This window comes from Candidatus Endowatersipora endosymbiont of Watersipora subatra, from assembly GCF_964026585.1.
In the GTDB taxonomy this organism is placed as follows: Bacteria; Pseudomonadota; Alphaproteobacteria; order Rhizobiales; family Rhizobiaceae; genus Pseudahrensia.
This window is the reverse complement of sequence record NZ_OZ032160.1, coordinates 229,025-286,695: the sequence shown is the minus strand read 5'-3', so window position 1 is coordinate 286,695 and position 57,671 is coordinate 229,025. Positions and strand designations below refer to the sequence as shown.

Below are 57,671 nucleotides of genomic sequence, written 5' to 3'. Positions count from 1 at the left end.
TTTCACTTATTCTTGGCGCGATTGCAGATGGTCAAACCTGTATTTCAGGCCTTTTAGAAGCGGATGATATTATCGCAACTACTCATGCAATGCGTGCACTGGGTGCGAATATCCATAAAGAAGGTGATCATTGGCTTATCAATGGAATCGGTAACGGATCTTTACTAAGTCCCCATAAATCCCTCAACTTTGGCAATTCTGAAACTGGATCTAAACTAACTATTGGCCTTGTTTCAAGTTATGATTTTCCTGTTACCTTTATCGGTGATTCCTCTTTTTCAATAGGAACCATTCTTGATCCTTTACTCCTTACCGGACTTCAGGTTGATTCAAAAAAGGGAGATAGATTACCAATTAGGATCCAAGGGGCCCCTTTGCCCATGCCCATTATCTATAAGCTATCTGTTGCCTCTTTCCATATTAAATCTGCCATCCTTTTAGCTGGTCTAAACATCGCAGGGATTACAACCGTTATAGAGCCCGTCAGTAACCGAGATTGTACTGAAAAAATGCTGGCTAGATTTGGTGCTAATATCTCAATTCATGTTGAAAAAAAAGAGAGACGCTATATTTCGATAACGGGTCACAAAGATCTAATCGCACAGGATATAATCATCCCTAGTGATTTTCTTTCGGCAAGCTTTGTTATTGTTGCCGGGTTAATTGTGCCAAGTTCTGATATAATCATTAGAAATCTTCTAGTTCCCCCCACAAGAAAAGCTGGATTGTTCAAGACACTGATTGAAATGGGGGCAGGTATAGATATTTTAGAGCAGAACTCGTTTAGTCATGACACCATCATAACCATCAGAGTCCGCCATAGTCAGCTTTCTGCGATCGATGTGCCGTCGGAACGCACACCATTATTGACTAATGAATATCCTCTGCTTGCCGTTGCAGCGTCCTTTGCTAAGGGTGAGACTCGAATACGCGGTATAAAGGGAAATGAATGCGATCGTCTGTCAGTAACAGTAGAAGGACTCAAAGCCAATGGTGTGGTATGTGAAGAAGGTAAGGATGGATTGATCATTGTTGGTGGAAACGGAAAGGTTAAGGGTGGGGGAATCGTGGGCACGGATTGTGATCATAGAATAGCTATGAGTTTTTTGGTAATGGGAATGGCATCCCACTTTCCGATTGGTGTCAATGATATTAACACCAAGAATCCGTTTTTTTGTACCTTCCTTTACTTGATGAAATCACTGGGTGCAAAGCTAACGATAAAGAAAGGCATCGGAGGGTTTAATCCATGAAAACTATCGTTAAAATTTTTCGATTTGAACATGCTTATGATCTGGTCTTCCCTTCTTATGAAAGCGCTAATTCAGCAGGAATGGATCTGAGAGCTGCACTCGGTCTTGAAAATACAATTGTACTGCCACCTGGAAGAAGAGAGTTGATTCCCACCGGACTTTGCCTGGAGCTACCACAAGGCCATGAAGGTCAGGTAAGGCCTCGTTCTAGCTTAGCGGTTAAATTCGGAATCACGGTGTTAAATGCTCCAGGCACCATTGATGAAGATTATCGCGGTGAAGTGAAAATTGCTCTCATTAACCTTTCAGATCAGTATTTCATTGTCAAGCATGGTATGCGGATTGCCCAATTGGTGGTAGCGCCTGTTATTCGAGTCACTATTGAACAATCTACTGAGCTTTCTGATACTAACAGAGGGTCGGGTGGGTTTGGTTCCACTGGAATTTAATTCTTAATTCAGTTTAATTATAAAAGTTTTAAGGACAAAAAAATTGGAATTCTTCCCCTAAACACTTAAGATCTTAAGTGTAATTTTTGATTCGGTATTACAGATGACCAGACTGGGGGATAGTCTTTTATGAGTTATGACCACAATCTTAATAAGAAAGGTCAGGTTGGATCCGACGATCAAGGACACTATGACGCAGATTCAATTAAGGTTCTTAAAGGACTCGATGCCGTCCGCAAACGTCCTGGCATGTATATCGGTGATACCGATGATGGATCCGGATTGCATCACATGGTTTACGAAGTTGTTGATAATGCCATTGATGAAGTTATGGCTGGGCATGCTGATAAGATTTCAGTTTCCATAAATAAGGATGGTTCCGTAACAGTTAGTGATAACGGGCGTGGTATTCCAGTGGACATGCACAGCGAGGAAGGTGTTTCGGCTGCTCAAGTTATCATGACTCAACTCCATTCAGGTGGTAAATTTGATCAAAATTCCTATAAAATATCAGGGGGTCTACATGGTGTGGGTGTTTCCGTCGTTAATGCTTTATCTGTTTGCTTACAACTGAAGATTGCACGGAAAGGCAAATGGCATGAAATCAATTTCACACATGGTGTAGCCGATGGACCTCTTTCTGTTGTTGGCGATGCAGGTGATTATACTGGCACTGAAGTTACCTTTTTTCCATCACCCAATATTTTTACTAATGTGGAGTTTGAGTATCATCGATTAGAAAACAGAATGCGTGAGTTATCTTTTTTGAATTCTGGTACCCATATCTTGTTATCTGATAAGCGTGGGACGACAAGAATCAATACTGATCTTTACTATAAGGGCGGGTTGAAGCAATTTGTTCGTTATCTGGACCGAACAAAAGCATCCTTGATTGATAACGCGATTTACTTACAATCTCAACGTGACGGTATCTCGGTTGAAATCTCTTTATGCTGGAATGAAAGCTATCATGAGAATGTTCTCTGCTTCACCAATAATATTCGCCAACGTGATGGTGGAACCCATCTTTCTGGTTTCAGAGCTGCTTTAACCCGACAGATTGGAATCTATGCTTGTTCTTCTGGACTAATAAAAAAAGAGAGACTCTCTTTGACTGGCGATGATTGTCGGGAAGGGTTGACTGCTGTGTTATCAGTGAAGGTACCAGACCCTAAATTCTCTTCCCAGACAAAAGATAAACTCATCTCTTCTGAAGTCCGTTCGGTAGTAGAAAGTTTAGTTAATGAAGAACTCAAGCAATGGTTTGAAGAGAATCCAATAGAAGGTCGGAAAATTGTTTCAAAAGTTTTAGACGCAGCCTCTGCACGAGAGGCTGCACGCAAAGTTCGTGAATTGACTCGAAGAAAAGGTTCCTTGGAGATTGCTTCCCTTCCGGGTAAGCTCGCCGATTGTCAAGAACGGAACCCTGCTAGAGCCGAGATTTTTATTGTTGAGGGTGACAGTGCTGGAGGATCAGCGAAACAAGGCCGTCACCGAAAAAATCAGGCTATTTTACCTCTGCGGGGAAAGATTTTGAATGTAGAACGGGCCCGCTTCGAAAAAATGTTATCATCAGAACAGATTGGTACACTTATTACAGCACTCGGCACTGGCATTGGAACCGATGAGTTCAACATAGAGAAAGCCCGTTACCATAAAATTATAATCATGACTGACGCTGATGTGGACGGCGCACATATACGTACCTTGCTACTAACATTTTTTTTCCGCCGGATGCCTCAGATCATTGAAAAAGGCTATCTTTATATAGCCCAGCCTCCACTTTATCATGTCAAGCGAGATAAGTCAGAGCAATATATGAAAGACGAAGCAGAGATGGAAAATTTTCTGTTCGAGGGAGGCCTAAAGGACGCCTCTTTGTATCTAGCCAACAGTGATGTGCTAGTAGGATCGCCTCTTCGTCTTGCCCTTAATGAAGCTCTGCGAATCCGTTCACTTCTCAAACTTTTAGAGACTCGTTGTGACTTAGATATTATCGAACAGATCTTGATAGCCCGTGCGATGAATGATCATCGAAGATCTGATCAGGATCAAGCAGAAAGGATAGTAGACGATGTCACGAAGCGACTTGATAATATGGCTAAGAAAAATGAACCAGGATGGCAAGGTCTATTGAGAGACCAAGAAGATGGAAATTTATCGATAGTCCTCTCGCGTGTGGTCCGCGGTGTCGAGGAACTTCATGTCATTGAACAGTCTTTTATCAATTCGACAGGTGTACGTGCACTTGATCGTTATACTTACCATTCGGATTTTCAGAAACTCTATGCTAAACCAGCCCAATTTATTCGTCGGAATATAGTAACACCAATTTTTGGACCTAGAGATTTAATCAAAGCAGTCCTTTCTGCAGGTAAAAAAGGAATAACCATTCAACGTTACAAAGGGCTCGGTGAAATGAATCCTCAACAACTGTGGGAAACGACACTAGACCCTAAAGCCCGTTCTCTCCTACAAGTGAAGATTAATGACGCAATAAAAGCAGATGACCTCTTCAGCCGTTTAATGGGAGAAGAAGTAGGCCCCCGCCGTGATTTCATTCAGAAAAACGCGCTGAGAGTGATGAATATGAATTTTTAGAATTTAACTGAATCTTCAGTTAGTGCTCGTAGCTCGTAATTCATTCCTTTGAATTTCTTCGGGGTCAGTACTCTAAAATATAAAAGAGAATAAAGATCTAAATTGATTTCTCTTGTGAGTTATCCCACTTTCCTAATGTAGCTAGTCCATTCATACGTGCACGGTGAGCAAAGGTTTTTTGTGCATTGAGTGTATTTTCAATCTGACCGCCCCAAATTTTTAAACAAGATGCCTGCAAGGCACGGCCATAGGAATAAGTGACTGTCCAAGGCATATCATACTGTGCGTTTATCGCTGCTAGATTAGACGTTGCCTGAATATCAGATTGTCCTCCGGATAAAAAGGCAATTCCAGGAACAGCAGAAGGAACATAGCGTTTCAAAACACGAACAGTATGAGCTGATACTTCATCAGGAGTCGACTGACGGCAACACTTGATTCCTGGCAATACCATATTAGGTTTGAGTATTATTCCTTCTAGCAGGACCTGCTGATCATGAAGTTCGTCAAAGACAGTTTTTAAAACAGCACTTGTAACTTTCTCGCAACGTTCAATGGTATGATCCGCCGGTTCACTATCCATTTTTACCTCTGGCTCAACAATTGGTACAATACCAAGATCCTGACACACAGAAGCATAGCGAGCGAGTGCATGAGCGTTAGCCTTGATGCCGGAAAGACTTGGTAATGCATCATTAATAGTAATTACGGCACGCCACTTGGCGAACTGCGCACCAGATTCATAATATTTGATCAAACGATCACGTAATCCATCAAGACCTTCCGTCACTATTTCTCCAGGATGTCCTGCAAGAACAAAGGATCCTCTATCCGCTTTCACTCCAGGAATAGCGTTCGCTTCTCGTATTAAATCGACAAACGATGTACCATCTTTTGCCTTTTGGTACAAAGTTTCCTCAAATAAGATTACACCAGAAATATTGTCATTCATCGCCCCTTTCGTACGAAACAACAACTCACGATAAGAACGACGATTATATTCTGTGTTCTCAATGCCAATGGAGTCAAAGCGTTTCTTTATCGTATTATTGGATTCATCAGCTGCCAGGATACCTTGGCCTGATCGGACTAAAGTTTCCGCAATTTCTTCTATTCTTTTCCTCATGATATGACTCCTATGATCACTGATTTACTTAAAGGCCAGGCCTTTCCGAATGAAAATGGACTTCTTTCTTCAGAAGTGCTATACTGGGTAGTCTTTTACCTTCTATCCATTCAAGAAATGCACCACCTGCGGTCGAGACATAAGTAAATCGATCGCTAACACCAGCATGGTTGAGAGCTGACACGGTATCTCCTCCCCCAGCCACTGATACGAGATAGCCTTTTTGGGTAGCAGATGCAGCACATTCAGCAGTCACAATTGTTGCGTGATCAAAGGGTTTTAATTCAAATGCACCTAAAGGACCATTCCAAATTAATGTATTAGAACTAGCAATACGATTAGCGATAATTTCAACAGAAACAGGCCCTGCATCCAGAATCATTCTTTTATCGCCAACAGCATTGGCTACAACTATTTCATGTGAGCTGTTAGATGAAAATTTATCAGAAACCACCACATCGGTCGGTAAAATAATTTCGCAGCCTACTGTCCTCGCTTTCTCCATGATAGAACGTGCCATATCACCCAGATGATGCTCACAAAAAGAAGTCCCAACCCCCACGCCGATCGATGAAAGAAATGTATTAGCCATGCCACCACCAATAACCAAATAGTCAACCTTGCTAACCAAATGAGCTAACATATGAATTTTGGTCGCAACCTTGGTTCCACCAATAATTGCAATGACTGGATGAACAGGTCTCCCTAACCCACGCTCTAAGGCTTCAATCTCTGCTTGCATTGTGCGTCCTGCATAAGAGGGTAAATAGTTTGCAATACCAGTTGTCGATGCATGGGCACGATGTGCAGAAGAGAACGCATCATTAACGAAAATATCTCCTAAACTAGCTAATTCTTTGCTAAAGGACGAACAATTCTTTTCTTCGGATGCGTGAAATCGTGTATTTTCTAACAACAAAATATCACCATTATTCATATTCTCAATGGCATGAATGGCGATTTCACCACGACAATCAGAAGCAAAACTCACAGTTTTGCCAAAGACTTCACAAAGCACTGGAATAACTCGAGAGAGTGATATTTCAGCGACCACCTCACCTTTAGGTCGTCCGAAATGCGCGAGCAAAATAACTTTTGCTCCCTTTGATGATAATTCAGAAATCGTCAACTCAAGTCTCTCAATTCTCGTTTTGTCACTGACAATCCCATTAACGATCGGTACATTAATATCAACACGTACTAAAACACGTTTACCGTCTATTTCTCCTATATGATCAAGCGTCTTAAGCTGGCTCAAATCTATTTCCTCCATAAGACGTTATCTTAACTTAAAGCAATCCTCATTTCCTGATGACATGAGTAAACTGTCTCTAGGATAAGAGTTGACGAGCCTTCTCAAGATCTTCCTGTGTATCAACGCCGAAGAACGGGATATCAACTATAGAAGCATCAACACGCATACCGTCTTCCAATGCCCTTAGCTGTTCTAATTTTTCGCGTAATTCAAGTGAAGAAGGTGGTAATGATATAAATCGATGAAGTGCTGTTCTTCGCCAGGCATAAAGTCCTATATGATGATAAAGAGGTCCTTCACCCCATGGTGCTGTGACACGAGTGAAATAGAGGGCTCGCAATTGCTTATGAGAAACCGGTGATCCCACGAGTTTCACCACATTCGGATTATTTCGATCTTGATCGCTGATGATTTGCGTTGCTAGTGTTGCAAGTGCAACATGCTTGTTATCTAGCGGTAGGATGCTAGATCGAATGACTTCAGGAGCAATAGTTGGTAAATCACCCTGAACATTGATGATGGTCTCAAACCTACTCTGAGGATCCAGTCTTTGAAGTGCTTCCCAGATTCGATCGGAGCCAGAAAGATGATTAAGACGTGTCATAATGGCTTTCCCACCATACTCTCTCACCACATTTGCTACTTTTTGTGTATCAGTTGCCACAATCACCTGACCTACATCGGCTTCTAGTGCTCGCTTCAAAACCTGAACAATCATAGGGATTCCGGCAATATCTGCTAGTGGCTTACCAGGTAAACGTATGGATGACATGCGGGCAGGAATGATCACAATGGAGGTAGATTGATTCATTAAAAAGGCCTTGTTTATCTAAATTTCTTAACTCGAGCCAAAAATAATTATAAAAATGATCCTGAATGGTCTCACATTTCTTAACTGTTTTTTTTAATAATCATCCTTATCTCCTAATGAGGATTAGGTTCTTAACGATCTTCTATTTCGATAGAAATTTTTATGATTATATTTCATTGCACAATGTCTACGCTTAAATAGTGATAAAAGGCCAATAGTACAATAGTTTAATAATTTATTCAGATGAGAAAAAGACATAAGTTATTCTGGTTGATTAGCTATTATTTTTAGTTCAGTTCATGGTCATGGTAACATGATTCATTTAATGATGCGCTTCTAATTTAAGAAGGTAATGATATGTGTTGCAACACTAGTCCAAAAGACATATTTTCGACGTGAATTCTGATTACGTTACATCTTTTTGCCTTTTCAGGAGCACCCCTTATGGACTCGTTTGAGTGGAATAAAATCTTTGGCGCCTTGCTGTCGATGGCTTTTTTAGTGCTAGGTCTGAATTTTTTTTCTGAAAATCTCTATCATATTGATCAACCTGATAGAGTCGGTTTTATTATAGCAACAGATAACCCCAGTCACGGTCATGAAAAAAAACAGAAAAAACTTGCTATTGAAGTGGAGACCGTTTCTCCGTTGATTGCCTCTGCAGATTTAGGAACAGGTCAAAAAGTAATGAAAAAATGTCTTGCATGCCATAATTTTGAAAAAGGGGCTAAAAATAAAGTTGGTCCAGCTCTTTATGGTGTTCTTGGGCGCCCAATAGGATCGGTTGATGATTTCCGTTACTCTAACGCTATGAAAGACTATGCGAGGGGTAAAATGTGGACCTATGATGAGTTGAATAAATTTTTATTCAAACCCAAAGCAATCGTTAAAGGTACATCCATGGGATTTGCTGGCCTGAAGAAAACCAGCGAGCGTGCAGCTCTGATTGCTTATATTCGTTCATTATCTGATAATCCAACCCCATTGCCCGCTAAATGAGAGTTTAGATTTTCCTCTCACCTTTTCTCTAGTGATCAAGATCGACTCTCCTATCATCTTACTGATGAGTAGTTTTTCATGGATCTATAGTCCCCTACATGCAAATGATATCTCTATACAACGATTCCAAAAAGGGAAGAATGATCATTCAGTTATTGACGGTTAACCGCTTAAAATCTGAAAAATATAGAAGCCTATCTTTTTATTTGTTATTCAACCGATTAACTAACAATATCTTGTCATGAGCTAGAGGTCCGAATAGTGTCCATCCCATAGTTTTCTGAGTATTAAAACATTTCGAAAAATAAATAGGCCCGATTAATTTACAAAAAGGGATGCAGCTGTGATACAATCTGGACTTCGTAATGAAAGTTGTGGGCCTGAGACACTTGGTCTACACGACATCAACGAGATTCGATGGAACGACGATGAGCGTGCGCTTTATCGACTTGCTCTTATCCGTGGTGAAGGAGTTCAGTCTGCAACTGGTCCATTATCTGTAACCACAGGAAGATACACGGGTCGCTCTGCTACAGACAAATATATTGTTCGTGATAGCGAGACAGAAAATACGGTCTGGTGGGATAATCATCAGCAAATCTCGGAAGTTCATTTTGATATCCTTCTGAAAGATTTTCTGAAACATGCACGTGGCCGGAATCTTTGTGTACAAGATCTTTATGGCGGGGCGGATGAAAGGTATCGTATTTCCACACGGGTCTATGTGGAACTTGCCTGGCATGCTCTATTTATTCGTCATTTGCTACGTCGTCCTGATTTGAGAGAATTAGAAAATTATATGCCTGACATGACCGTCATCAATTTACCCAGTTTTCAGGCGGATCCTCTGCGCCATGGATGTCGTTCTGGGACGATTATTGTCATTAATCTTAAGCGCAATCTTGTTTTGATCGGAGGAACTGAATATGCTGGCGAAATTAAAAAATCTATCTTTGGATTTTTAAACTATTTCTTACCCGAAAAGGGGATTATGCCGATGCACTGCTCTGCTAATGTAGGTTGCGAGGGGGATTCGGCTCTTTTTTTTGGCCTTTCCGGGACAGGTAAGACAACTTTATCATCTGATGTATCCCGCACTCTCATAGGCGATGATGAACATGGCTGGTCTAATCATGGTATCTTTAATTTTGAAGGTGGTTGTTATGCTAAAACGATCCACCTCTCTGAAACAGCTGAGCCAGAAATATATTCAACTACCCAGCGTTGGGGATCCATATTTGAAAATGTTATTCTTGATCCCCAAACAGCTAAGCCAGATTTTGATGATGGTTCTCTAACCGAAAATACCCGTATTGCCTACCCGCTTCACTATATCATCAACGCTTCTCATACAGGAAAAGCATCACACCCGAAGAACGTTATTATGTTAACAGCAGATGCTTTTGGCGTTTTGCCGCCGATTGCTAGATTAACACCAGAACAAGCAATTTATCACTTCCTTTCTGGATATACGGCAAAGGTTGCAGGTACCGAAAAAGGGATTTTCGGTGTTCAGGCAACTTTTTCTACATGCTTTGGGGCCCCTTTTATGCCACGTCATCCAATCGTTTATGGAAATCTTCTGCGTGAAAAAATCAGTCAGCATAAAGCAACATGCTGGCTCGTTAATACCGGTTGGACAGGTGGTGCTTATGGTGAAGGTTACCGTATACCAATCAAAGCAACACATGCTTTACTCAAGAGTGTTTTAGATTCTTCTTTGGCAGAAGCTCAAATGAGGATTGATAATCACTTTTCTTTTGAAGTTCCCTTAGTAGCAAAAGATATTGATCAATCTTTTTTGAGTCCACGCGAAACATGGCCTAGTAGGTTAGCTTACGATGAACAAGCTCAAAAGCTGGTAAGTATGTTTATTGATAATTTTAACAAATTTAATGATCATGTAGACCAGAGTATTAGGAATGCTGCTCCTAAAATATAAGCCTAATATATTGATTGCTCTTGAGTCCATTTCTCTTCGCGCAACTAGTCATGAAACTTAACGATTTAATATGGTAACATAGGGGTCTTTTCTCGTTGAAAAGCGAGTTCTCCGAACTCACATTTAAAGAGAGTGCATGAATCTACGGTCTTCAAAAGATTTTACTGGGATGCATAATGCAATACGGTGATCATCTTTTTTTAGTTGATGGATCTTCTTATATCTTTAGAGCTTACCACGCTATGCCTCCCCTTACACGTCAATCTGATGGATTGCCAACTGGTGCTGTATCAGGATTTTGCAATATGTTGTGGAAATTACTAAGTGATGTTCATCATAAATCTCTAGGTATTATTCCATCTCACTTCGCAGTGATTTTTGATCATTCAGCCACCACATTTAGAAATCAGATATATTCTGATTATAAGTCTAAACGTGATTCACCCCCAGAAGATTTAAGATCTCAATTTCAGCTCATACGAAAAGCAACCGAAGCTTTTAATATCCCCTATATAGAGAAAGATGGTTATGAGGCTGACGATATCATTGCCACTTATGCAAAACAGGTATCAGAAATAGGTGGTCATCTGACTATTATTTCCTCAGATAAAGACTTTATGCAGCTTGTCGGACCTCATGTCACTATATTCGATGCTATCAAAGGTCTCCATATTGGTTATAATGAGGTGGTAGAACGATTTAGTGTTGGCCCAGAAAAATTTATCGATCTTCAGGCTTTAGCAGGTGATTCAAGTGACAATATACCTGGAGTTCCAGGAATTGGTTTGAAAATAGCTGCTCAATTATTAAAAAAGTATAACTCTTTAGAAGAGATTCTAGAACGAGCCAGTGAAATCAAACAGAAGAAACGTCGTGAAAATCTGATGAGGTTTTCGAACCTTGCACGTCTTTCAAAAAAATTAGTGACACTGAACATCAATACGCCATTAGATTCTTCTTTGGAGACTCTCATCCTTCACCCCATCGATCCTCCTAAGCTTATTTCATTTCTCAAAGACATAGAACTTAATACATTGACCAAGCGTGTAGCAAAAGCTATGAATGTTGATGAATCTATCATTATGCCTCGTGATCATTTTTTTAATCCTAGAGAAAATGGTAATTTTTTCCTATCTCCAGATAAAATGGCCTCTTTATCTGTTGAGACTCAAACTTATGAAACAATCTGTAATGAGAACAGACTCAAACTCTGGATTAACGAGGCAGAAAATAGGGGGATTGTGTCCCTCGATACAGAGACAAATTCTTCAGATGCTATGCATGCTGTTCTGGTTGGATTATCACTATCTACTACACCAGGAAGAGCCTGTTATATTCCTTTAACTCATAACAAAAGAAAAGAAAACAAGCTTGAATCACACCAGATTCCTATGAGAAAAGCGATAGCTCTTTTAAAGCCACTTTTAGAATCACCTCGTGTTTTGAAAATAGCTCAAAACATTAAAGACGATTGGATTTTACTATCACGTTATGGAATCATAGTATCTCCATTTGATGATATCATGTTATTGTCTTATGTTCTAGATGCAGGGCGATCTGAACATAGTATAGAGTCTTTATCAAAAAGTTTGCTTAGCCATACACCGATTTCTTTCAAGGATATAGTTGGTAAGGGCCGTTCATTATTAACTTTTGATCAAGTTCCGATAGATAAGGCAACAATCTATGCAGCTGAAAATGCTGATTTAACATTGCGTTTGTGGCTGATTTTGAAAAGCAGGCTTTCGCAAGAGAATTTTTCTAAAATTTACGATTGCTTTGAACATCCATTAGTTAACGTTCTTGGTCATATGGAGAAGTTAGGAATTTGTGTTGATCAGAAAATCTTATTACGTTTCTCGGGTGAGCTAGCAGAAAAGATAAAAAATTTAGAAGATGAAATCTACGAAAAGGCTGGTATGATTTTTAATCTTAGCTCTTCAAAACAAATCAGTAAAATTCTGTTCGTCAATCTAAAACTTCCAAGTCTACAAAAAACAAAAACTGGGCAATGGTCTACATCTTCTAGAGTTCTAGAGAGTCTTTCTGAAGCGGGTTATGATCTTCCTTCCCGCATTATTGAGTGGCGGAAACTAACAAAACTTAAATCAACCTATGTCGATGGATTACTTAATTACATAAATCCAAGGACCCAACGAGTTCATACATCTTATTCTATGGCTTCCACTATGACAGGACGGCTGGCATCCTCAGAACCTAACTTACAAAACATACCCATCCGTACCAAAGAAGGACGAAAAATACGTCGTGCATTTGTTTCAGGTCGAGGAAACAAGTTAATATCGGCAGACTATAGCCAGATTGAATTACGTATACTAGCTCACATAGGTAATATCACACGATTAAAACAGGCTTTCCTAGATGGAGTGGATGTTCATGCCATGATAGCTAGCGAAATCTTCAATGTCCCTATAGATAAAATGGATCCAATGATACGCCGGCAAGCGAAGGCTATCAATTTCGGTATTATTTACGGTATTTCTGCCTTTGGGTTAGCTAATAATCTTAACATTTCTTATTCCGAAGCTTCTGATTATATAAAAATGTATTTTAAGCGGTTTCCAGGAATTCAAGCTTATATAGAAGATACAAAATCGTTTTGCCGAGAGCATGGTTATGTGGAAAATATTTTTGGGCGAAGGATCCATTATCCAGAAATCCAATCATCCAATGCGCATATACGGACTTTGAATGAACGTGCTGCGATCAATGCTCCCATTCAGAGTAGTGCTGCTGACATTATCCGTCGAGCCATGGTTAAAATGGAGACAGCACTAATATCCAAAAATCTAAAAGCAGAAATGCTTCTTCAAGTCCATGATGAATTAATTTTTGAAGTACCAAACCTAGAAGTCGAATCCACGATAAAAGTTGTTTGTTCCATTATGGAAAATGCACCGATGCCTATCCTTAGACTTAAAGTCCCCCTACTTGTCGATGCTAAAGCTGCTAAAAATTGGGCTGAAGCTCACTAGTTTTCTGACCTTTTCCTTAATTATAGATTATGAGGAAAATTATCATTTCAATTTTATCTTCTGGAAAAGACCTGTTATGTATGATAATTTTCTTCTTTGTCTTTTTCTTGGAAATCTTTTTATGTCTAGTCCCGATTTTTATTTTGAAAAAAAGATTATCAATAAAGGAAAGAGTCCTGTTTGCGGTGTCGATGAAGCAGGGAGAGGATCTCTCGCTGGCCCAGTTGTGAGTGCGGCCGTCATTTTAAATCCAACCAATATCCCAGAAGGTCTTAATGATTCCAAAAAGCTATGCCCTCGTCGGCGGGAAAATCTTTATCAAGCTATCATGGATACCGCTCTCTCAATTTCTGTCTCATCACTTAGTAGTAGAACAATAGACACTATAAATATCCACTCTGCATCTCTGATTACGATAGCAAATGCAGTTAAGAGTTTGGCTCTCAGGCCAGAATATGCGCTCATTGATGGAAACAGTGTACCTCATGATTTGGTGTGTGAATCAACTGTACTCATCAAAGGTGATGCTAAATCCCTATCTATCTCAGCAGCATCGATTATTGCTAAAGTGACTAGAGATCAACTAATGATAGCCGTAGGAAAACTTTATCCTGACTATCTCTTTCATAAGAACAAGGGGTACGGAACAAAGGAACACTTAAAGAGGCTTAAAGAAAAAGGGCCCTGTCCTATTCACCGATATTCTTTTATACCGATTATGAAAGCAATCCAATCATGCAGTTTAGTTTAAGTCATTGATATTGAAGATTCCAGTTCAAGGAGATTCTTGTTGAACAAATCATCAGCTTCTTTATCCTTTATTTTATGAGAAATGATTCTCTCTGATGCTTCCATAGCAATATCAATAGCCATTAATTTAATATCTGCTAGGATCTGGTCCTCTGCTTGCGCAATTTTCTTCTCAGCAAGAGATGTCCGTCTAGCAATATACTCTAGAGTTTTCTTCTCAGCCTCTTCAGCTAAGATGGTAGCTTCACGTTTTGCTGCAGAAAGAATAACTTCAACTTCATATTGTGCTTCCTTACGTTTCCGCTGATATTCGGCTAGTAATTGCTGTGCTTCCTCACGAAGATGACGAGCTTCTTCAATATCTTTAAGAATTCTGGCGGATCGATGATCTAGATACTTGAGGATCTTTTCTGGGATCTTCATGTACATCACAATTAATATAAAAAGGATAAGAGAAACCGTAGCCCAAAAGGTTGCATCCATATTCATGATCTTGCCTTACTGACCGCTGCAACAGCAGAAGAAATTTCTGCTTTATCGATCGATGTGTTTGTGCTTAAGAATTGAGAGAGAATCAATTGAACAACGTCTTCAGAAATTAATCCAATCTCACTCATGGCAGAGGCTTTAATTTTAGTAAGGTGAATCTCGGAATCACCAATCTTTTTTGTAAGATTATCCTCAACAAGTAGCAGTTTAGCTTCTATCTCATTCTTAGCCCTCTCATGAATGTCCCGATTAATATTATGGGCATGTAATCGAGCATCAGATAACTCCTGCTCATAGGCTGCAAGAGCGTCATCAGATTCAGTTTTAAAGCGGTGAGCTGCATCCAAGTCCTCAGCAATACGATCACCCCTCATTTCAAGAATAGAAGAAATACGCGGCAGAGCGACTTTGGACATTAGATAATAGAAAAGACTGAAAGTGATGAGAAGCCATAATAACTGAGAGGGAAAAGTGGAAGAATCAAAAGGAGGAAAGGCCTCCTTCTCCCTATCATGCTGAGCGAGGCTGATAGACTCAGTATTATTTATCTCTGAAGACATAGGATAAGAGACCCACGATCTATTCTATATTTATATTAAACAGCAAAGAGCAAAAGAAGAGCAATAAGTAATGAGAATATACCAAGAGCTTCTGTTACAGCGAATCCGAAAATCAACCGACCGAATTGAGCATCAGCAGCTGAAGGATTCCGAAGCGCCCCTGAGAGAAAATGACCAAACAAGTGACCTAAGCCGGCACCTGAACCTGCCATTCCTATACATGCAAAACCAGCCCCAACATACTTCCCTGCATTCATGATTGCATCTTCCATTTTAATTCTCCTGTATAATCTGGATTAATGTGTCAAAAACTACATCGTCAGTGAGACGGGTGTATAGCATCACTGAGATACATGCAGGTCAATATTGAAAAAACATAAGCCTGCAAAAAAGCAACTAGGAACTCGAGAGCAGTGAGAGCAACTGTAAAAACTAAAGGAACAATAGATCCTAAGATCCCACCAAAACCTAAAGCACTAAGGGTTACAACAAAACCGGAAAAGACCTTTAACGTAATATGACCAGCGAGAATGTTAGCAAACAAACGTATGGAAAGACTCAGTGGACGTGAGAGAAAGGATATAATTTCAATCAATACAATTAGCGGCATGAGTACTTTAGGTACACCCGAAGGAACAAAAAGCCTTAAAAACCGTCGACCATTACGCAAAAAACCATAAATGATTACTGTTAGCATCACCATCAAAGCCAGTGAAATGGTAACGATGAGATGACTAGTCACTGTAAAAAAATAGGGAACCATACCAAACAAATTAGCAATAAGAATAAAAACAAATGTCGAGAACACCAGGGGAAAGAATCTCATACCTTCCAATCCTGCACTTTGGCGTAGCAACCCTGCGACAAACTCATAACAAATCTCTGAAATGGATTGAGCACGATCAGGAATTAACCCTCTCCCCGAAGTAGTTACAATCAGAAAGGTAGAAGCAAGACCAACAGTCGCTACCATGAATAGTGAGGAATTTGTAAATGAAATATCATAGCTTCCTACTTCGAGAGGAAGAAGCTTATGAAGCTGAAATTGATGGATCGGATCGTTTGCCAAGCTGACATCACCTTGCAATTAAAATCATTATTCCTCTCCTCAAATAGAGAAGAGATGGCACCGGTTAACCAAAGAACTCAAAAACTAAGTGTATTCTTGCATAAAAGACATAACTAGCTCAAGTCCATAAGTTAAATTTTATAATAAAAACTATTTTTTTTCTTAATCTCTTTACTCATGCTCTGATTGAACTTCCGTTTGTTATTTCGAGGCTAGATCTGTAGAGCGTATGATGTTGAAAACAGAAGATACAAAACCAAGAACCAAAAAAAAGATCAATCCCCAAGGGTTCGTTTTAAAAAAATAATCAACACTATATCCTAATAAAGCACCAACAATCACGCTGGCAATGAATTCACTACTTAACCGTATGATAGGAGCTATCTCTACCATCTCTTTATTAGCTTTTTGAGAATTATAATCTTCTTCTTTGACACGCAAATTCTCTTTCAGAGTCTTCAGTCGATCTAATCGCTCCTTGTCGTCTGCAGAATTTTTTTTGTTAGAATGGTTCGAATTCATTTCCATTCGATATACACATCGCGATATAACCATAATGAGATCGAAATGAGCTAAGCCGTAATCGACAGAAACTCATAAATAACATAAGATCAAGACTCAAATTATCGACTAGATCGACCGGAATAATTAGGGCTTTCTCGAGTAATTGACACTGTATGAGCATGACTTTCAGCTAATCCAGCTGTCGATATTTTTATGAATTTTGCCCGTTTTTTAAATTCCTGTAATGTTGCACCTCCTACATAACCCATAGACGCCCTCAAGCCACCAATCAACTGATGTAAAACAACACTAACAGGGCCTTTGTAAGGCACCTGACCTTCGATACCTTCTGGTACAAGTTTTAGCGTATCCCTGACATCATCCTGAAAATAGCGATCCGCCGACCCGCTGGCCATTGCTCCAACCGATCCCATGCCGCGATAAGATTTAAATGAACGACCTTGATGAAGGTAAACATCACCAGGACTTTCATCTGTACCTGCTAACAAAGATCCAACCATCGCAAGCGAAGCTCCAGCAGCTAATGCCTTGGCCAAATCACCAGAGAATTTTATGCCACCATCTGCAATAACAGCTATGTTCAACTTTTCAGCTATTTCAACTGCCGACATGATAGCTGATAACTGCGGAACCCCAACACCAGTAACCATTCTCGTCGTACAAATCGAACCCGGGCCTATTCCAATCTTGACAACATCAACACCAACGTCAATCAATGCCTTAGTCCCGTCTGCAGTAGCAACGTTACCAGCTGCAATTTTTACAGAATCTGAAATTTTCTTTACTTTTCTCACAGAATCTAAAACCATTTGTGAATGACCATGGGCCGTATCAATGACCAATAGATCCACGCCTGCATCAATTAATCTTTCAGCCCGTTCGAGACCATATGAATCAACCGTCGTTGCGGCCCCTGTCCTTAGACGACCATTTTCATCCTTAGTGGCATTAGGATGGAGATAACTCTTCTCAATATCCTTAACCGTAACTAACCCTGTACAATATCCTTTGTTGTCGACGACAAGTAGTTTTTCTATTCGGTGATGATGCAAGAGACGTTTAGCGTCTTCCTGACTTACACCTTCGCTCACGGTAATTAGATTTTCACTCGTCATCAGTTCGCAAACCTTTTGATTCGGATCAGATGCAAAACGGACATCGCGGTTTGTTAGTATTCCGATCAATTTTCCTGTGTGATGACCGCCCGCTCCACCATTTTCGACGACAGGAATCCCAGAAATCCCTTTGACCTTCATAAGATTCAATGCATCCTGCAACGTGGCTTCAGGTCCGATGGTCAAAGGATTAACAACCATCCCGGATTCAAACCTTTTGACATGTCTAACCTCTTCAGCTTGCTCTTCAGAGGTCAAGTTGCGATGGATAATGCCTAAACCACCTGCTTGAGCCATGGCAATCGCCATCTTTGATTCGGTCACAGTATCCATGGCAGCTGAAAGGATAGGTAGATTGAGAGTAATATCTCTCGTCAGAGAGGCTGAGACATCAACTTGGGCGGGCAAAACATTGGAAGATTCTGGCTGAAGCAGTACATCATCGAAAGTAAGACCTGTTTCACCGGTTATAGTTGAAAGAATTTCTGCCATTGGAGTTAACCCTCTACTGAACTCTAAAATGATAACATGGCCTGAGGAATAATCATAGGATTAACATCAGAAAATGAAGCCATTGTGATTGTGAAAGTGTGAAATAGAGAATAAAAAAGAAATCACTTATCGTCTATCGTCGGCCTTTTGCCAAAAGGTAAATCTCACACGACTGATCTCTACTAGCAGGAGGCTTGACATGATGAAAACTTTTAAAGTTTGTCTTCATCAAAGACAGAATCTTATTATCGATGCTCCCTTGAAAGGTTTTTGATAAAAAATGGCCCCCTCGAACCAGAACCTCTACTGCGAATTCTAAAGCACTCTCAACAAGGGCAATTGTTCTGATTTGATCGGTTGTTCGATGTCCGATCGTTTTTGATGCCATATCCGACATTACAATGTCAGGTTGATGACCTCCTAAAGACTCTAATAGGAGTTCTGGCGCATCAATATCCAGAAAATCTTTTTTTAAAATTGTAGCTCCGGCAACTGGATTCATGTCTAGATTATCAATACCAACAACCCGGATATCGCCGGAATGAGAACTAATCCGTTCAACAGCTATCTGACACCATCCACCAGGTGCTGAACCCAAATCAATGATTCTTTGACCAGAGTGAAACAAATTGTAGCGATCATCGATTTCTAACAACTTATAAGCCGATCGTGAAGCATAGCCTTCAGCTTTAGCGAGCTGCACGTAGGGATCATTTAACTGTCTTTGTAACCATAAGGTTGATGAGATCTTGCGACCTCTCGCGGTCTTGACCTTGACCTTGGTATGTAAACGGCATCCCCTGGGTCTTCGGTTAATTAACCTTTTTCTATGACTGTCACGTACCATGGTAACCTTAACTATTCGCATAGAATTCGATAAGTTGCAACTAAAATTCTCTCTGTTTTTCTAGGGTCGATAAGAGTGCGATTATTATATTTATTATGTTTGATAACTTTAGTATGCCTTGATTTTTAAAGACAGATAACATCATGTGAAGAGTTGATTGAACCGAAATCACGAGCAAAATTGTCTCTGATACAAAAGAAGAAAGCATTATATTCTTAAACTTTTGAACCTGTGTTCAATTGACGTTTCAATATTTTAGGAGATTTTTTAAAGATGATGACAAATATATCGGTTGCCCATGATTCTCTACGAACTATTGTTGAACGGATCGAGAATCTTGAGGAAGAAAAGAAAGCCATCATTGATGACATCAAAGAAATTTATGGAGAAGCGAAAGCGAAAGGTTTGAATACCAAAATTCTACGAACTATTGTTCGTATGCGCAAACAAAAAGTGTCAGACCGAGAGGAAGAGGAGGCGATTCTTGATCTTTATATGAGAGCTTTAAACATGTCACCCTTTCCTGAATTCGTCTCTAAAGATGAGAGTTAATTCAGAAAGTCAAACTAATGGAAAAGCTCAATTTAAGATTTTATATATATCATTTGAGTCGCCCAAATTTTGACTTTTTGTGAAAGAATGGCCTCTTCTTTATTCTGTTATAACTAGTGAACTACAATAATTACATGATACCCCAAAAAGTCAGTCATTCCCTATGCTTACGACTTAAAGACATAACGAGATCAATTATACTTAATCTTATAAATATAAGATCGTGAGAGTTCGAGAAATGTCTAGTCTTAATCACCTACACCATTAATCAATTTCTATTAATGCTTTCTTTGCGGTATGAGGCACTATATCCTCATTCTCTCTTGAAAATCTTGAGAATCAGTCTGAAAACGAACCGAAGATAAACTCCCTATGCCCAAACGCAACGATATCGATTCAATCTTAATCATTGGTGCAGGTCCCATTGTAATTGGGCAAGCCTGTGAGTTTGACTATTCTGGTACTCAGGCTTGTAAAGCGTTGCATGCAGAAGGGTACCGCATTATATTGGTTAACTCGAATCCAGCCACAATGATGACCGATCCAGAACTCGCTCATGTTACCTACATTGAACCGATTACTCCAGAAATCGTTGCTAAGATCATTGCTCAAGAACAGAGAAAGCAACCGAAAGAAAAAATGGTTCTTCTCCCAACCATGGGGGGACAAACAGCACTCAATACTGCGCTTTCTCTAGAACGGAAGGGAGTTCTCGCTAAGTATAATGTAGAAATGATCGGCGCCAATGCAAAGGCAATTGATAAGGCGGAAGATCGTGATCTGTTCCGAAAATCGATGACGACAATTGGTCTGGCAACACCACGTTCTGCTTTCGTCAATACAACAGATCTGAAAAAACAATTCCTCGCAGAAAAAAAAGAACATTTCTCTTGTTCAGATTCAAGTCATCGAAAACAAAAAGAATGGGAGGCGGGTGAAGGGATTCGATATGAAAAACATCGACTCACTGCCCAGGTGCAAGCCCTCGAGGCTTACAAAACCACTGGCCTTCCCGCAATTATCCGACCGTCTTTCACTATGGGAGGCCAGGGTGGAGGCATAGCCTATACCCTTGATGAACTTTACGAACTTGTTCTTTCCGGTGTCGAAGCATCTCCTACCAATGAGGTATTGGTAGAAGAAAGTATTTTGGGATGGAAAGAATACGAAATGGAGGTGATGCGTGACAAAGCTGATAATTGTATTATTATTTGCTCGATAGAAAATGTTGATCCTATGGGTGTTCATACAGGTGATTCAATCACGGTTTCACCAGCGCTCACACTGACCGACAAAGAATATCAGACCATGCGTAACGCATCTATCGCTATCCTACGTGAAATCGGTGTTCATACAGGTGGTTCGAATGTACAATTCGCAGTCAACCCGCAAGATGGTCGCCTTCTCGTTATTGAAATGAATCCGCGTGTCTCAAGATCTTCTGCTTTGGCTTCCAAGGCCACGGGGTTTCCTATCGCTAAAATAGCCGCAAAATTAGCGGTTGGTTATACACTCGATGAATTAGGAAATGATATAACTGGTGGGGCCACACCTGCATCTTTTGAACCATCAATTGATTATGTTGTCACGAAAATTCCTCGCTTTCCTTTCGAAAAATTTCCTATGGTTTCCGATACCTTAACAACCTCTATGAAGTCAGTTGGCGAAGTGATGGCTATCGGCCGGACATTTTCAGAAAGCTTACAAAAGGCATTAAGATCTTTGGAAACAGGACTCTGTGGTCTAGATGAAACTGCTATTGAAGGACTATCACCAAACACCGATATCTCTGACAATAAAAATGCGATCTGTAAGTCACTAAGTACGCCAAAACCTAACCGAATTTTAAAGGTTGCGCAAGCTATACGCGAGGGTCTCTCTATAGAAGAGATATACAACTATTGTCGGATTGATATGTGGTTTCTACGCCAATTAAAATCGATCATAATGGTAGAAGACCGAATTAAAGCATATGGCCTGCCAAAAGATCAGCATAATCTTCGTATGTTAAAATCTATGGGATTCTCAGATAAAAGACTGGCTAACCTATCGAATTCTTCACCTACAGATGTAGCGAATCTACGCAAGAAGCTAAATATCTATCCCGTTTACAAGAGAATTGATACCTGCGCAGCAGAATTTGATTCACCGACCGCTTATATGTATTCAACCTATGAATCACCCTTTGGGGAGGATTTTCAGTGCGAATCGCAAGTATCAAAACGCCCCAAAATTATTATCCTAGGGGGCGGTCCTAACCGAATCGGTCAAGGCATTGAGTTTGATTACTGTTGCTGCCATGCTGCCTTTGCATTAGCTCATTTAGGTTATGAATCAATTATAGTCAATTGCAATCCAGAAACTGTATCAACTGATTATGATACATCTGACCGTCTTTATTTTGAGCCTCTCACCACAGAAGACGTACTAGAAATTATTAGGACAGAGACACAAGAAGGACAATTGCTTGGCGTCATTGTTCAATTCGGCGGACAGACTCCGCTGAGTCTTGCACACGATCTCGAGTTAGCAGGTGTAACTATTCTGGGAACCCCATCTGATTCTATTGATCTTGCTGAAGATCGTGATCGTTTTCAAAAATTTTTGATGAATCTAAATTTAATACAACCGCGCAACCGCATTGCGAATTCACGTCATGAAGCCCTTAAAATAGTTAATGATATTCCCTATCCAATTGTCATTCGTCCTTCCTATGTCTTGGGGGGACGGGGAATGGAAATCATCTACTCAAAGGACCAATTTGAACGTTATATAAACCAAGATGTTATCGTTTCTAGTGAATCGCCTGTACTAATAGAGAACTATCTTACCCATGCCATTGAAGTAGATGTAGATTGCCTTTCAGATGGTACAAACATATTTATCTGCGGTGTTATGGAACATATTGAAGAAGCTGGAATTCATTCGGGAGATAGTGCATGCTCCTTACCATCTCATTCTTTATCAGATGATTTACTAGATGAATTAGAGAATCAGACAAAAACTATGGCAAAGGCCCTTCATGTAGTTGGGCTTATGAATGTGCAGTTTGCTATCAAGGATGAGACCATTTATGTACTGGAAGTCAATCCACGTGCTTCGCGAACAGTCCCCTTTGTCGCTAAAACGATTGGCTTGCCAATTGCGCGAATCGCTGCCCAGCTAATAGCTGGAGAAAAGTTAGAGAAAGTATTGCCAAATCGCCCTGATATCCGAAATTTAAACCATATTGCTGTCAAAGAAGCTGTTTTTCCATTTACCCGTTTTCCTGGCTTTGACCCATTGTTAGGACCAGAAATGCGCTCTACCGGTGAAGTTATGGGATTAGCTTCTGAATTTTCGCTTGCTTTTGCGAAAGCGCAAATAGGTGCGTCCAATGATTTGCCCCGGGAAGGCACAGTCTTCATTTCAGTGAAGAATTCAGACAAACTTTTTATTATCGATTCGGCAAGAAAACTCGCGTCAGTCGGGTTCAGATTACTCGCTACCAATGGGACTTATTGTCATCTCTTAGAAAATGGCATTAATTCTCATCGAATCAATAAAGTACTAGAAGGTCATCCACATATTGAAGACTCTATCCGTAATAGGCAAATTGATGTCATTTTCAATACAACACAGGGACAGAAGTCTCGTTCTGACTCACGCTCATTGCGCCAAGCAGCTTTGATTAATAAAGTACCTTACTATACAACCATTTCAGGATGTATAGCAGCGACAGACGCTATTCTTGTGTTGATACGTGACGAAATCTCGGTCACCCCCTTGCAAGACTATTTCCGAACAATACAACATAACGAATAATGGAGAAAAAGTGTTCTATTTTTTAAAATTGAAGAAATCATAGAAAGACTATAAGGTATCCATGATATTATCATATCAAAGAGATGATTAGATTACACTTGACGCAGAGATCCTATATGTTCTTTAATTATTATTAACTCTCTGGTCTCTCTCTAATAGAGAGCTCATAAGAGCTCCCTCTATGATCCGCAGAGCGTTATAAAAAGGAGGAGCTGACTATGAAAAAAGTTCCTATGACTCGAATCGGTCACAGCGCGCTAAGAGAAGAACTCAAGCGCCGCCTATCTGAAGAGAGGCATAAAATTGTTCAAACAATTGCCGAAGCACGCGCACATGGCGATTTGTCGGAAAATGCTGAGTATCATGCTGCCAAAGAGCAGCAGAGCTATAATGAGGGCCGTATTGCTGAACTTGAATGTATGATCGGTCAGGCGGAGGTGATTGATGTCTCTAAGATGAGTGGTGATACAGTCAAATTTGGGGCAACGGTCTCTCTTCATGACGATCAAATAGAAAAAGAAATATATTATCAGATCGTTGGTGATCAGGAGGCTGATGTAAGTTGTGGAAAAATTTCCATTTCTTCTCCTATTGCCCGAGCGCTTATTGGCAAGAAAGAAGGAGACTCCATAGAAGTATCAACACCGGGCGGCACCCGTTCTTATCAGATCATCAGGATAGAATATATCTGAACGATGAATGGTCAGGCGTCAGCCCCTGGGAGGAACTAGAACACTGACAGACTGACAGGCAATTGCCTTTTTCCTTACAGCCTAAGCCTAGCCTGGGAATATATCTTCTTTATGGTGAAAAAGATAAAATAAAATGAAGTACCGCCCCTTAACAGGCTGGTGCCTTACAACGGGCAAGCAAGGACACGAACAGCAAGCCCTTGGAATCCTGGAATCTTTGGTCAGAAATCCTGTGGTAAAACGCGTATTCCCTCGAAACATCGAATCTCTACTGGCTCCTTATCTTCCTGTAAAAGAAAATTCCGAGATCTGTCAACCTTGGCCCGATATAGTGATCACATCAGGAAGACAATCAGCGGCCTATGCTAAACTGATTAGCAAACGTTCAGCAGGGCGAACCTTCACAGTCATTTTACAAGACCCTAAAGCACCTCCCAGCTGGTTTGATTTTCTTTGGGTTAACACGCATGATTCTATATCAGGTCCCAATGTCATGAAAACACTAACCACACCCCATAGAATAACCCCACAACGACTTTGTCAAGACCAGATAGATTTAATAAAGCGTATCAAAGATCTGCCATCACCTTATATTGCTTTGATTCTAGGAGGAGCTAATTCAGTTTATCCTTTTACACTCGATGATGCAAAGATCATTGGTCGAGAAACCGCACAGCTGGCCAAAAAACGCAATGCCAGTATTTTGATCACACCTTCACGTCGTACAGGAAAAGATCAACTTTACGAAATTCTAAAGGGATTGGAAAACAGCCCACACTGGGTTTGGAATGAGAAAGCGAAGAATCCCTATTTTGGTATATTGGGCCTTTGTCAGGAAATTATCGTCACCTGCGATTCAGTAAATATGATGAGCGAAGCTGTATCAACTGGCAAACCTGTTCACATCACAAAATTAAGAAAGAAACGAAAGTCCAAATTCGATGGATTCCATCAAGCATTGATTGAGACAGGAGCAGTGCGATGGCTCAATGAAATGAACAATAGTTGGACTTACAGACCAATCAATTCTCACCAAATGATTGTTAATGAAATATTATACCGATATCATGATAAGCTGAAAAGATTGGAAGGGGAGTGAGTTATCACCACCCTAGTGGACGATAAGATTTTCTTTTCTCTGCAGTTAGGGAATGCTTTTTAGATCTATGCTTTTGACGTGAAGATCCCTCTTCATTATACCCCCTCTCAGTCTGCTAGAAATGAGTTCCAAGAGATATGGCTTCTGAAGCTAGAAGAGATTTTATTCTGAAATCAAGGACCTGAATTCAGTGGAAGAAAGAGATCTTCACTGTCAGCATAATAGTCAGTTGAGATCGATATCCTATCATTAGGCCTTTCAAAAATAAGATAGTTAACCTTTTCAAAACAAAATTCGAAAGTTATGATTCGATGATAAAAAATCCCTGAAGTCGTCTATAAACTTTTCCATTTATGAATTGATGATGTCAATAAGAGAATCTTTTGAATTGAGAAAGAAACGGATTTGATGATCCATTCCTATCTTTGTTGGTGCTCTTTTGCCGTTGAATTGAAAGTCATTGATTTTCATCGATCAATATCGATTGATCGATTGAAAGTAGACCTCTTCAGGGTCGGTGAATTAAAATAACTCATGTAAAATCTTTTCTTAGGGAGTTTTAAATGTAAATGCCGATGGACTGGGACAAATTAAGGATATTCTACAAAGTTGCAAAGGCCGGCAGCTTTACGCATGCATCCGACACTTTAAACCTGAGTCAATCGGCAATTAGCCGACAGATTAGCGCCTTAGAAAGTGAAATCGGTGTACCGGTATTTCACCGTCATGCCCGCGGTCTTCTCTTGACGGAGCAAGGTGACATACTATTTCAAGCTGTAGAAGAGATGACAGGAAAGCTTACAAAGGTCGCAAGTAAATTAACAGATTTCACAGGGAAACCCAAAGGACCATTGCGTGTAACAACAACGGTTGGCCTCGGTTCAGAATGGCTCGCGATTCGAATACATGAATTTATTGATCAATATCCAGATATTCAGGTCGAATTGAAACTTGATAATCTGGAGCTAGATTTAGGTATGAGACAAGCTGACTGCGCGATTCGATTGCGGCTACCACAACAACTGAACGTCATTCAACGTAAACTTTTCACGGTGCATTTCCATGTTTTTGCGACTCAAAGCTATATCGATAGATTTGGCAGACCTGAGTCATTTGATGACTTAAAAAATCACAGAATAATCGTCTGGGGAGGTGCTGCTCCACATTATCTTGATGATGTAAACTGGCTTCTGACGGTGGGTATGACACCCGGTCAAAGCCGTGACCCTGTGTTGAAAATCAATTCAATTCTAGCCATTAAGCGAGCAGTACAGAAAGGGGCAGGTATTGCTCTTCTTCCAGATTACTCCGTAGATGACGATGCAGAGTTGATACCTGTGATGACCGACACTGATGTTCCTAGTTTTGATACCTACTTCGCCTATCCTGCAGAAATGCGACACTCCGCTCGCCTCAATGCGTTCCGTGATTTTCTACTAGAAAAGGTTAAAAATTGGCACTTTTAAGAAACAAAAAGGATACTAAATCCCTCAAAAAAGAGATCAAATTTGTTTATTAGGCTCATTCTGAATCCTACATCATTTTTATTTCAACCCATAAGGATGAATCAGGAATATCTCTTGATTGTTTCTTCTCCTCCAAAAACGATAAGATAAAATCATCCTGACCTCCCCATAGTAAAGAAAAGAGAAACTGATATTCCATGTGGACTCTCAACTCAGAATAATTTTAATTAATACCTTTTAGACATAGTTGAGAGATCAATTGACCATTTAGTTTATAAATTTTGATAATACGCTTTCCCTTAGGTAACCTTAAGATAAGCATGATCTGATTTCCTGACAAGCTGCTATTCAGAATGGTTGCATTGGTTGGTACTGAGATTGTAGAAGATGTAACACTGGTCTGTTCAAGTTCTAACGTTGTTTGGTTAATTTTGTAGATAATCGCAATAAGGATCACCATAAGAGCGATTACCATGATAACACTAGACGCTATTAATAAATATAGCATCTTTTTGCGTATCTTCTCTACCTCCGGAGCTAGAGGTTTTTCTTGCGGATCTAATGTCATGAACTTGCTTATCGAAATGTTCTTATATTATGGATGAGTTTAATAACAATGAAAGCACAGTAACGGAAGTGCTAGTTGTCCCCCATGAGTGTAACGGAAAACGGATAGATTTGTTTATCTCTGAAAAGGTTCAAGATCATATATCCCGTGCCCGTGTACAAACTTTGCTAAGAAAGGGCTTCGTGACGATTAATGGAGTTAAGCCAAGACGAACACGAACGAAGATTGCGTGTGGAGATACAGTACGATTGTCTGTACCAAAAGAACAAGAAGCAATTCCCAAACCAGAAAAGATTTCTCTTGACATTTTGTACGAAGACGAAGACCTCATTATTATTAACAAACCGTCGGGAATGGTTGTTCATCCTGCGCCCGGTAATGGGTCCGGGACTCTGGTGAACGCTTTATTGTATCATTGCAACAACTCACTGTTAGGAATTGGTGAGATCAAAAGGCCTGGTATTGTTCATAGATTAGACAAAGACACAAGTGGTGCTATAGTTATAGCTAAATCCTATGTTGCGTATGTAGATCTAAAGAAACAATTCGCGGACCATAGCCGCATAGGTTTCTTGGATCGATCTTATTTAGCAATTGTTTGGGGAAAGACACCTTGTATTAAAGGTACAATAAAATCATATTTAGGTCGTCATAGTAATAATCGGTTGCAGAGAGCTATTGTTAATCAGAGTCAACCTGATGCAAAATATGCCATTACCCACTACTCTGTCAAAGAGAGAATGAATCATCCAAAACGGCCTGGTGATTTTTTGATGTCATTGGTTGAATGCCGACTTGAGACCGGACGTACTCACCAAATCAGGGTTCATATGACCCATATCGGTAACCCATTATTGGGTGATTATGGATATGGTAACCATTTTTCTAACAAGGTATCATGTTTATCTGACCATCTCCAGCCGCTATTTAGTAGATTCCGGAGACCAGCACTTCACGCTAAGACACTGAGTTTTCAGCATCCTAGAAGCAAGAAGAGATGTGAGTTTCAAGCCTCTATACCTCATGATATGCAAACAATTTTTTCTGCTCTTGAATGGTCTATCTAAAATAAAGATTCTGCAGGAGAAAAAGCAATAAATATTTTCCAAGAGTTTTAGGAGACCCTATTTCTTCTCTAATCAAAGCGTCTAACTCTTTAGAATTCCCTTTCTTAATTTCTATGATCCTAGGCAGGAGTTCTCTTCATCGTCTGTCCGACAAGAAGATATTCTTGAATAAATGTTAGTTGAATTGATCATCAGAGTTTCCTTCATTTGCCAATTCATTTTGGGGATCCATGTAACTCCATATGTTCTAAAGCGCGTGGTGTAAGAATCCGACCACGAGGAGTTCTTTGAATAAAGCCTTTCTGGATTAAGTAAGGTTCAATAATATCTTCAATGGCATCACGAGGTTCCGAAAGTGATGCGGCTATTGTTTCAATACCTACCGGTCCTCCACCAAAGTCGATTCCAATAGTATTCAGATATACACGATCCAATTCATCTAGACCCATCGTATCGATGGCTAACTGACTCAGTGCAATGGTTGCAATATCCTTTGTGACTCTTTCAGAACCAGCTACAATAGCAAAATCATGAACACGACGGAGCAAACGACCTGCAATGCGTGGTGTACCCCTTGATCTTCGTGCTATCTCCAATGCACCATCACAAGCCATATCGATATTCAAAATACGTGCACCCCTTCTAACAATTTTTGTAAGGTCCTCAATAGCATAGAATTGTAACCGAATCGGAATGCCAAAACGATCACGAAGGGGAGTCGTCAGAAGACCAATCCGTGTCGTTGCGGCAACAAGGGTAAAGCGAGCTAGATCTATTTTTACTGAACGTGCTGCTGGACCCTCTCCTATAATTAAATCAAGCTTGAAATCTTCCATAGCTGGATATAACATCTCCTCGACTACAGGATTGAGACGATGAATTTCGTCAATAAAAAGAACATCACCTTTCTCTAAATTGGTTAGCAAAGCAGCCAAATCACCGGACTTAGCAATGACAGGACCTGATGTAGAATGAAAATTAACACCTAATTCTTTGGCCATAATCTGAGCGAGCGTAGTTTTTCCGAGTCCAGGAGGTCCAGCAAATAAAACATGGTCGAGCTCTTTACCGCGCTTTCTAGCCGCTTCAATAAAGATAGAAAGATTGTAACGAACCTGCTTCTGGCCGGTGAAATCGCGTAGATAGTCAGGACGTAAAGATATGTTCTGGTCATGGTCCTCATCAAACTGACTCGCTGAAATAATACGACTTTTTTCTTTCACGAAATTAGTTCCTTCAAACTCAGTCGGATAAGAGTTGGACTGTCAATCTCATCACCGACTTTCATTCGAGCAGCACTTATAGCTGAAACCGCCTGCTGGCCAGAATAGCCCAAATGAGTCAGTGCAGATACTGAATCTTTTATAGTTGTATCAGTATTGCTTTCGTTCATCTTTTTTCTGAAGTTAATTTTCAGACTTAGATCACCAGAAAGTCTAGGAGATTTATCTTTGAGCTCTGCGACAATCCTTTGAGCAACCTTTAAGCCAACACCTGGTGATCGGGAGACGATGGCTTCGTTCTGTAAAGAAATAGCTGAATCTAATTCTTCCGGAGTCAATGTACCTAATATTGCCAAGGCTAGCTTCGCACCAACACCTTGAACGTTTTGTAGTAAGCGAAACCAGTCCCTTTCACGATCGTCTAGGAATCCAAAAAGCTTGATTTCAGTTTCGCGAACATGAGTTTCGATAGAGAGGACAACGACGTTTCCTGATTGAGGAAGGCAGGAAACAGTTCGTAGAGAACAATTAACTAAATAACCAACACCCTGAACATCTAATATAATCGAGTTCTTTCCCAGAGTATCTATCACTCCTTTGAGTTTGCCTATCACTTTATCCATGAATCCTTGAAGATGATCTTCAGAAAAATGGAAGCAAAAGAAAAAACTGTCAAGAGCATTACTTACTTAAGTTCTGGAACTGATAAGAAGCGGAAGTGAACGCTATCATTATCATGATGCACGATGATGGGAATGGCAAATAGCTACCGCAAGCGCGTCTGCTGCATCATCTGAATCATAACTGGCCTTTGGCAAAAGCATCGTGATCATTAATTTAATCTGTTCCTTGGTGCCATGTCCCCCTCCTATCACGGTCTTTTTCACTGTGGTTGGGGCATATTCTGCAACAGTTAAACCTGTTCGTGCAGGAACCAACAAAGCAATACCACGAGCATGTCCTAACTTTAGAGTCGCTACAGCATCTTTGTTAACAAAAATACTTTCAACAGCGGCTTCAGCAGGCTGATGAGCAAGAATAACTTCAAGAAGACCATCATAAAGCTCACAAAGCCTTGAAGCAAGATCATTTTTTTGATCAGATTTCACCGTCCCGGATGCCAGAAAACGTATTGACGGACCCTGACTTTCAATAATACCCCAACCTGTATTACGCAAACCAGGATCAATCCCAACAATACGGACACCTTCGTTTTCATTCATTGGATCTTCAGATCTTCTTCTTGATTTCAAGAATTTAAAAGAGAATATTTTTTTGAATACCTTCTTTTTCAGATAGTGTTCCTTCTTTTAGAAAACAAGGGAACGTTGAATGCATTTCAGGTCCAAATCTTTACAAGAACATCTTTATTCTCTAGAGTTATGAAAGACTGATTGCGCTCCCGACTGATTGCGCTCCCGTTTGAGGAGAAGTCAGAAAGATTTGAGGAGAAGTCAGAAAGAAAGGCTTCAGAGGTATGCATTTCTCTAGGGTCGGTATGTCGGTATAGAATCTTTACAAGCTCCATAAAAGCATGGGATTTGACTTCAATTTAAGGATTATTGAACTTATGCAGAATGCTCATAAATTTTATATCAATGGTCACTGGGTTTCTCCACAGTCTGGTCGTGATTTTGATGTCATCAATCCTTCAAATGAGGAAGTCATCGCCACTATTTCTTTAGGCGGACAATTAGACACAGATTCTGCTGTTGATGCTGCAAACTCAGCATTTCCTTTTTGGCGCATGTCATCAAAAGCTGAGCGCCTTGATTTATTGAAAAATATTTTAGGTATTTATATAAAGCGTTCAGAGGAAATGGCTTCTCTTATCAGCCAAGAGATGGGGGCTCCTATCGAAATGGCTCAAGCACAGCAGTCAGAAGCTGGCAGCGTCCATATCAAGGCTTTTATAGAGGTTTTGAAGAGCTTTGATTTCGAACGTAAGTTACCATCCAATAAAACAAATGATAAGATTATCTACGAACCTGTTGGCGTCTGTGGATTGATTACACCTTGGAATTGGCCTATGAATCAGATTTCTCTGAAAGTGATTCCTGCTCTCGCAGCTGGCTGTACCATGATTCTTAAACCTTCTGAGCAGGCTCCTTTATCAGCAATGTTATTTACCGAGATTTTGCACGAAGCGGGTGTTCCTGCTGGTGTTTATAATATGTTGAATGGTGATGGTCTAGGCGTTGGGACTCATCTCTCCTCCCATAAGAAAATTGACATGATCAGCTTCACAGGGTCAACTCATGCTGGTCGTGCAATTACGATTGCTGGTGCTGAGAATATCAAAAGAGTTAGTCTGGAACTTGGTGGTAAAGGTGCAAATTTGATATTTTCTGATGCCGATCCAAGAGCGGTTAGTCAAGGTGTCATTCATTGTTTTAACAATACAGGTCAATCATGCAATGCACCAACGCGCATGCTAGTTGAACGATCTCGATACAATGAAGCTGTAGAACAGGCAAAGTCTACAGCAGAAGCCACATTAGTTAATTCTGCATCTCAGGAAGGAGAACATATTGGACCTCTTGTTTCTAAATCACAGTTTAATAAAGTTCAGGATCTAATACGTGTCGGTATAGAAGAAGGTGCTCGGTTGATTTCTGGAGGGTTAGGTCGTCCAGAGGGATTTCAACGGGGTTATTATGCCCGCCCGACTGTCTTTTCTGACTGTAACAATGATATGCGTATCATGCGTGAAGAAATTTTTGGTCCTGTTCTTGCTATCATGCCTTTTGATAGTGAAGAAGAAGCTATTAAGATTGCTAACGACACAGAGTATGGACTCACGAACTATGTACAGACAAATGACCAGCAACGCGCCCAACGGGTTGCACGTGAACTGCGATCTGGGATGGTAGAGATTAATGGCCGCGGTCGCAGCACTGGTTCTCCTTTTGGTGGTATGAAACAATCAGGTAATGGACGAGAAGGAGGTGTTTGGGGATTAGAAGAATTTCTTGAAGTTCGATCAATTGGTGGTTGGACACTAGACTAGATTAGGATAAGGATATTTATCAATTTCGAAGTTTGAATAAATGTTTTGAACATCGTCATCATCTTGTAAGGCCTCAAATAGCTTCATCAAAAGATCTTCTTTTTCTTGACTAATAGATACTCGGTTCTTCGGCTTCCAGGTCACTCTAACTGACTTTGCTTCTCCTAAAATGTCTTCGAGGGTAATTGACATCGTGCTGAGTAGCTCACAATTACAGATGATGGTGTACTCTTTCTCGTTTGTTTCCATGTCATTAGCACCAACTTCCATGACTGCTTTCATAATTCTTTCTTCACTCCCCACAGCAGTGGAATAACGAATTTCACCGACTCGATCAAACATGAAACCAACAGAACCCGTTTCGCTCATCTGACCACCATGTTTCACAAAATACGTCCGTATATTACCGGCTGATCTATTTCTATTATCTGTTAGAGCTTCGACAAGAATCGCCACTCCACCAGGACCATATCCTTCATAGCGGATTTCAAAATAATCTTCAGAGCTACTGCCCCCTCCCTTGTTAACAGCTCTTTGAATGTTTTCCTTCGGCATAGACTGACTTTTCGCACTTTGTATAGCCAAGCGAAGCCGTGGATTACTATTAGGATCGACTCCTCCCACTTTTGATGCGATGGAGATTTCTCTTGAAAGTTTTGCGAACATCCTTGAACGGAAAGCGTCCTGCTGTCCTTTACGATGCATGATGTTTTTAAATTTCGAATGACCTGCCATGGATGAGGGGAGACTCCGGATATCTGTGCAAATAGGTTTCTAGATAAAAACCTGATAGCTACTCCATGTCTTTCTTAAAATGACTGGATAAGATCATAATCTTCACACAAACCACCAACGCTCGCAAGCCTTGTGACCATCGAGATTTGAATTTGCTGCAACATCTTTGGAATGGCCAATTTTCTTAGAAAGACCCATAATATGATTAGCGAACATCGGTATCAATGCACCACCATCATTATGCAATAAGACCTGTGCTTCATGATAAAGAATTGCCCGTCTTTCTATATCTAGTTCGCTACGGGCTTCCTTGACAAGCCTATTAAATTTCTTAGCATCATTGGTGTTTTTCCAAGCTGTATCGTTCCATTCAGTCGAATCAACATAGGCAGTTGTGAACATCCAATCAGCTGTAGGACGGCCACTCCAGAAACAAGCTGTCCAGCCCTTTTTGTTCCAAACATTGGACCAATAAGCGTCTTGAGGTTCTCTCACGACTTCGATCTTCATACCGACTTCCTTAGCAGAGGCAGCAATCAGTTGTGCGGCATCAACAGCACCGTCGAAAGCAGCCTCTGAACAAGATAATTGAATTTTTCCACTATGACCGGATTTCTTATAGTGCATGGCGGCTTTTTCTAGATCAAATTCCCGTTGTGAGAGAGAAGCTGCTAAGAAACGATTAGCCTTTGAAAGCGGAATATCGTTACCTAACGTACCATGACCAAAGAGAATTTTATCAATAAGTTCTTGACGTTTTACAGAAAGTTTTATCGCCATACGCAGATCGAAATTATTGAAAGGAGCGCTGTCCAGACGCATCGGGAATGCATAATGAAGGGTACCTGTTTTTTCAAGAATCGAGATATTTGGATTGAGAGTGATGAGTCCAACCGTTTGAGTACTTAATCGGTCGACTACATCAACATCACCATTCATCAACGCACTTTGACGTGCACCTAAGTCTATAATAGATAGAATTTCAATCTCATCAAAATGGGCTTTATCGTCTTTGAAATAATTAAGATTTCGTTTGGCTTCGAATCGAATGCCTGGTTCCCATGTCTGCAGTACATACCCCCCGGTACCAATACCTGATGTTGGATTGATTATGCCATCTTTAGCAGGCATAATGCCAAAATGATAGTCAGAAAGGATATAAGGAAAGTCCGCATTGGCACTTTTCAATTCAAATAAGACAGTATACTTACTGTCTTTTATGATACTTTTGATAGATTCAAGATGACCTTTAGCTGCAGACTTCGAACTTTCATCCCGATGATAATTGATGGTCGCAATGATATCGTTTGAATCAAGCGTTTTACCGTTATGAAATTCAACTCCCTTACGTAATTTAAAGAACCATTTTTTGCCATCATTCGATTCAAAATTTTCTGCAAGTTCAGGAATAAGTTGACCTTTGTTGTTTATCTCTGTCAATTGATTCCCCCATGAACAAGCTATATGGGCCATCATATCATTTTCATAGGTAGCAGGATCAAGAGAATCTGTTGTTGATCCATGACCCATGCCGAGGCGAAATTTTCCCTTCTTTCGTGGTGTTATCGCTAAAGCACTGTCAACTATCGAAAAAGCGTAAGGGGTTAACATAACGGTCGCAGCTAAAGATGATACAAATTTTCTGCGACTGACCCCACCCTTATATATTTTCTCTGACTGATGAGTACAAAAGATCTCTTTCAAGGAATCCATCGATATATCTCTCCTTAACCAATTGGAATCCATATGCTATATGAATGCTACCACAAGCAATATCCGTTAATCTCACCGAGCTGTTTACAATGTCATTTCCTGTGCTTAACATTACAAGGTGTAAAATAGCCTAAATGATTTGGGTCGTAAACGTAAAACGGTGTTGAGTTTGAATCCGGTATTGTTAATCATTTTTCAACGATTAGGTTTAGGCTTGATCACATTATTTTTTGTTTCTGTAATTATTTTTTGTGCTTTGCTTTTTTTGCCTGGAGATTTTGCTCAAGCAACGTTAGGTCAAGCAGCCACTCAAGAGACAGTGGAAATCATTCGTATCGAACTCGGATTAGATAAGTCAGCATTCATTCGGTATTGTGAATGGATATTCAGAGCTATACAAGGTGACTTTGGCATATCTTTTTCTGGACGTACTTCCTCCGGAGTAGATCGGTCTCGCCCTGTTTGGGATCTAATTGCACTAAGATTATGGAATACTTTTTTTCTTGCGACTGCTACCGCACTTGTAGCGGTTCCTTTATCCTTGTTTTTGGGTATTACAGCTGCGCTGTATCGGAATTCTCTCTATGATCGTATGGCCAACATTATTACACTTGCCACGATTTCACTTCCAGAGTTTTTGGTTTCCTATATTTTGATACTCTGTTTTGCCTCAATATGGAAAATTTTTCCTTCATTACCTAACATACATGATGTCATGGATATAGGGGAGAGACTCTATAGGCTTGGGTTACCGATTATTACACTCACTTTAGTTATCGTTGCACATATGATGCGTATGACACGCGCTTCCATCATCAGTTTATTAGCTAGTCCCTACATAGAGATGGCTCGATTGAAAGGCCAATCGCCGGCACGGATTATTTTACGGCATGCCCTCCCTAATGCATGGGCACCTATCGCATCAGTTATTGCCTTTAATTTAGCTTATCTGGTTGTGGGGGTTGTTATTGTTGAATCCGTCTTTGCTTATCCTGGCATCGGTCAACTAATGGTAGATGCCGTGACGAACAGGGATATTCCGGTGGTACAGGCTTGTGCTCTGATATTAGGAGCAACCTATATCATTTTGAACCTAATAGCAGATATTATTGGGATCGTCACAAATCCAAGATTGCTATATCCAAGATGAGGAAGGAATATCAGATATATTCTACTGATGATAAATTAGGCCATCCCCAAAGACAAAGACGGCGGCCTTGGCACGAACGTCTATGGCTCAACTTAAAGAAAGCACCTTTTACGGCCTGGTTTGGCATGATAGTTACCAGCTTTTATATTGTTATTGCGATTGGTGCGCCGCTCATTGCTCCTTTTGGAGAAACAGAAATTTTTTCAGTATCCTTTTCACCATGGGATAATACTCACATTTTAGGCACAGATCAGATTGGTCGTGATATTCTCTCTCGTCTGATATATGGTGCTCGCAACACAATGGGACTTGCTTTAGTGACAACGACCCTATCCTTTGTAATTGGTGGTTTTTGGGGTCTTTTAGCTGCCATTATGGGGAGATGGTTAGATCAAATAATTAGCCGTTTTGTTGATGTCTTGATGGCTATTCCTAGTTTGATTTTTGCGTTAATGCTGTTGGCTGTTTTGGGTTCAACCCCGATGAACCTAATTTTAATAATAGCATTACTAGATTCAACCCGTGTTTTTCGATTAACTCGTGCCGTTTCAATGAATGTAGTTGTGACTGACTATGTAGAAGTGGCCCGTCTCCGTGGAGAAGGGTTCGGATGGGTTATGCGAAGAGAAATTCTTCCGAATATTATGCCTACGCTGATCGCAGAATTCGGTTTAAGATTTTCTTTCGTCTTTTTAACTCTGACTGCTCTTTCTTACCTGGGCTTGGGAATCCAGCCCCCAACGGCTGACTGGGGATCAATGGTCAGAGATACATCTTCCCTGATTCAGTTTGCTCAATATGATATTAATTCTGCGCTTACTCCTCTTCTCCCAGCTGGCACGATTGCTTTGTTGGTAATTGCCATTAATTTTGTTGTTGACTGGGTTCTACAGAAAACAAGTGGATTACACGATGATCAGTAATCTTAATCGTGGTAGTGGTAGAAAAGGTGATCTTCTACTTGAGATGCGGAATGTTGAAGTTGATGGGTTTAGTGATGAAAGATGGCATAAAATCATCAAGGGAGTTGATCTAACTTTGTGCCGAGGAGAAGTGATAGGGCTAATTGGAGAATCGGGCGCTGGCAAATCAACGCTTGGGTTAGCAGCTATGGGATTTGCACGTCCAGGCTGTAAAATTAAATCGGGTATCATTAATTTTAATGGGATCAATCTGGTAACAACAAATGAAACCGAAAAACGTAAGCTTTGGGGCGTCAGAATTTCTTATGTTTCTCAGTCTGCTATGGCTTCATTTAATCCAGTCCACAGACTCATTAAACAAACCGTTGAAGTAACAATTGATCATAATCTCCGAAGTAAAAAAGAGGCTTATTTAGACGCTATTGAGTTATATGAATCCTTACAATTACCTGATCCTGAAAATATTGGTAGCCGTTATCCTCATCAGGTTTCGGGGGGACAATTGCAGAGAATTATGACAGCCATGGCTATATCGCCACGCCCGGATCTTATTATTTTTGATGAACCAACGACAGCTCTAGATGTAACTACTCAGGTCGAAGTTCTTGCGGCAATGCGTCATGTTGTTGATCGTTTTAACACTGCTGCAATCTACATCACCCATGATCTTGCTATTGTTGCCCAAATTGCAGACAAGATTAAAGTGCTTCGATATGGTATGGAGGTAGAAGAGGCAGAAACACATGAGATGCTGTTCTCACCAAAGGAAGACTACACTAAATCTCTGTGGTCAGTTCGTTCAATTGAAAAAGCTGAAGAGAAATCAGATGATATTCTTCTATCAATTCAGAACGTTGACGCTGCTTACGAAAATTCACTGAAGATTCTAAATAAGGTTTCTATTTCTATTCCCCGAGGCAAGACGGTTGCTGTTGTTGGGGAATCTGGTTCAGGAAAATCTACGACAGCGCGTGTTATGACTGGCCTTTTATCGCCAATGAGCGGTTATGTAAAATTTGACGGAGAGACTCTCCCACCTCTTTTGAAAGATAGAACAACAGAGCAGCTTCGTCGTATTCAGATGATTTATCAAATAGCAGATACTGCTATGAATCCTAAACAGACGGTTGCCGAAATTATCGGACGGCCCCTCGAATTTTATCATAATTTAACACGCATTGAGCACAATAAGCGGATTCGTGATTTACTCGAGATGATTGAGCTCGATGAAAGCTTCCTTAATCGCCTTCCATCTGAAATGTCTGGCGGTCAAAAACAACGTATTTGCATAGCAAGAGCTTTAGCTGCCGATCCTGAAATTATCATCTGTGATGAGATCACGTCCGCACTCGATCAGATCGTACAAGAAGGTATTCTCAAGCTGTTGCTCTACTTACAGAAGGAATTGAGTCTTTCCTACCTATTCATCACCCATGATATCACGGTCGTTAGGGCGATTTCTGATGAAATTGTTGTGATGCATCAAGGTTATGTTATTGAGCAGGGCATGAAAAGCGCTATTCTATCACCACCCCACCCAGATTATACAGAGTTATTACTGTCATCAGCCCCTCAAATGGACCCTAACTGGCTGAGTAATCTTATGAAGAAGCGCCATTCAACACGGTTATCTCAACCTTTTTCTTAAGTTTCTGGTAGTTTTTCTTGAAGTTCAGGAGATACGTCCTTATATTGAACATCCTCAAATTTTGAACCACCTTTAGCCACACCGACCATTGCAGGCCTCAACACACGCTCACCAATCATATACCCATCCTGGATAACCTCTGCAATTGAATTGTGAGGAACATTAGGATTAGGAATTTCAAACATCGCTTGATGGAAATTAGGATCAAACTTCTGCCCTTCAGGCTCTATCTCCAGCTTTTTAATACCATGATTAACTAAAACTTTCAAAAGGTCACGCTGAGTCATTTTTACGCCCTCAACCAGTGCCTTGAAATCATCAGAAACCTCTTCACTCTTTTGGTCAGGAACAGCTTGAATAGCACGCTGAAGATTATCTGAAACATTCAGAATATCACGGGAAAAATTAGTAACGGCATAGGCTCGAGCATCAGAAATTTCACGTTTAGAGCGATGGCGCAGATTTTCTGTATCAGCAACAGCGCGTAAGGCTTTATCTTTTAACTCTTCATTTTCTTTCTTCAAATTTTCGATTAGAGTTAAAAAAGTTGTGAAATCGCTGGTGTATGACTTATTATCAGGATCTGTATCAGATTCGAAAATAGTTTGTTCTTGTTCTAAAACCTGTTCTTTTTTGATTTCCAAATCAGATGAATCAAACCTAGTTTGTTCTTGTTCCATCATGTTTCCTGATTCAGCATTAACAGTCTCAAAAAGGATATTCTCTCCGTTCTGATCATCCAACATGGAACTACTCCACTCAATTATTTATATTTAGACTATTGTTCATGGAACCCATCTTCGGCTGAATATTAACAAAAATCAAGACTAGCTCAGTCCTTTTTCTCTTATGATAAAAGTCTACTGACGACCTTCGCTATATAATCCACCATCGGGACAATTCGCGCATAATTCAGACGAGTGGGCCCAATAACACCGACTGCACCGATAATACGGTGTTTGTTACCTCTGTAAGGAGCGACAACAACCGATGATCCAGAAAGGGAAAACATTTTATTTTCAGATCCGATGAAGATTTTTACCCCTTCACCTTCCTCAACAAGGTTGAGAAGTTCCATTAATCCCTGTTTTGATTCCATTTCATCAAATAGATGCCTCAATCGTTCCAAATCTGCGCTCGGTTCAAGATCACCAAGTAGATTTCCACGACCGCGAATAATGAGTTGGGGCATCTGATCGTTTCCCGTACCTTCCCAGGTAGCAAGTCCCTGGTTAACCAAAGTACAGGCAAGATCATCAATTTCATTTTTTGCAGATTGCAAGCCTGTAGAAATAGAAGATTTAGCTTCATCGATGGTAAGACCAACAATATGAGTATTGAGATAGTTAGAGGCTGCAATCAATGTTGACGTTTCCATATCCGGTGGCAATTCAAGAATACGATTTTCAACCGATCCATTCTCATCCACGACAATAACTAGTGCTTTAGTTGCTTCCAAACGGATAAATTCAATATGCTTCAAGCGTAGTCTATTGCTTTTAGCTGCAATGACTAACCCTGCGCCTTGAGTCAGTCCAGATAGCATCTGACTAGCCTCTGTTAGAACTGCATCGATTGTCTTTTTCATAGATGCGGCTGTCACTTGAGATTCGATAGAATGACGCTCCTCTTTGGTGAGATCACCAATTTCCAAAAAATCGTCAACAAAATAGCGTAGCCCTAGTTCAGTTGGCAAGCGTCCTGAACTCACATGGGGTGCATAGATCAATCCACGATTCTCAAGGTTTGCCATGACATTTCGAACCGATGCTGGTGATAGTGTAACTGATAATTGACGTGCTAGATTGTAAGACCCCAGAGGTTCTCCACAATCAAGATAAGTTTCAACTATATGACAAAATATCTCGCTTGAGCGATCATCAAGAGATTGGATATGTTGATAGGGCATCGTAGCTCTCAGAGAGTTCATAATTGCAATATAAATAGGCACTCACCGTTTTTGCAATCCCTTTAAATCATCAGATCATTTGCGTCTTAGTCTATAGAAGGTATAAAAGAATATTCATCTACTTATATTTATTTGTTTGGATATGAAATAATGAGACCATCAAAACGTGCTGCAAATGAAATTCGTATGGTTAGCCTTGAATCTGGATGTTCCAGATATGCGGAAGGATCATGTTTAGCAAAATTGGGCAATACTCATGTTTTGTGCACAGCATCACTTGAAGAGCGAGTTCCACGGTGGTTAAGGGGTAAGGGAAAAGGATGGGTTACCGCAGAATATGGCATGTTACCAAGGTCAACTAGATCACGGATGCGTCGAGAATCGACTCGTTTTCAGCAAGCAGGCCGTAACCAAGAAATTCAACGCCTGATTGGGCGCTCCTTACGTACAGTCGTTGATTTGCAAGCCCTTGGTGAGAGACAGATTTCACTAGATTGCGATGTGATACAGGCCGATGGAGGGACACGGACGGCTTCAATTACAGGTGCATGGGTTGCGTTAAGGGATTGTCTCAACTGGATGAAAGCCTGTTCGATGGTTGATGGTACTATCTTGAAAGATCAAGTTGCTGCTATTTCTTGTGGTATCCACAATGGTACACCTGTTCTCGATTTGGATTACAAAGAAGATAGTGAAGCCGAAATGGATGCAAATTTTGTGATGACTAGTTCTGGCCATATAGTTGAAATACAGGCGACTGCAGAAGGCTCTCCTTTCTCAGAAAAGGAATTTTATCAGCTCCTGAATCTTGCAAAGAAAGGCATTCGTGAGCTAGTTGAGCTTCAGAAATCCTCAATGAGAGGAGAGGTCAGGCCCTTGACTGATGTAATGATGTAAACCTAAAATTGGGAGTGATGGTTTCTGAAGTCTGAAAATATTCAGATTTTTTCTGAACATATCCTGCGATCTCATTTGTTAATCATAATGGATCTCTCGTCTTGAAATTTAATTTTCGAATCGATAGGAATGTTTCAAGTCCCATGAGATGCACCCGTAGCTCAGCTGGATAGAGCACTGCCCTCCGAAGGCAGAGGTCGGAGGTTCGAATCCTCTCGGGCGCGCCAATTGTTTGAAGTTAGTCTACTTCCTTTATTGAAGGACCGTTTCAGGTTGCAGGATTCAAAAAAAGATGCTATATTTAATTTTACTTTAATTTTAAAAAGGTGAAAAGTCATGTTGTCTATTATCCTTGATTTTATTGTGACTATTTTGTTTATAGTAGGTTATTGATTTCGTAAGGCTTTATTGTTTCTGTTTTAGCCGTAAGCAGTATTTGAGCGCCATTCTCATACATTAAGGTCGTGGATGAATCGATACCATTCGATAGGGAAGGGTGACTTTTGAGACACGCTAATCCTTATCTTATAAAAACAATCTATGCGCGAAAAGATTATTACTTTCATTAGTGATCGAAGATTTGAATATTCGATTATTTATATAATTATTCTGAATTCTCTTATTTTAGGCTTAAAGACCAGTCCTCATATTATGAGTACATGTGGTCTAATACTGATAATTTTTGATAATATCATTCTTTTGTTTTTTGTTATCGAGTTACTTCTTCGTCTTTACGTGTATCGCTACCGTTTTTTTCTTGATCCTTGGCGTGTTTTCGACTTTCTTGTTATAGCCATTGCTTTAGTTCCTGCATCTGGCAGTTTTAGCGTATTTCGAGCATTTAGAATCTTACGCATTTTGAGATTGTTGTCTGTTGTTCCTTCATTAAAAAAAGTCGTGACTGGGCTAGTTGCGGCTCTTCCTGGTATGGGATCCATCATCGTATTGATGCTGCTTGTCTTTTATGTTTTCTCAGTTATGGCAACACAACTGTTTTCAACTTCATTCCCTCAATGGTTCGGTTCACTTGGGGCCTCATCTTATTCCCTTTTTCAAATTATGACTCTTGAAAGCTGGTCCATGGGTATTGTGCGTCCGGTAATGCAGAAGCACCCCTTGGCATGGTTCTTTTTCATTCCCTTCATAGTTTCTACTACCTTCACTGTATTGAACTTATTTATTGGTATTATCGTTTCAGCTATGCAAAATGAACATGAGCGCCCTTCTGACTGCAGTCAGATTCATGCCGATCAGAACATTATCTTGACCGAACTCAAGGATCTCCGTACTGATATGAGCGAGTTGCGACGCTTGATCGTCAAATCATAGCTGTTCTCTTTTTGAGTCTCTTCCTTCTAGATCTTCTCCTTTTAAAGGACGTGAGAGCAAGTGTGATACAGCTTCGATCGGTGTGACTTGCCCATTAAGGATTTGACACACTGTTTCAATTATAGGGACCTCAATATTATGCTGTTTTGCTACCTTTCGTGCAACATCTGCAGTAAATATACCCTCAGTAAGAGGATAATGAGTGTTATTTTTACCTTGACCTAATATGATTCCATAACAAAAATTACGAGACTGAGGATTTGCGCAACACAAGGCAAGATCCCCTAAACCTGATAAGCCAGTGAGAGTTTCTCGCCTTGCTCCCATTGCTATTGCTAAACGGGTCATTTCTAAGAAACCACGTGATATTAGAGCAGCTTCTGCACTAACTCCAAGTTTTAATCCTCTTGCGATACCAACAGCAATGGCCAGTACATTTTTAAGGGCTCCTCCCATTTCTACACCAATTACATCAGTGCTTGAATAAACACGTAGACGCTCAGTACTTAATATACCTGCGAGCCAATCTGTTTTTTTCCGTTGAGAACTAGCCAGTGTTACAGCGGCTGGCAAGCCGTTGGCGACATCGACTGCGAAACTTGGTCCGGATAGTACAAAACGGCATAGATAGGGTTGTTGCTCACGAGCAATTTGAGTGAGTGTAGTCTCTGATTTTTGATCAATACCCTTGCTACATAAAACAATGGATTGACCCGACTGTAGATAAGCTTTGCAAGTCTTAAGAGTTTCTGAAAAAGCTTGTGCTGGTGTTGAAAAGGCAATAATATCAGAGTTTTTAAGTACATTATGACCGTTTGTAACCTCGATACTGTTAGGCAACATGATTCCCGGTAAACACTGATTGTTATGACGGTTGCTTCGTATAGATTCAGCTGTTCTAGCATCACGAGTCACTAATGTGATTTTATGCCCTTTGGATCCCCAAGCACAAGCGAGTGCAGTTCCCCACGCTCCAGCTCCGATGATAGCAATCCTATGACTCATACTTTTGCTCCTCTCCGACCCGAGCCATATGTAGCCTGTTTTTTTTGATCGAGAGGCCAGCGTGGGCGGATGCCTTGATCCTCATTTTTTTTATTCCCTACCTGTAGGCGTTCAATGGCGGCCCAGGCAATCATAGCAGCATTGTCTGTACATAAATTCTTAGGTGGGACTATCCAATTCCAGGATGCCAAGCGACAAGTGGATTCTAGGCGATGGCGCAAATAAAGGTTGGTGGCAACGCCACCGGCCATCACGAACGTTCCGTTAGTACCAAATCGTTCTACAAATAAATTAAATGCTCTTTTAATTCTATTTTCAAGAATATCTCCTACCGCAGCTTGAAATGATGCGCATATATCTTCTTTTTCTCTTGATTGTTCTAAAAACGCCTTCCTCACTGCTGTTTTTAGGCCCGAAAATGACATATTTAAGGTATCATGTCTCTGCAAAGGTCGTGGAAAATCAAAAGCCTTAGGATCACCATGCAGTGCGACTTTCTCAACTTGAGGACCACCTGGATAAGGTAAACTTAAAAGTTTGGCTGTCTTGTCGAAAGCTTCTCCCAATGCATCATCAATAGTTGTAGCTAAACATTCATAATCACCAACATCTTTGATCAAGAGGATTTGAGTATGACCGCCTGAGACAAGAAGCAAGAGATAAGGAAATGAGAGTCGATGTGTCAATCGAGCAGTGAGTGCATGTCCTTCTAGATGGTTAATCGTAAACACAGGTTTGTTATGAACAGCAGCAAGTGTGCGTGCGATCATTGTCCCTACAATTAATCCACCAGCTAATCCTGGACCAGAAGTTACAGCTATGCCATTAAGTTCATGAAATGAGAGACAAGCATCTTCCATAACCGATTTTATAATACTATCCAAGGTATTGAGATGAGCCCGGGCTGCTATTTCAGGAACAACTCCTCCAAAGGAAGAGTGACTATCAATCTGACTCAATACTTCTTGTGCAAGGATAATTCCCTTGTTATCCGGCTCAGATTCAATTACAGCTGCTGCTGTTTCATCACAACTTGTTTCAATACCTAAGATAATCAGTTTTTGAAAATGATTTTTCATGTCCATTCTACCCGATCTTAATAACAAGAGACAGTGAATCTAACAGAAGAGATGAATTAGAACTTCAAAATAATTCCTTATATAATAGATTTTGACAATAATTATAGCTAGACGGTAGCTTTTTTACAGGGCAAATAAGGAATCTAATCTTAATTACTATGGAGCTTTTGACAGATGTCAATTGCCGTTCGATCTCTTCCTGTCCCTGATCTTTGCCAAGTCAAAAGAGCTCTGTTATCTGTGTTTGACAAAACTAATCTTTTTACCCTTGTTGAGGTTTTAGGGAGACATAATGTCGAATTATTATCAACAGGTGGTACATTTCATACGCTGAAGGAAATGGGATATGGAGTCACCCATCTATCCGATATCACTCAATGTCCTGAAATGATGGATGGCCGTATAAAAACGCTTCATCCTGCTGTTCATGGTGGGTTATTAGCAATCCGTAACAATGATGATCATCAGAAAGAGATGAATGAGCATGGGATTGAAGGAATTGATTTGCTAGTCTCGAATTTTTACCCTTTTGAGGATATTTGTCATACTGGAGCAGAGGAAGCTGAAATCATTGAGAATATTGATATTGGAGGTCCAGCGATGGTGAGGGCTTCAGCGAAGAACTATCCTTATGTTTGTATAGTCACCTCTATCAATCAGTATAGGGAGATAATTGATGAAATCAACACCTATGCGGGCAAAACACGTTTGTCAACACGTAAAAAATTAGCACAATCTGCTTTCTCTTATACTGCATCTTATGACGCAGCGGTATCAAACTGGATGGCAAAAAAGCTTGATATCATTACACCAGATTATCATACGGTTGGTGGTCGTCTTATACAGATTCCCCGCTATGGTGAAAATCCGCATCAGTGTGCAGCTCTCTATGATTCAGGTGAAAAGCGACCCGGTGTTGTGCAATCAGAACAGATTCAGGGTAAAAAGCTATCGTTTAATAATATCAATGATACCGATGCTGCCTTTGAACTGGTTAGTGAGTTCGATCCAAACAAAGGACCTGTTGTTGCGATTATTAAACATGCTAACCCATGTGGCGTAGCACGTCATCCTACTCTCAAAGGTGCTTATCAACAAGCGCTTTCATGTGATCCTATATCAGCTTTTGGAGGTGTCATCTCTATGAATACTACACTTGATGGATCCACTGCACAGGCTATTTTAGGAATTCTAACCGAAGTCATTATTGCTCCAGATGCTGATAATGAAGCTCTTAACCTTCTGAAAAAAAAGAAAAATATACGCCTTCTACTGACTCATGGCTTAGCTAATCCGATGAAAATGGGCTTCAATATTCGTAGTGTCGCGGGTGGATACCTTATTCAGAATCGTGACACAGGTCATCTGAAAATCAATGAACTAAATGTTGTGACAAAAAGAGGACCTACAGACAGTGAAATAGCTGATATGTTATTTGCATTTGTCGTTGCAAAGCATGTTCAATCCAATGCTATTGTCTATGTAAAAGATGGTACAACCGTAGGTATTGGTGCCGGACAAATGAGTCGGTTGGACTCGGCACGTATAGCAACCCTAAAGGCAAAAGAAGCCGCAAAAATTGCGGGTTGGAATAAAGTAAAGACTATCGGCTCAGTCGTAGCCTCCGATGCATTTTTCCCCTTCTCTGATGCTTTATTATTGATGGTTGAGGCGGGGATAACAGCTGTTATCCAACCTGGTGGTTCTGTACGCGATGATGAGATTATTGAAGCGGCAGATTCTGCTGGTCTTGCTATGGTCTTTACTGGTATACGCCATTTCAGACATTGATGATATCAATAAAGATGAAGATCTTAATTTGATGAAATTGATGAGAGATGATTTATTGACTTCTAATCTATCGAGGACAGTATGGAAGAAATGAGTATATGATTTCTAATCACTTAAGGATTCATGAACGATATAAAGACCTAGGATCAATATAGAGTATTGAACTCTTAAACTACTAAGGAGTACTTGACGTTTTAACCATTTTGCTGTGTTTTGTTTGGTAGATTGACTAAATCCGATACTAACAAGAAATAAGAAAACCATATATCGTGAATACAGCATCGACACAAGAACTTAATCGTGCGTTTATAGCAGACCGTGCCAGCTCTATCCGACGAGCACTGAATGGAAGAAGTATCGTTCTTGTTGGCATTATGGGTGTCGGTAAGTCCACTATCGGTAAACGCCTTTCTCAGTATTTAGAAATTCCTTTTTTTGATGCTGATAAAGAGATCGAGAGAGCAGCTGGGATGTCAATTCAGGATGTTTTTGATCACTTTGGTGAAGAAGCCTTCCAATCCGGGGAAAAGAAAGTGATCAAACGCCTTTTGGATGAAGGACAAAAGGTCCTAGCAACAGGTGGTAGTGCCTTTGTGAATGAAAATATCCGAAGAGATGTTGAAGAAAGTGGTGTTTCTGTTTGGTTAAATGCTAATCTTGAAATTGTGATGAAACGTGTCCAACGTCGCTCTGACAGGCCTTTTCTCAAAAATCAGGATCCAGAATCAACTATGAGAATACTCTTAGAGAAAAGAAACCCCCTTTACGCCCTTTCTGACATTCATATTGAATCGCGGATGGTGAGTCGTGATGTTATTGCAGTTGAAATTGTCAATTTATTGGCACAGAACTTACCTGAAATTGCTCAGAAGAGAGGCTGGACTTGATTCAATGTTTAGTGATCAGTGATTCTGGATAGGCCAAAGGATGATAAATCTGTTCCGAATCGCTGGATTGGATATGCAGAAAATAAAGCTTCCTGATTTTTAGGTAGGTTGAAATTTTTCACATGATCATTTTTAGTTGATAAAGTTCTTATCATTGCTGTTACTCGAGGATTCTGGGCCCAAGGGTAGGTATTGTGACTTCAGTAAGGAAGATATATGATTTTCTACACACTCTACTGATCTTCGTATTTAGTAAGAGAAGGGGGTTCCTTCGATCCCCTTTCCTGTCTTGATCGAAGGCTATTTAATAGTGTGACCAATTTTTCTATGTTTTTAGAACAATGATTCTGTCTATGATTCTAACATTGCTAGCTATTCTTTTTTTGATTGGACTATCTGCCTTTTTTTCAGGTTCTGAAACAGCGTTAACTGCCGTATCAAAAGCACGTATCCATGCTTTGCAAAAGAATGGTGATCGTAGAGCAGGCCTTGTATCTTATCTTATTGGTATTCAAGAGCATTTGATCGGTGCTTTATTGGTATCAAATAACTTGGTTAATATTCTTGCCTCTGCACTGGCAACAAGCTTATTCATTAATTTATTTGGTGAGTTCGGTGTTTTTTTGGCTACAGTTGCTATGACGATTATTGTTGTTATTTTTGCTGAAATTTTACCTAAAAGCTTAGCAATATCAAATCCTGACCGATTTGCTTTGTCTGTTGTGCCTATTGTTCATCTTATTGTTCGCTTCTTTGGTCCGATTACTCAGATAGCTAGCTTTATTGTCCGTCGAATTCTGAGTCTTTTTGGCATTGATATTGATCAGTTAGTCTCACCGCTTTCTGGAAATGAAGAATTACGGGGAACTGTCGATGTTCTCAACCGTGATGGTGCCGTTGCAAAAGATGATCGAGATCGAGTTGGTGGAGTGCTTGACCTCAATGATCTTGAAATTTCTGATATTATGGTTCACCGTACAACAATGGTAAGTCTTAATATTGACGATTCATCGGAAGATCTTGTGAATCGAATTCTTGATAGTCCTCATACACGACTCCCAGTTTGGCAGGAAGAGAATGAAAATATAATTGGTATCATTCATGCCAAGGATATGCTGAGAGCATTGGCTGCAAGCCAATATAATGTAAAAAAATTTGATATTCGTAATATCATGGCAAAACCTTGGTTTGTTCCGGAAACAACGTCCCTCAAGAAACAGTTGAATGCTTTTCTACGACGAAAAGCTCATATTGCTCTTGTTGTGGATGAGTATGGAGAAGTCGAAGGCCTGATAACTCTTGAAGATATTCTTGAGGAAATTGTTGGAGATATTTCTGATGAACATGATGAAGATATTGCTGGTCTTCAGGTGCAAATGGATGGATCAGTGATTGTTGATGGTAGCTTACCAATCCGTGATCTGAACAGAGCACTAGATTGGAAGCTACCAGATGAGGAAGCGACAACGATTGCTGGTCTTGTAATTCATGAATCTCAGATTATTCCAGCAGAAAAACAAACTTTTACTTTTTATGGTAAAAGGTTTGTTGTGATGGAGCGTGAAAAAAATCGTATCGTACAACTTCGGATCCGCAATTTGTCTGGATCTTATCCAGTTATGACAGAGGGAGCCGATTAATGAGAAGTTGATATCATTTCAAGTCTTGGTCTTAAGATCGATTCTTAATGCATGTAGACCAGAAGAAAATTCTTCGGCCATCAATTCATTGACTATGCAGTGTATACTTATGAGACTCATATTATTGAATTCTTTAGATGCCATACGAATTCTGATGTGACTTTCTCCTTTACCATTAAATTCTGGTTTGTGACCAGAATGAAGAGAGCTTTCATTAATCACCTCGAGAGAATCCAAAGAAAAAGCGCTCGTGAGTTTTTTTTCTATTTTTATGACTATCGGTCCCTTAACATGAGGATGCTTCATAAGATTTTCTCTAATCAATAAGATATTGTATGTTATTTTTTTATTTTCTCTAGAAAATATTGCTATGAGTGACTTTAAAATGGTACGTTAAATTCATAACTCTATGTTATCATCATCATTCTTAATAATCAAAATTCAATGACTTCTAATTCAGATATTTTTGATAAAATTCGTATTTATCCCCGCCGCTCTAAGAAAAAGAAAGAAAAAGATGCGATGAAGGTATGTGCTTGGAATGGATGTGATAAACCAGGTACTCACAAGGCACCAATGGGTCGTAGTTATGAAGGTCAGTATCTCAATATGTGTATTGACCATGTCCGACTTTATAACAAAAATTTTAACTATTTTTTAGGGTTGAATGACGAGGAAATTGCCAACTGTCAAAAGGAAAATATGACTGATTACCTTCCCACCTGGAAAATAGGAACTGGGATAAATGGGAAGAGGGGAGAATCGATCATTGATAGTGATTCATCAAAATTGAGGCCGACACCTAGCTGGCATGCAACGGTGCGGATTCGGTACTCTTCTGACGGTAAACGTATTTCTTCAGGAAAGGATTCACGAAAGTTGAAACGGCTTGAGGAAAAAGCCTTACGAGATTTGGAGTTACCAACAACAGTGAATAGTGATCACATTACCAAAAAATATAAAGCACTGGTGAAACAACATCATCCTGATACCAATGGTGGAGATCGTTCCTCAGAAGATCGGTTAAGGCAGATTATTCGTGCATACAAACAGCTTAAACAGTCGGGATTATGTTGAAGAGAAGAGTTGCTAACCGATAAGATATAATAGAACTAGAACGGGATGCCTAACCAGTGCCAATGCCAGGCCCTTAATTGAAGAGCTTCTTCTGTGAGTGATATATCAAATTTACCAGACCAAGAGGTCTCAGTTCGAGAATTTTTCGGTATCGATTCTGATTTGCGAGTTCCAGCCTATTCTAAACCCAAGGATCACGTGCCGCCATTCGATCCTTCCTATTTGTTTGACAAGAAGACTACTCTAGCGATTCTTTCTGGTTATGCATATAATCGTCGTGTTATGGTAACCGGATACCATGGCACTGGTAAATCAACTCACATTGAACAAGTGGGTGCTCGACTCAACTGGCCCACTGTTCGTATTAATCTCGATGGTCATATTTCAAGAATAGATTTGATCGGTAAGGATACAATTGTTTTGGAAGATGGGCAGCAAGTTACAAAATTTCAGGATGGGATTTTACCTTGGGCTTTACAAAATAATGTGGCGTTAGTTTTTGATGAATACGATGCTGGACGCCCGGATATTATGTTTCTGATCCAGCGTGTGTTGGAAGTTTCTAGTCAGCTAACCCTTCTTGATCAAAACCGGATTATTCATCCACACCCAGCTTTTCGTCTCTTTGCTACAGCAAATACAGTGGGTCTAGGAAATACATCTGGTCTTTATCATGGTACCCAGCAGATCAACCAAGGTCAGATGGACCGATGGTCAGTTGTTACTACGCTGAACTATCTACCACATGATCATGAGGTTAGCATTATTCAAGCCAAAATCCCGGTTTGGAAAAATGATCAGGGGCTGAATATTGTTAATAAAATGGTACGGGTTGCTGATATGACCCGAAGAGCTTTTACCAATGGGGATCTATCAACTGTGATGAGCCCAAGAACGGTTTTAACATGGGCAGAAAATATGATGATATTTGATGATATTCACTTTTCTTTCTGCTTGACATTTCTTAATAAATGTGATGAATTAGAGAAACCACTGGTTTCTGAATTTTATCAGCGCGTTTTTGGTGAAGAGTTGAGAGAGAGCGCAGTTAATACGGTTATCAGATAGTTTTACCATGTGCGTTAGAATTGATTCAGTTCAAAGAGACATTGAAATCTTCAAGAATTCACTTTGTGTCTGCGTGCGTGTTTTATCTCAAGATCCAGAAATAGAGCTAATTTTTAGTGATAATCCAAGTGATAATCCAATAAATAGAGCTCTCGATTGTGAATTCTTACCAGAGTTTTCTGAAAGACCATCGATTCAAGAGATTTTTATCATCCGCGGTGTTTCTGATTCTATAGCCTTGCGTCGTAACAATCACGATAAAGATCTTCATGCTCAACTATTGCCTACTACGACAAAAGCACGTGCTATTTTTGATGCGGTTGAGCAGACTCGTATCGAAGCAATTGGTTCACTAGCGATGATAGGTATGGCTGAGAATCTAGATGCTATGCTGGAAGATAAATATTTAAAAACCGATAAAGATCGCTTGGAAGATGCAATCTCCTTATTAGTTCGTGAGAAAGTAACTGGCCGTACACCACCTCAAAGTGCAAAAGCATTGATGACTCGCTGGCGTGATTGGATTGAAGAAATCGCTGGTGATCGTTTAGATCATTTGGTTAATCATTTATATGATCAGCGGGAATTTTCTAATAGAATCTGTGATGTGATTACCAATATTGAAATGGCTGATCAGTTGATTGAAGTTTCTCAAAACAATGAGAAAGACAAATTAGAAGATAAAGGTCAGAAAGAAGAACGTTACGAAGATCTTGAAAGAAATGATGAGAAAGAGATTCTTTCAGAAGGAGTTTCTGATAATAGACAGAAAGAATTTGAGTTCAATCAATCGTTACAGAGGATTGATCAATCTTCTTCAGAAGAATCAAAGAAACCGAATATAAGATTTTCGGATTTTCTAGATGGATCAAATTACAAAATATTTTCTAATATGCATGATGAAGAAGTTTATGCTAAAGAATTATGCGATGATGCAGAACTAGAGCGACTACGTTCTAGTCTTGATCAACAAATGTCCCCTTTTCAAGGCATTATTGCTCGTCTTGCGAATCGGTTACAACGACGTTTGATGTCACAGAAAAAACGGGTTTGGAATTTTGATTTAGAAGAAGGTTATCTTGATACTGCACGCCTTAACCGCATTGTGATTAATCTTACGGCTCCTCTCTCGTTCAAGATGGAAAGTAAAATCCTTTTTAGTGATACGATTGTGACGCTTTTGTTGGATAATTCTGGATCCATGCGAGGCCATCCGATCAGAGTTGCAGCTATCTGTGCTGATATTTTAGCGCGTACATTAGAACGCTGTTCTGTTAAAGTAGAAATTCTCGGTTTTACGACGAAAGAATGGAAAGGGGGGAAATCTCGTGAGGATTGGATGAAAACAGGAAAGGTCAAAAATCCAGGTCGCCTCAATGATCTTAGACATATTATATATAAAGAGGCAGATGAACCTTGGCGACGAGCTCGTCGTAATCTCGGTTTGATGATCCGTGATGGATTATTGAAAGAAAATATTGACGGTGAAGCTCTGGAATGGGTGTATAATCGTTTATTGATGAGATCAGAGCAGCGTAAGATCATAATGGTGATATCGGATGGTGCACCTATTGATGATTCAACCTTGTCTGTTAATTCCGTTGGTTATCTTGAGTGTCATTTACGATATCTGATTAATAAGATTGAAACGGATCCTACAGTTGAGTTATTAGCTATCGGTGTTGGTCATGATGTAACACGTTATTACAAGCGTGCAGTGACCATTTTAGATACAGAAGAGCTTGCTGGTGCGATGATTGGTCAGTTAACTGCACTTTTTGATGAAGACTACCAAAGAAAGTATGAGCGCCACTTATTCCCCTGCTAACATTGTTACGTGAAATTGTTTTTTTAGTGGGATCAAAGTGGTATATAAAAGTGTATAAGAGATAAAATAAAATCTAAACCCTACAAGAATACTTAAGAGTTATGGACCATATTTTCTATTGGTAACATCATTTTTAAAACAAGTAACTGGGAATTGGGTATGTTAAAGTGCTCCATGTACCATGTACGTACCCATCAACTATTCTGACTCTTCTGTTGAGAGAGTTTTTTTTCCTTAGCACTTTCTTTGATAACCTGACGACGTAAAAATCTGATCTTTGGAGACAAAGCAGATTCCTTTTCTTTTCTTAGAAAGGCATCCAAGCCACCACGTTTCTCAACACTTCTCAACGTAGCAGCCGCTATGCGGAGTCGAACTCGTTGGTTCAGTTGTTCACTGAAGAGAGTGACATGTATTAAATTGGGAAGAAAGCGTCGTCTTGTTTTCTTGTTAGAGTGGCTAACATGATTACCTGTCATGACAGTCTTAGCAGTTAATTCACAACAACGAGACATTTTATTCATACCTTATTGAAATTATAAAAATACGATGACTTGGAAAGAATTGATCAGATCATAATCTTCAAGAAGAAAGAAGAAATTTGTCTGATCAATTTGTGCATAAAAACAAACCATCTCACTTGAAATTGATTAGAAAGTCTTCTCTGGTTCGTCAAGAGTAATAAAGGACATCAAAATGAATTATGATAGTCATCTTTTGATAATTGGATCAAAAGAGAATCAGAAGTATTTCTTAATACTATCATTCCTTTGTATCATACATTTCTCGATTATATCTTACAATAAAATCGAGAAATGTATAGATTTTATTTTTGACGAGAACTGGAACAGACTATCGATCATCATCGATGAATAAGGTCCTAATCAAAGCATATAGTCTCAAAGAAGGGAAGTTGATTATAAGCGATTCAGATCGCTCCCTTCTTACTCGTTTCTCACTGGTTGAGTAGTGAGAAATATTCATTTTTAGTGATTGTTTTGAAGTATACTCTTATTTTATGAATAATTTCTTATATTCATTCGTCGGCTCTTTGTTGAGGATATATTGACGTGTTTGTCGATTCTAGATCATCTTTAAAGATCAGTTGGCGGTATTCTCTTTTAATTTTTATTATCGCTTTGCTACAGTTGTGTCTGACCGATCATGCAAAATCAAAAAAATACAATTGGGACTCTAAGTATGCGGCCATCGTTGTTGATGCAAGAACTGGTAAGGTCTTGCATTCGCGTAATGCAGATTCAAAACTCTACCCCGCTTCATTGGCAAAAATGATGACACTTTATCTAGTTTTTGAAGACCTAAAGAACGGTACAATAACCAAGAAAACCCGTGTTTTTATGAGTCGTAATGCAGCCAAACGCCCCCCCTCAAAACTTGGTATCAAACCTGGAGATTCTCTTTCTATTGAGCAAGCAATTTTGGCAATTGTTACTAAATCCGCAAACGATGTAGCGACTGCTGTTAGTGAAACACTAGCTGGAAGTGAAGAAAAATTTGCCAATCGGATGACGAAAAAAGCCCTTAAATTAGGAATGAAGGATACCACATTTAAAAACGCCAACGGATTAACATCTGTAGGACAAGTGACCACTGCTGCTGATATGGCCATACTTGGTATTGCTTTACAAAAGCATTTTCCACATGAATATCACTATTTCAAGACACGATCATTCATCTATAGACATCAAAGAATAACAAATCATAACAAATTATTAGGAAGTGTTCATGGTGTTGACGGAATTAAAACAGGCTATACAAACGCATCAGGTTATCATCTTGTTTCTTCTGCTTCCAATAATAACGATCGCCGAATTGTAGCGGTTGTTATGGGAGAGCGTACAAGCAGTCTTCGTAATATTCAAATGACAAGGCTGATCCGTCATTATTTACCAGACTCATCAAGAGGTCGATTAAACCAGAAAAATATCTCTAAAAATCAGAAAATAGCATCCCTGGTTTTACCTAAACCTGCACCTAAACCTAAACCTGCACCTAAACCAACTTTTAAACCTCCAATTCCAGCATTTTATACCATCCTTGCTCCTATACCAAAATCTGTTCCTATCAAAAGTTCATATAAAACGATTGTACCAAACTGGGAAAAAAATCCTCTTGCAATGTCAAGCCCAACTGGATGGAAAATACAGATAGCGGCCATAAATAATGAAGAAAAAGCAATTCAACTTCTTAAGAAGGCCAAAATTAAAAATAAAGAGCTTCTGGCATCAACCAATTTTCACACTGAAGAAATTATAAAGAACGGATCCGTTCTTTATAGGGCTCGATTTACTGGGTTTCCTTCCAAAGGATCAGCTCAACGAGCGTGTAGAGTTTTGAAAAAAAGAAAATTTGACTGTCTTACACTAAAAAACTAAAAATCCTCTTTTAGCTTTTAGGGTCATAAAAATAATCCATTCACTTGGAAGAACGCTATACTTTAAGATGCGATTCCTCCGACTTCACTGTTCAGTTTTGAATCCAGGTCTCCCTTTCCCTTAGATTCGAGATCACGGTTTACGAGTTCAATAACAGCCATTGGTGCGTTATCTCCAAAACGAAAACCGGCTTTTAAGATACGTGTATAGCCACCAGAACGATCTTTATAACGTTCTGAAAGAGTAGAAAAAATTTTTTTAACGATCTCATTATTCTGTATCTTTGATCTTGTCTGGCGACGAGAATGTAAATCTCCACGTTTTCCCAAACTAATCAATCTATCAACAACTGAGCGTAATTCCTTCGCTTTTGGTAGAGTTGTCATAATCTGCTCATGTGTCAGTAATGCAATGGACAGATTCCTAAACATAGCTTTGCGATGACTTTGTGTACGATTTAACTTACGTCCTCGTTTTCGATGTTGCATAGAAAACACACTCCCTTCTCAATAATAAGTTGGAATCGACAGAAAACTTATGATCAGGTAACAGCCATTAATAGAAGTTCAATAAAACTAATACTGGTCTTCGTATCTCTTTGCGAGATCTTCTATGTTCTCAGGTGGCCAAGTTAAAATCTCCATCCCTAGATGTAATCCCATAGCAGAGAGTACTTCTTTGATCTCGTTCAGTGATTTACGACCAAAATTAGGAGTTCTTAACATTTCACCTTCTGTTTTCTGAATCAGATCACCAATATATACAATATTATCATTCTTCAAACAGTTAGCAGAACGAACAGATAACTCTAGCTCATCAACTTTCTTTAAAAGGGCAGGATTGAATGCAAGTTCGGCGACCTGTTCTTGAATAGCCTCTTTTGGCGGTTCCTCAAAGTTTAAAAAAATTGACAATTGATCCTGTAGGATGCGAGCTGCAAATGCTACTGCATCATCAGGTGAAACAGAGCCATTTGTTTCTATAGTCAGTGTAAGCTTATCATAATCTAAAACGTGACCCTCACGCGTATTTTCTGTCTTATATGAAACCTTGCGAACAGGAGAGAAAAGGCTATCTATTGGAATTATACCAATTGGCATATCTTCATTTCGGTTCCGTTCTGCAGCTACGTAACCTTTTCCTGTATCAACAGTGAACTCCATTCGAATTTCAGAATCTTCGCCAAGTGTACAAAGTACCAGTTCAGGATTCAAAATTTCTAAATCTCCCACTGTTTTTATGTCTCCAGCTGTAACGATACCTGGCCCGGTTTGGCGAACAAAAATACGTTTTGGCCCTTCGCTTTCCATCCGTATTGCCAACTCTTTAATATTCAAAATGATATCGGTAACATCTTCTCGGACACCTGGAATAGATGAAAATTCATGCAGAACACCATCTATCCTTACACACGTTACAGCAGCACCTTGTATCGAAGATAAGAGTATACGCCGCAAAGAATTGCCTAATGTCAAAGCAAATCCACGCTCTAAAGGTTCGGCAACTAATGTACCCTTGTTTCCATTCGAATTCACAAGAAGTTTTGTAGGCTTTATCAGCTCCTGCCAGTTCTTATGGATCATTGAGAACCCCCTTCCGAATGAGTTTTTTGCTATCCAATCGTAACAACAAAGCCAAGCATCCTATGGTTGCTTGGGGCACAATCTTACGGAATCACACGCGTCGCTGTTTGCGGGCACGACAGCCATTGTGAGGCACTGACGTCACATCACGAATTGATGTAACAACGAAACCGATCGATTGTAAAGCACGGAGTGCCGATTCACGACCAGAACCAGGGCCATTGACTTCAACCTCCAGTGTCCTCATGCCATG

The 57,671-nt window shown here is 39.9% G+C and carries 51 protein-coding genes and 1 tRNA gene (2 of these 52 running past the window's edge); 27 read left to right on the top strand and 25 right to left on the bottom strand.

Going from position 1 to position 57,671, the window contains the following annotated elements; all coding sequences use genetic code 11:
- The 3 genes from aroA to gyrB form a co-directional block, all read left to right on the top strand.
- Positions 1-1,253, top strand: partial view of a 3-phosphoshikimate 1-carboxyvinyltransferase gene (gene aroA, locus AAGD37_RS01365; RefSeq protein ID WP_341760494.1) — the 3' portion only. The gene continues 79 nt to the left of window position 1, outside the view; the window shows 1,253 of its 1,332 coding nt (coding positions 80-1,332); its start codon lies off the left edge, out of view; its stop codon occupies positions 1,251-1,253.
- Positions 1,250-1,702 carry a dUTP diphosphatase gene (gene dut / locus AAGD37_RS01360; protein WP_341760493.1) on the top strand — a complete coding sequence of 151 codons (453 nt, stop codon included), beginning with the start codon at positions 1,250-1,252 and terminating at the stop codon, positions 1,700-1,702. Before aroA ends, dut begins: the two co-directional genes overlap by 4 nt.
- A gap of 129 nt (positions 1,703-1,831) precedes the next feature.
- Positions 1,832-4,303, top strand: coding sequence for a DNA topoisomerase (ATP-hydrolyzing) subunit B (gene gyrB, locus AAGD37_RS01355; RefSeq protein WP_341760492.1), 2,472 nt, complete (start codon positions 1,832-1,834; stop codon positions 4,301-4,303).
- 97 nt (positions 4,304-4,400) lie between these two features.
- Here the strand turns inward: gyrB and AAGD37_RS01350 are convergent, their stop codons facing one another.
- From AAGD37_RS01350 to AAGD37_RS01340, 3 genes are all read right to left on the bottom strand, one after another.
- A complete protein-coding gene (locus tag AAGD37_RS01350) occupies positions 4,401-5,429 on the bottom strand; it encodes a class I fructose-bisphosphate aldolase (protein WP_341760491.1) in 1,029 nt (342 codons plus the stop codon).
- A 28-nt stretch (positions 5,430-5,457) separates the two neighbouring features.
- Positions 5,458-6,687 (bottom strand): phosphoglycerate kinase, encoded by a 1,230-nt coding sequence (locus AAGD37_RS01345; protein WP_341760490.1) that lies wholly within the window; start codon positions 6,685-6,687, stop codon positions 5,458-5,460.
- Positions 6,688-6,760: 73 nt separating this feature from the next.
- Positions 6,761-7,495: a 3-deoxy-manno-octulosonate cytidylyltransferase gene (locus tag AAGD37_RS01340; protein WP_341760489.1), complete on the bottom strand. Its 735-nt coding sequence runs from the start codon at positions 7,493-7,495 to the stop codon at positions 6,761-6,763.
- A 444-nt stretch (positions 7,496-7,939) separates the two neighbouring features.
- Here AAGD37_RS01340 and AAGD37_RS01335 point away from each other — a divergent pair, with 444 nt between their 5' ends.
- The 4 genes from AAGD37_RS01335 to AAGD37_RS01320 all read left to right on the top strand — a co-directional run bounded on the left by AAGD37_RS01335 (position 7,940) and on the right by AAGD37_RS01320 (position 14,183).
- Positions 7,940-8,494, top strand: coding sequence for a cytochrome c family protein (locus tag AAGD37_RS01335; RefSeq protein ID WP_341760488.1), 555 nt, complete (start codon positions 7,940-7,942; stop codon positions 8,492-8,494).
- A 343-nt stretch (positions 8,495-8,837) separates the two neighbouring features.
- On the top strand, positions 8,838-10,436 hold the full coding sequence (locus AAGD37_RS01330) for a phosphoenolpyruvate carboxykinase (RefSeq protein ID WP_341760487.1): 1,599 nt from the start codon (positions 8,838-8,840) through the stop codon (positions 10,434-10,436).
- 176 nt (positions 10,437-10,612) lie between these two features.
- A complete protein-coding gene (gene polA / locus AAGD37_RS01325; protein WP_341760486.1) occupies positions 10,613-13,432 on the top strand; it encodes a DNA polymerase I in 2,820 nt (939 codons plus the stop codon).
- Between the two features lie 121 nt (positions 13,433-13,553).
- Positions 13,554-14,183, top strand: a complete 630-nt coding sequence (locus tag AAGD37_RS01320) for a ribonuclease HII (RefSeq protein ID WP_341760485.1) — start codon at positions 13,554-13,556, stop codon at positions 14,181-14,183.
- Here the strand turns inward: AAGD37_RS01320 and AAGD37_RS01315 are convergent.
- The 7 genes from AAGD37_RS01315 to AAGD37_RS01285 form a co-directional block, all read right to left on the bottom strand.
- Positions 14,180-14,671 carry an ATP F0F1 synthase subunit B gene (locus AAGD37_RS01315; protein ID WP_341760484.1) on the bottom strand — a complete coding sequence of 164 codons (492 nt, stop codon included), beginning with the start codon at positions 14,669-14,671 and terminating at the stop codon, positions 14,180-14,182. The two genes, AAGD37_RS01320 and AAGD37_RS01315, sit on opposite strands and share 4 nt — an antisense overlap.
- Complete coding sequence (locus tag AAGD37_RS01310) at positions 14,668-15,231, bottom strand: F0F1 ATP synthase subunit B (protein WP_341760483.1); 564 nt, start codon at positions 15,229-15,231, stop codon at positions 14,668-14,670. The genes AAGD37_RS01315 and AAGD37_RS01310 overlap by 4 nt, the downstream gene beginning before the upstream one ends.
- Before the next feature lie 35 nt (positions 15,232-15,266).
- Positions 15,267-15,488, bottom strand: coding sequence for a F0F1 ATP synthase subunit C (locus AAGD37_RS01305; protein ID WP_424945457.1), 222 nt, complete (start codon positions 15,486-15,488; stop codon positions 15,267-15,269).
- Between the two features lie 62 nt (positions 15,489-15,550).
- On the bottom strand, positions 15,551-16,300 hold the full coding sequence (locus AAGD37_RS01300) for a F0F1 ATP synthase subunit A (protein ID WP_341760636.1): 750 nt from the start codon (positions 16,298-16,300) through the stop codon (positions 15,551-15,553).
- Between the two features lie 201 nt (positions 16,301-16,501).
- Entirely contained in the window at positions 16,502-16,855 is a 354-nt protein-coding gene (locus AAGD37_RS01295; RefSeq protein WP_341760481.1) for an AtpZ/AtpI family protein, read from the bottom strand.
- Between the two features lie 68 nt (positions 16,856-16,923).
- Entirely contained in the window at positions 16,924-18,432 is a 1,509-nt protein-coding gene (gene guaB / locus AAGD37_RS01290; protein WP_341760480.1) for an IMP dehydrogenase, read from the bottom strand.
- 133 nt (positions 18,433-18,565) lie between these two features.
- Positions 18,566-19,279 carry an RlmE family RNA methyltransferase gene (locus AAGD37_RS01285; protein ID WP_341760479.1) on the bottom strand — a complete coding sequence of 238 codons (714 nt, stop codon included), beginning with the start codon at positions 19,277-19,279 and terminating at the stop codon, positions 18,566-18,568.
- A gap of 276 nt (positions 19,280-19,555) precedes the next feature.
- Between AAGD37_RS01285 and AAGD37_RS01280 the strand changes: the two genes are divergently transcribed.
- The 5 genes from AAGD37_RS01280 to AAGD37_RS01260 all read left to right on the top strand — a co-directional run bounded on the left by AAGD37_RS01280 (position 19,556) and on the right by AAGD37_RS01260 (position 26,892).
- Positions 19,556-19,831, top strand: coding sequence for a DUF2312 domain-containing protein (locus tag AAGD37_RS01280; RefSeq protein ID WP_341760635.1), 276 nt, complete (start codon positions 19,556-19,558; stop codon positions 19,829-19,831).
- 372 nt (positions 19,832-20,203) lie between these two features.
- Positions 20,204-23,635, top strand: a complete 3,432-nt coding sequence (carB, locus tag AAGD37_RS01275) for a carbamoyl-phosphate synthase large subunit (protein WP_341760478.1) — start codon at positions 20,204-20,206, stop codon at positions 23,633-23,635.
- A 218-nt stretch (positions 23,636-23,853) separates the two neighbouring features.
- Positions 23,854-24,327, top strand: coding sequence for a transcription elongation factor GreA (gene greA, locus AAGD37_RS01270; protein ID WP_341760477.1), 474 nt, complete (start codon positions 23,854-23,856; stop codon positions 24,325-24,327).
- 133 nt (positions 24,328-24,460) lie between these two features.
- Positions 24,461-25,426 (top strand): mitochondrial fission ELM1 family protein, encoded by a 966-nt coding sequence (locus tag AAGD37_RS01265; RefSeq protein WP_341760476.1) that lies wholly within the window; start codon positions 24,461-24,463, stop codon positions 25,424-25,426.
- A 569-nt stretch (positions 25,427-25,995) separates the two neighbouring features.
- On the top strand, positions 25,996-26,892 hold the full coding sequence (locus AAGD37_RS01260; protein ID WP_341760475.1) for a LysR family transcriptional regulator: 897 nt from the start codon (positions 25,996-25,998) through the stop codon (positions 26,890-26,892).
- A gap of 223 nt (positions 26,893-27,115) precedes the next feature.
- On the opposite strand, the gene AAGD37_RS01255 is transcribed toward AAGD37_RS01260, so the two are convergent.
- Positions 27,116-27,460 carry a hypothetical protein gene (locus AAGD37_RS01255; RefSeq protein WP_341760474.1) on the bottom strand — a complete coding sequence of 115 codons (345 nt, stop codon included), beginning with the start codon at positions 27,458-27,460 and terminating at the stop codon, positions 27,116-27,118.
- Between the two features lie 29 nt (positions 27,461-27,489).
- On the opposite strand from AAGD37_RS01255, the gene AAGD37_RS01250 reads away from it, so the two are divergent.
- On the top strand, positions 27,490-28,527 hold the full coding sequence (locus tag AAGD37_RS01250) for an RluA family pseudouridine synthase (RefSeq protein WP_341760473.1): 1,038 nt from the start codon (positions 27,490-27,492) through the stop codon (positions 28,525-28,527).
- A 215-nt stretch (positions 28,528-28,742) separates the two neighbouring features.
- Here AAGD37_RS01250 and ruvB read toward each other — a convergent pair whose 3' ends face one another.
- The 3 genes from ruvB to ruvC all read right to left on the bottom strand — a co-directional run bounded on the left by ruvB (position 28,743) and on the right by ruvC (position 30,973).
- Positions 28,743-29,750, bottom strand: a complete 1,008-nt coding sequence (ruvB, locus tag AAGD37_RS01245) for a Holliday junction branch migration DNA helicase RuvB (RefSeq protein WP_341760472.1) — start codon at positions 29,748-29,750, stop codon at positions 28,743-28,745.
- Entirely contained in the window at positions 29,747-30,364 is a 618-nt protein-coding gene (gene ruvA / locus AAGD37_RS01240) for a Holliday junction branch migration protein RuvA (protein ID WP_341760634.1), read from the bottom strand. The genes ruvB and ruvA overlap by 4 nt, the downstream gene beginning before the upstream one ends.
- A 120-nt stretch (positions 30,365-30,484) precedes the next feature.
- Positions 30,485-30,973 (bottom strand): crossover junction endodeoxyribonuclease RuvC, encoded by a 489-nt coding sequence (ruvC, locus tag AAGD37_RS01235; protein WP_341760471.1) that lies wholly within the window; start codon positions 30,971-30,973, stop codon positions 30,485-30,487.
- 347 nt (positions 30,974-31,320) lie between these two features.
- Between ruvC and AAGD37_RS01230 the strand changes: the two genes are divergently transcribed.
- Complete coding sequence (locus AAGD37_RS01230) at positions 31,321-32,760, top strand: aldehyde dehydrogenase family protein (RefSeq protein WP_341760470.1); 1,440 nt, start codon at positions 31,321-31,323, stop codon at positions 32,758-32,760.
- Here the strand turns inward: AAGD37_RS01230 and AAGD37_RS01225 are convergent.
- Positions 32,752-33,495 carry a YebC/PmpR family DNA-binding transcriptional regulator gene (locus AAGD37_RS01225; RefSeq protein ID WP_341760469.1) on the bottom strand — a complete coding sequence of 248 codons (744 nt, stop codon included), beginning with the start codon at positions 33,493-33,495 and terminating at the stop codon, positions 32,752-32,754. The genes AAGD37_RS01230 and AAGD37_RS01225 overlap by 9 nt on opposite strands.
- Positions 33,496-33,597: 102 nt before the next feature.
- Entirely contained in the window at positions 33,598-35,208 is a 1,611-nt protein-coding gene (locus AAGD37_RS01220) for an ABC transporter substrate-binding protein (RefSeq protein ID WP_341760468.1), read from the bottom strand.
- A 169-nt stretch (positions 35,209-35,377) separates the two neighbouring features.
- Here AAGD37_RS01220 and AAGD37_RS01215 point away from each other — a divergent pair, with 169 nt between their 5' ends.
- From AAGD37_RS01215 to AAGD37_RS01205, 3 genes are read left to right on the top strand one after another with little or no spacing between them, the layout of a single operon-like run.
- The gene (locus AAGD37_RS01215) at positions 35,378-36,358 is read left to right on the top strand and encodes an ABC transporter permease (RefSeq protein ID WP_341760633.1); all 981 of its coding nucleotides are present in this window, start codon (positions 35,378-35,380) and stop codon (positions 36,356-36,358) included.
- Positions 36,355-37,281: an ABC transporter permease gene (locus tag AAGD37_RS01210; protein ID WP_341760467.1), complete on the top strand. Its 927-nt coding sequence runs from the start codon at positions 36,355-36,357 to the stop codon at positions 37,279-37,281. Before AAGD37_RS01215 ends, AAGD37_RS01210 begins: the two co-directional genes overlap by 4 nt.
- Complete coding sequence (locus AAGD37_RS01205; protein ID WP_341760466.1) at positions 37,271-38,929, top strand: ABC transporter ATP-binding protein; 1,659 nt, start codon at positions 37,271-37,273, stop codon at positions 38,927-38,929. Before AAGD37_RS01210 ends, AAGD37_RS01205 begins: the two co-directional genes overlap by 11 nt.
- Here AAGD37_RS01205 and grpE read toward each other — a convergent pair.
- On the bottom strand, positions 38,926-39,675 hold the full coding sequence (grpE, locus tag AAGD37_RS01200) for a nucleotide exchange factor GrpE (protein WP_341760465.1): 750 nt from the start codon (positions 39,673-39,675) through the stop codon (positions 38,926-38,928). The two genes, AAGD37_RS01205 and grpE, sit on opposite strands and share 4 nt — an antisense overlap.
- Before the next feature lie 101 nt (positions 39,676-39,776).
- Positions 39,777-40,859 (bottom strand): heat-inducible transcriptional repressor HrcA, encoded by a 1,083-nt coding sequence (gene hrcA, locus AAGD37_RS01195; protein WP_341760632.1) that lies wholly within the window; start codon positions 40,857-40,859, stop codon positions 39,777-39,779.
- Between the two features lie 129 nt (positions 40,860-40,988).
- Between hrcA and rph the strand changes: the two genes are divergently transcribed.
- The 3 genes from rph (at position 40,989) to AAGD37_RS01180 (ending at position 43,064) form a co-directional block, all read left to right on the top strand.
- The gene (rph, locus tag AAGD37_RS01190) at positions 40,989-41,735 is read left to right on the top strand and encodes a ribonuclease PH (RefSeq protein WP_341760464.1); all 747 of its coding nucleotides are present in this window, start codon (positions 40,989-40,991) and stop codon (positions 41,733-41,735) included.
- A gap of 150 nt (positions 41,736-41,885) precedes the next feature.
- Positions 41,886-41,962, top strand: a tRNA-Arg gene (locus tag AAGD37_RS01185).
- Positions 41,963-42,275: 313 nt separating this feature from the next.
- Complete coding sequence (locus AAGD37_RS01180) at positions 42,276-43,064, top strand: ion transporter (protein ID WP_341760463.1); 789 nt, start codon at positions 42,276-42,278, stop codon at positions 43,062-43,064.
- On the opposite strand, the gene AAGD37_RS01175 is transcribed toward AAGD37_RS01180, so the two are convergent.
- Both AAGD37_RS01175 and tsaD read right to left on the bottom strand, forming a co-directional pair.
- Positions 43,059-44,069, bottom strand: a complete 1,011-nt coding sequence (locus tag AAGD37_RS01175; RefSeq protein ID WP_341760462.1) for an NAD(P)H-dependent glycerol-3-phosphate dehydrogenase — start codon at positions 44,067-44,069, stop codon at positions 43,059-43,061. The genes AAGD37_RS01180 and AAGD37_RS01175 overlap by 6 nt on opposite strands.
- The gene (tsaD, locus tag AAGD37_RS01170; protein ID WP_341760631.1) at positions 44,066-45,127 is read right to left on the bottom strand and encodes a tRNA (adenosine(37)-N6)-threonylcarbamoyltransferase complex transferase subunit TsaD; all 1,062 of its coding nucleotides are present in this window, start codon (positions 45,125-45,127) and stop codon (positions 44,066-44,068) included. The genes AAGD37_RS01175 and tsaD overlap by 4 nt, the downstream gene beginning before the upstream one ends.
- Positions 45,128-45,322: 195 nt before the next feature.
- Between tsaD and purH the strand changes: the two genes are divergently transcribed.
- From purH to AAGD37_RS01155, 3 genes are all read left to right on the top strand, one after another.
- Positions 45,323-46,939, top strand: coding sequence for a bifunctional phosphoribosylaminoimidazolecarboxamide formyltransferase/IMP cyclohydrolase (gene purH, locus AAGD37_RS01165; RefSeq protein WP_341760461.1), 1,617 nt, complete (start codon positions 45,323-45,325; stop codon positions 46,937-46,939).
- Positions 46,940-47,208: 269 nt separating this feature from the next.
- Complete coding sequence (locus tag AAGD37_RS01160; protein WP_341760460.1) at positions 47,209-47,826, top strand: shikimate kinase; 618 nt, start codon at positions 47,209-47,211, stop codon at positions 47,824-47,826.
- A gap of 353 nt (positions 47,827-48,179) precedes the next feature.
- On the top strand, positions 48,180-49,466 hold the full coding sequence (locus tag AAGD37_RS01155; protein ID WP_341760459.1) for an HlyC/CorC family transporter: 1,287 nt from the start codon (positions 48,180-48,182) through the stop codon (positions 49,464-49,466).
- A gap of 18 nt (positions 49,467-49,484) precedes the next feature.
- On the opposite strand, the gene AAGD37_RS01150 is transcribed toward AAGD37_RS01155, so the two are convergent.
- Entirely contained in the window at positions 49,485-49,772 is a 288-nt protein-coding gene (locus tag AAGD37_RS01150) for a BolA family protein (RefSeq protein ID WP_341760458.1), read from the bottom strand.
- A gap of 138 nt (positions 49,773-49,910) precedes the next feature.
- Between AAGD37_RS01150 and AAGD37_RS01145 the strand changes: the two genes are divergently transcribed.
- The 3 genes from AAGD37_RS01145 to AAGD37_RS01135 all read left to right on the top strand — a co-directional run bounded on the left by AAGD37_RS01145 (position 49,911) and on the right by AAGD37_RS01135 (position 53,439).
- A complete protein-coding gene (locus AAGD37_RS01145) occupies positions 49,911-50,543 on the top strand; it encodes a J domain-containing protein (protein WP_341760457.1) in 633 nt (210 codons plus the stop codon).
- Positions 50,544-50,636: 93 nt separating this feature from the next.
- A complete protein-coding gene (cobS, locus tag AAGD37_RS01140; RefSeq protein WP_341760456.1) occupies positions 50,637-51,611 on the top strand; it encodes a cobaltochelatase subunit CobS in 975 nt (324 codons plus the stop codon).
- Between the two features lie 7 nt (positions 51,612-51,618).
- Positions 51,619-53,439, top strand: a complete 1,821-nt coding sequence (locus AAGD37_RS01135; protein ID WP_341760455.1) for a cobaltochelatase CobT-related protein — start codon at positions 51,619-51,621, stop codon at positions 53,437-53,439.
- A 194-nt stretch (positions 53,440-53,633) separates the two neighbouring features.
- Here the strand turns inward: AAGD37_RS01135 and rpmB are convergent, their stop codons facing one another.
- Positions 53,634-53,954 carry a 50S ribosomal protein L28 gene (rpmB, locus tag AAGD37_RS01130; RefSeq protein WP_341760454.1) on the bottom strand — a complete coding sequence of 107 codons (321 nt, stop codon included), beginning with the start codon at positions 53,952-53,954 and terminating at the stop codon, positions 53,634-53,636.
- 555 nt (positions 53,955-54,509) lie between these two features.
- On the opposite strand from rpmB, the gene AAGD37_RS01125 reads away from it, so the two are divergent.
- Positions 54,510-55,835, top strand: coding sequence for a D-alanyl-D-alanine carboxypeptidase (locus tag AAGD37_RS01125; protein ID WP_341760453.1), 1,326 nt, complete (start codon positions 54,510-54,512; stop codon positions 55,833-55,835).
- A 62-nt stretch (positions 55,836-55,897) separates the two neighbouring features.
- Here AAGD37_RS01125 and rplQ read toward each other — a convergent pair whose 3' ends face one another.
- The 3 genes from rplQ to rpsK form a co-directional block, all read right to left on the bottom strand.
- On the bottom strand, positions 55,898-56,323 hold the full coding sequence (rplQ, locus tag AAGD37_RS01120) for a 50S ribosomal protein L17 (protein WP_341760452.1): 426 nt from the start codon (positions 56,321-56,323) through the stop codon (positions 55,898-55,900).
- 87 nt (positions 56,324-56,410) lie between these two features.
- Positions 56,411-57,418 (bottom strand): DNA-directed RNA polymerase subunit alpha, encoded by a 1,008-nt coding sequence (locus AAGD37_RS01115; RefSeq protein WP_341760451.1) that lies wholly within the window; start codon positions 57,416-57,418, stop codon positions 56,411-56,413.
- 91 nt (positions 57,419-57,509) lie between these two features.
- Positions 57,510-57,671 carry the 3' portion of a 30S ribosomal protein S11 gene (gene rpsK / locus AAGD37_RS01110; protein ID WP_341760450.1) on the bottom strand. The gene runs 228 nt beyond the window's last position, so 162 of the gene's 390 nt are visible here — the last part of the coding sequence; its start codon lies off the right edge, out of view — the gene reads right to left on this strand; it ends in the stop codon at positions 57,510-57,512.

Coding starts and splice junctions, on each gene's coding strand:
- AAGD37_RS01305 (WP_424945457.1), bottom strand. CDS start 15,488: ATGAATGCAGGGAAGTATGTTGGGGCTGGTTTTGCATGTATAGGAATG.
- AAGD37_RS01135 (WP_341760455.1), top strand. CDS start 51,619: ATGTGCGTTAGAATTGATTCAGTTCAAAGAGACATTGAAATCTTCAAG.
- AAGD37_RS01230 (WP_341760470.1), top strand. CDS start 31,321: ATGCAGAATGCTCATAAATTTTATATCAATGGTCACTGGGTTTCTCCA.
- AAGD37_RS01280 (WP_341760635.1), top strand. CDS start 19,556: ATGACAAATATATCGGTTGCCCATGATTCTCTACGAACTATTGTTGAA.
- carB (WP_341760478.1), top strand. CDS start 20,204: ATGCCCAAACGCAACGATATCGATTCAATCTTAATCATTGGTGCAGGT.
- AAGD37_RS01285 (WP_341760479.1), bottom strand. CDS start 19,279: ATGGTACGTGACAGTCATAGAAAAAGGTTAATTAACCGAAGACCCAGG.
- AAGD37_RS01340 (WP_341760489.1), bottom strand. CDS start 7,495: ATGAATCAATCTACCTCCATTGTGATCATTCCTGCCCGCATGTCATCC.
- AAGD37_RS01315 (WP_341760484.1), bottom strand. CDS start 14,671: ATGAATATGGATGCAACCTTTTGGGCTACGGTTTCTCTTATCCTTTTT.
- greA (WP_341760477.1), top strand. CDS start 23,854: ATGAAAAAAGTTCCTATGACTCGAATCGGTCACAGCGCGCTAAGAGAA.
- AAGD37_RS01155 (WP_341760459.1), top strand. CDS start 48,180: ATGATTCTAACATTGCTAGCTATTCTTTTTTTGATTGGACTATCTGCC.
- AAGD37_RS01260 (WP_341760475.1), top strand. CDS start 25,996: ATGCCGATGGACTGGGACAAATTAAGGATATTCTACAAAGTTGCAAAG.
- AAGD37_RS01205 (WP_341760466.1), top strand. CDS start 37,271: ATGATCAGTAATCTTAATCGTGGTAGTGGTAGAAAAGGTGATCTTCTA.
- gyrB (WP_341760492.1), top strand. CDS start 1,832: ATGAGTTATGACCACAATCTTAATAAGAAAGGTCAGGTTGGATCCGAC.
- AAGD37_RS01150 (WP_341760458.1), bottom strand. CDS start 49,772: ATGAAGCATCCTCATGTTAAGGGACCGATAGTCATAAAAATAGAAAAA.
- hrcA (WP_341760632.1), bottom strand. CDS start 40,859: ATGAACTCTCTGAGAGCTACGATGCCCTATCAACATATCCAATCTCTT.
- rplQ (WP_341760452.1), bottom strand. CDS start 56,323: ATGCAACATCGAAAACGAGGACGTAAGTTAAATCGTACACAAAGTCAT.
- AAGD37_RS01220 (WP_341760468.1), bottom strand. CDS start 35,208: ATGGATTCCTTGAAAGAGATCTTTTGTACTCATCAGTCAGAGAAAATA.
- grpE (WP_341760465.1), bottom strand. CDS start 39,675: ATGTTGGATGATCAGAACGGAGAGAATATCCTTTTTGAGACTGTTAAT.
- AAGD37_RS01180 (WP_341760463.1), top strand. CDS start 42,276: ATGCGCGAAAAGATTATTACTTTCATTAGTGATCGAAGATTTGAATAT.
- dut (WP_341760493.1), top strand. CDS start 1,250: ATGAAAACTATCGTTAAAATTTTTCGATTTGAACATGCTTATGATCTG.
- AAGD37_RS01115 (WP_341760451.1), bottom strand. CDS start 57,418: ATGATCCATAAGAACTGGCAGGAGCTGATAAAGCCTACAAAACTTCTT.
- AAGD37_RS01250 (WP_341760473.1), top strand. CDS start 27,490: ATGGATGAGTTTAATAACAATGAAAGCACAGTAACGGAAGTGCTAGTT.
- AAGD37_RS01265 (WP_341760476.1), top strand. CDS start 24,461: ATGAAGTACCGCCCCTTAACAGGCTGGTGCCTTACAACGGGCAAGCAA.
- AAGD37_RS01145 (WP_341760457.1), top strand. CDS start 49,911: ATGACTTCTAATTCAGATATTTTTGATAAAATTCGTATTTATCCCCGC.
- AAGD37_RS01350 (WP_341760491.1), bottom strand. CDS start 5,429: ATGAGGAAAAGAATAGAAGAAATTGCGGAAACTTTAGTCCGATCAGGC.
- AAGD37_RS01225 (WP_341760469.1), bottom strand. CDS start 33,495: ATGGCAGGTCATTCGAAATTTAAAAACATCATGCATCGTAAAGGACAG.
- rph (WP_341760464.1), top strand. CDS start 40,989: ATGAGACCATCAAAACGTGCTGCAAATGAAATTCGTATGGTTAGCCTT.
- AAGD37_RS01175 (WP_341760462.1), bottom strand. CDS start 44,069: ATGAGTCATAGGATTGCTATCATCGGAGCTGGAGCGTGGGGAACTGCA.
- rpmB (WP_341760454.1), bottom strand. CDS start 53,954: ATGTCTCGTTGTTGTGAATTAACTGCTAAGACTGTCATGACAGGTAAT.
- ruvC (WP_341760471.1), bottom strand. CDS start 30,973: ATGAATGAAAACGAAGGTGTCCGTATTGTTGGGATTGATCCTGGTTTG.
- AAGD37_RS01255 (WP_341760474.1), bottom strand. CDS start 27,460: ATGACATTAGATCCGCAAGAAAAACCTCTAGCTCCGGAGGTAGAGAAG.
- AAGD37_RS01295 (WP_341760481.1), bottom strand. CDS start 16,855: ATGGTTATATCGCGATGTGTATATCGAATGGAAATGAATTCGAACCAT.
- AAGD37_RS01210 (WP_341760467.1), top strand. CDS start 36,355: ATGAGGAAGGAATATCAGATATATTCTACTGATGATAAATTAGGCCAT.
- purH (WP_341760461.1), top strand. CDS start 45,323: ATGTCAATTGCCGTTCGATCTCTTCCTGTCCCTGATCTTTGCCAAGTC.
- AAGD37_RS01335 (WP_341760488.1), top strand. CDS start 7,940: ATGGACTCGTTTGAGTGGAATAAAATCTTTGGCGCCTTGCTGTCGATG.
- polA (WP_341760486.1), top strand. CDS start 10,613: ATGCAATACGGTGATCATCTTTTTTTAGTTGATGGATCTTCTTATATC.
- AAGD37_RS01310 (WP_341760483.1), bottom strand. CDS start 15,231: ATGTCTTCAGAGATAAATAATACTGAGTCTATCAGCCTCGCTCAGCAT.
- guaB (WP_341760480.1), bottom strand. CDS start 18,432: ATGGCAGAAATTCTTTCAACTATAACCGGTGAAACAGGTCTTACTTTC.
- AAGD37_RS01320 (WP_341760485.1), top strand. CDS start 13,554: ATGTCTAGTCCCGATTTTTATTTTGAAAAAAAGATTATCAATAAAGGA.